Genomic DNA, 57,671 nt, shown 5'->3' with positions numbered 1-57,671 from the left:
CCGCGGTAGAGGACGGAGGCGTTGCGCAAGCGGGAGGCGAAGGACCAGGCGTCCCTGAGGGCGGCGGCGTGGTCGGCGGCGATCAGGCCGGCCGTCTCTGCAGCGTCGAGGGCAGGCAGCGTGCTGGTGGTCCGCAACGTCGGCACGGCATGGGCGTGGCGCATCTGAACCAGCTGCACGGTCCACTCCACGTCGGACAGCCCACCTCGGCCCAGCTTGAAGTGGCTCTTCGGGTCGGCCCCGCGAGGCAGTCGTTCTGCCTCCATCCGCGCCTTCAGGGTCCGGATCTCCCGGACCTGCTGGTCGGTGAGACCATCCCGGGGCCACCGCAACGGGTCGATGAGCTCGACGAAACGCGCGCCCAGCTCGAGGTCGCCGGCCAAGGGAGCGGCCCGCAGCAGGGCCTGGGACTCCCACGTGAGCGACCACCGGCTGTAGTAGGCGCGATAGCTGGCCAGGCTGCGCACGAGCGGCCCGCTCTTGCCCTCGGGACGCAGGTCGGCATCGAGACCGAGCTGTGGGTCGGGACCGGCAGCGGCCAGCAGCCGACGGAGCTCCTGCACGGTCTCGAGGGCCTGCTCCTGGGCCGTTGCCTCATCCGCCCCGTCGATGGGGTCGTGGACGAACAGGACGTCCGCGTCCGAGCCATAGGCGACCTCGCCACCTCCGAGCCGGCCCATCCCGACGACGAGCAGCCGGGTCGACAGCGGCCCGTGCCGCTCCTCGACGGTGCGTTGGGCCACCTGGAGCGCCGTCTCGACGAGCGCAGCGGTGACGTCGGTGAGGGCCTCGCCCACCCCGGCGAGGTCGAGGCTCCCCGAGAGGTCCGCCACGGCGATCCGAAACAGCTCCTGGCGCCTGATGCTCCGCGCCGCCCGCACCGCCTTGTCGGCGTCGTCCTGCCGACCAGCCGCCGCCGTCATCCGGCGAACCAGGTCCTCGCGCGACGACGGAGTCAGCCCGCCCGAGTCGCCGAGCATCGCGACCGAGTCGGGCGCGCCGACCAGCAGGTCTGCCGCGTAGCGGCTCCGAGCGAGCGTGTGCGCGAGGCGTTCGGCCGCGGACCCCTCGTCGCGCAGCAGCCGCAGGTACCAGTGCGTCGAGCCCAGCTCCTCGCTCACCTTGCGGAACGCGAGCAGACCTCCGTCAGGGTCCGCCTCGTCGGCGAACCAGCCAAGCATCACGGGAAGCAGGGTGCGCTGGATGGCCGCCCGTCGGCTCACCCCGGCCGTGAGCGCCTCGAGGTGGCGCATCGCACCGCCGGGGTCGCGGAACCCGAGCGCCGCCAGTCGCTCCTTGGCGGCTTCGGGTGCGAGTCGGGCGTCCGTCGAGCTGAGCCGGGCCACCGCAGCCAGCAGCGGCCGGTAGAAGAGTCGTTCGTGGATGCGGCGGACCTCGCGCGCCTGCTGCTGCCACTGCGCGACCACTGCCTTCGCGGCGTCCGAGCGGTGTCCCAGGGCGCGGCCGAGGCGGCGCAGGTCGGTGTCGGTCGTCGGCATGAGGTGGGTGCGGCGCAACCGGAACAGCTGGATACGGTGCTCGAGGGTGCGCAGGAGGCGATAGGACGCGTCGAGGGTCGCGGCGTCCTCGCGGCCGACGTAGCCACCGCGCGCCAGGGCGTCGAGGGCTTCGAGAGTCGTCCCCGAGCGAAGCGCATCGTCGGAGCGGCCGTGGACGAGCTGGAGCAGCTGGACGCTGAACTCCACGTCGCGAAGCCCTCCAGGGCCGAGCTTCAGCTGGCGCTCGGCCTCCCCGGCCGGCACGTGCTGCTCGACCCGCCGGCGCATCGCCTGCACGTCCTCGACGAAGTTGTCGCGCGAGGCGGCACCCCACACCAGGGGGTTGACGGCGGCGATGTAGGCGTCGCCGAGGGCTCGGTCCCCGGCAACGGGGCGTGCCTTGAGCAGGGCCTGGAACTCCCACGTCTTGGCCCACCGCTCGTAGTACGCACGGTGGCTGTCGATGGTGCGCACCAGTGGTCCGTTCTTGCCTTCCGGACGCAGCGCCGCGTCGACCGGCCACAGCGTCCCCTGCCCCGTGGAGGTGGAGCAGGCCCGCATGAGGTGGGTGGCCAGACCGGTGGCAGCCGCGATGGCGCTCGCCTCCTCCACTCCCTCGCGGGGCTCGGCCACGAAGATGACGTCGACGTCGCTCACGTAGTTGAGCTCGCGCCCGCCCGTCTTGCCCATGCCGATGACCGCGAAGTCGCACAGCTCGGCTTGCTCCCCCACCTCGGCCCGCGCGATGACCAGGGCCGCCTCGAGGGCTGCCTCGGCCAGGTCGGCCAGCGCCGCCGCCGCCTCGGGCAGGGCCAGCTCGGGGTCACCGGAGGTGAGGTCGAGCGCCGCGATCCCCAGCAGCTGTCGCCGATACCCGATCCGCAGTGCGTCGTATGCCGTGTGCTCACCGGCCGCGCGAACCGCCTCGACGAGCTCGTGGATGCGTTCGTCCGGCGTCCGAGGGCGAGCCTCCGCCACGCTGCGCCAGTGTTCGGGGTGGGCCACCAGGTGGTCGCCGAGGGCCGTGGAGGCGCCGAGGACGGCCAACAACCGGTCGCGCGCGGGCCCGCGGTGGCGGAGCGCAGCCACGAGGCCGGACACCTGCGCCTCCGCCCCGGACTCGATGTCGCGGCGCCGCGGCGCAGAGGCACGCAGCGACTCCATGAGCCGCACCAGGCTGAGCAGGGCGAGGTCGGGGTCGGCAACCGCGCCGAGGGCATCGGGCAGCCCGTCACTGAACAGGTCGTCGAGCGGGTCGATGAGGCCGGCCAGCGCCGGGTCCGCGAGCAGGTGCTCCGCGCGGGGTGGATCGGCAAAACCGAGTCGGGCCAGGGTCGCAGTCTGGGAGACAACGCGGCCGGAGGTCACCGCGACAGCCTACGCACTGGTGGGTGACACCCGCCCGCTCCGGTCAGCAGGCGGCATACCGGCGCGGGTTGCCGGGGCCGGTCACAGACCGGGCAGGTAGCGCTCGAGCTCGAACCGGGTGATCTCGCCGCGGTAGTCGTCCCACTCGGCCCGCTTGTTGCGCAGGAAGAAGTCGAAGACGTGCTCGCCGAGGGTGTCGGCGACCAGCTCGCTCCTCTCCATGACGCGGATGGCCTCGTAGAGCGAGGTGGGCAGCGGCTCGATCCCCATCGCCTGGCGCTCGGCGGAGGTCAGGCCCCACACGTCGTCCTCGGTCTCGGCGGGGAGCTCGTAGTCTTCCTCGATGCCCTTCAGGCCCGCGGACAGCATCAGGGCGAAGGCGAGGTAGGGGTTGCAGGCGGCGTCGAGGGTACGGACCTCGACCCGGCTGCTCTGGCCCTTGGTCGGCTTGTACATCGGCACGCGAACCATCGCGGACCGGTTGTTGTGGCCCCAGGTCAGGTGGGCCGGGGCCTCGCCCCCGCCCCAGAGCCGCTTGTAGGAGTTGACCCACTGGTTGGTGACGGCGGTGATCTCGGCGCCGTGGCGCAGGAGGCCCGCGATGAACTGCCGCCCGACCTTGCTCAGCTGGTAGGGCGCGCCCGCCTCGTAGAACGCGTTGCTGTCGCCGTCGAAGAGCGACATGTGGGTGTGCATGCCCGAGCCGGGGTGCTCGGAGAAGGGCTTGGGCATGAAGGAGGCGAAGATGCCCTGCTCGAGCGCGACCTCCTTGATGACGGTGCGGAAGGTCATGATGTTGTCGGCGGTGGACAGCGCGTCGGCGTAGCGCAGGTCGATCTCGTTCTGGCCGGGCCCGCCCTCGTGGTGGCTGAACTCGACCGAGATCCCCATCGACTCGAGCATGGTGATCGCCGCGCGCCGGAAGTCGTGGCCGGTGCCGTGCGGGACGTGGTCGAAGTAGCCCGCCTGGTCGATCGGCTCCGGGTTGTCGCCCGGCTTGAAGCCGGCCTTGAGCAGGTAGAACTCGATCTCGGGGTGGGTGTAGAAGGTGAAGCCGAGGTCGGCGGCCCGGGCGAGGGCGCGCTGCAGGACGTGGCGCGGGTCGGCGTGGCTCGGGGAGCCGTCGGGCAGGGTGATGTCGCAGAACATGCGGGCGGTCCCCGGGTTGTCGCCACGCCACGGAAGCACCTGGAAGGTCGCCGGGTCCGGCTTGGCGAGCATGTCGGCCTCGTAGACGCGCGCGAAGCCCTCGATGGCCGAGCCGTCGAAACCGATGCCCTCGGCGAACGCCCCCTCCAGCTCGGCGGGGGCGACGGCCACGGACTTGAGGGTCCCGAGCACATCGGTGAACCACAGCCGCACGAAGCGGATGTCGCGTTCCTCGATGGTGCGGAGGACGAACTCCTGCTGACGATCCATGTGTCGAATCCTGCCCTAGTTGTGTTTCCCCAGCGTTACGTGCCACGCGGGTCGGCTGCGTCAAGGGCGGTGGGACGGTGCTTGGGCGTTGCTACGCCGAGGTTCTCAGGCGCTCGAGGCCGGCCAGGACGAGGTCGAGGCCGAAGGCGAACTCGTCTGCCGGGTCATAGCCGGCGGCGACGAGCGCGGCGGCACTCTCGTTGAGGTAGGGGAACTCGTCGGGAGGAAGCTGGGGCAGGAACACGTCCTCGGCCATGTCCGCGAACTCGTCGGCTGTGTCGAACGGCAGGTTGACCGCCTGCAGGGCGAAGCCGTAGACGTAGCCGTCGAGCAACCAGTGGGCGTGCGTCGCCATCGACACCGAGAAGCCGGCCTTGCGCAAGCAGGCGGTGACCGCTTCGCGGTGGCGGAGGTGGGCGAGCCCCGGCGAGGTCCGCGACTCCATCAGGCCGATCGCCCAAGGGTGGCGTGCCAGGACCTCTCGGGCGGACACCGACCTCTTCCGCATCGCCGCCTGCCAGTCGGTCCCCTCCGGCGCGAGCTCGATCTCCCCGAACACGACGTCGATCATGGCGTCGAGCAGCTCTTCCTTGCCCGCCACGTAGTGGTAGAGCGACATGGCGCCGGCGCCGAGCTCGCCAGCCAGGCGGCGCATGCTCAGGCCCTCGACCCCCTCGCCGTCGGCGAGCCGGACTGCCTCGTCCACCACCCGCTGCTTGCTCAGCCCCGCCTCTGACGCCACTTGGCGTTGCTTCCCTGGGGCCACGGGTTCTTGCTCCTCTCGACGGATTGACAACAGTACGTCGTACGAGGATAGTACGGTGTACGACGTACGGTGTACGACAGGTGAATCGGTGAGGGGCCACCGGCCATCCGGACGACGTCGAACCCGCTGCACACCCACCGCCAACCGACTGGAGCCAAGGAGCATGAGGACTAGATCGCAGCAGGACACCGGCACCACGCATGGCCACAGTGGATTCGGTCGAGGGCGGCTCGTCGGCCTCGCGGCGATGGCGCTGGCGGTGATGGTGGTCGTGGAGAACGCCGTGCTGGCGGCAACGGGCGCGCCGTCCTACGGCGCTCCGATCGGCGAGGTGCTCGACTACTACGCGGCCAACCGCGCCTCGGTGGCGATCGCGTCCGGGCTGGTGGCCGTTTACCTGCCGCTGCTACTCGTGTTCGTGACGGGCCTGCACGGGCTCGTGGAACGGGGCGGCGGAGCGGGCTCCGACTGGTCGCGCCTCGCCGTCGCCGCTGGTGCAACGCTGTCGGCCACCTTCGTGCTGGTCAATGTGCTGCAGGTCGGGCTCGCACTGTCCGCCGGCGGCGTCGCGGAGCCGACGCCCCTGTTCGAGCTCGTGTGGCAGGTTCACGCGGCGGCCTTCGCGCTGGCGATGCCCATGCTCGGCGCCACCCTCGTCGGAACGGCCCTCGCTGCGCACGCGAGCAGGCTGACTCCGGCGTGGCAGCGGTCGCTGGGCCTGGGGGGCGGGGGCCTGCTGCTCGTCGCGGGGGTCGGCAACCTGGCGATCGCCGACGGCTCGGCGCTGATCTTCGTCGGGCTCCTGGGTTTCGCCGCCTGGCTCGTATGGCTGCTCGCAACCGGCGTGCGTCTCGTCCGGACGTGACCAAACCACGATGCGGCGCTGAGGTCGCGCACCAGAAGAACGCGCGCCTGTGGTCAGAGTCCGGAAACGTTGAGTAGCGGCTCCTGGCTAGCGTCCGGATCGCCGGTCCAATCGAAGGTTCCCGCCGCCTGGAGTGCCGCCTTCACCTGAGCCGGGGTGGCGCTGGGATGCGTGGACTTGTAGAGGGCTGCGGCACCCGTGACGTGCGGGCTCGCCATCGAGGTGCCGGAGATGGTGTTGTAGCCGCCGCCCCGCCAGGTCGAGAGCACGCACACGCCGGGTGCGGCGAGGTCGACGGCGGGACCGAAGTTCGAGAAGCCGGCGAACCGGTCATCCACGCCGTAGGCGCAGGTCGGGGTGCCGGTGCCTCCCGGGGCGCCGTCGAAGTCGGTGATGGCGGAGACGGTGATCACTTCCGGGAAGCTGGCCGGCACGAAGAAGGATGCGTCCGCGGCGGAGTTGCCGGCGGACACGACGTAGGTGACTCCGGCGGCCACGGAGGCGCAGATTGCCTGCCGCAGGCCCCCATCGGTGCAGGACCCGGGGCCGCCGCTTCCCCCGAGGCTCATGTTGGCGACGTCGATCGTGTCGCTGTGGGCGGTGACCCAGTCGATACCGCACATGATGCTGGACCAGGTGCCGCCGCCCTGCGAGTTCAGCACGCGCACCGCCCACAGCCGTGCACCTGGAGCCACACCCACGACGCCGACCTTGTCGTCCTTGGCGGCAGCGGTTCCCGACACGTGGGTGCCGTGGCCGTTGAGATCCGCGAACGACGTGCCGCCCGCCACGCAGTTGACACCGCCGACGACGTTGAGGTCTCGGTGCCTGGGGTCGATGCCCGTGTCGATGACCGCGATATCGACGTCGACCGCGCCGCGTCCGTTGCCTGCGGCGGTCGAGCTCTGCGGGGCGCCGATCCGGTTGATGCCGGCTGGGACCGTCTGCGCGGTGATGCTCACCTCACGGTCGGCCACCACTGCGGCGACCGCCGGGTCTGCCGACAGGCGTGCGACGTCGCGAGCCGACAGCTTCGCGGCATACCCGTGCAGCGCGTGCCGGTAGACATGGGTGACCTCCGCACCACGCCCATGAGCTGCAGACGCCGCCCTGTCCGGGTCCCCGCTGCGGAGGCTGACGATGTACGAGGCCCGGGTGTCGTCTGGAGCGACCCCGGCCGCGCCCCTCGCCGGGAAGGCTGACCCCAGTGTGCAGGCGGCCACGACCACCGCAACGCCCATCGATCGAAGCGCCATGACCGACCCCCGTCCTCGTCGAAGCAGGCAGGTGCCCGCGTCCCGACCCTAGAAGCGCTCCGCCGCCGCCGCCTCACCCGATTGAATGATTTCCGCTCGGTTGCCCGGGACTACCTTCGGTTGCATCCGAGGCGCACCAACGTGCCTCGCCGCAGAAGGGGACAACCATGAGTCTTTCCTTGCGTATCGCGGGTGCGGGGGCAACGGCCGCGTTGGTCATCGGCGCGTGGGCCGCGCCGGCGTTTGCGGCACCCCCCGGCAATGACACCTATGGCGGGCGAATCGTCGTCAGCGGTGTCCCGTACACCACCCAGGTCGACACCACGCAGGCCACCACCGATGCCGACGACACCCCCATCCGCAACCAGTGCGGGGCGCCTGCGACCGATGCGAGCGTCTGGTACCAGTTCTCGACACCGACGGCGGCGACCCTGATCGGAGACGTGCGTGGGTCGAGCTACTCCGCTGGTGTCGCTGTGGCCGTCGGCTCGCCTGGCTCCTTCACGGTTCTGTCCTGCGGCCCGGGCGGTGCGGTGTGGGACGCGGAGGCGGGGACAACCTACACCCTCCTGGTCTTCGACGACCAGATCGACGGTGTCGGCAAGGGCGGAACACTCGACCTGGTCATCGACGTGGCACCGCCGCCGCCGGACCTTGAGGTGACGGTCAACCCGACCGCCAACTTCGTCAGCCGTACCGGTAGCGCAATCGTCTCGGGCACCATCATGTGCGGCGCCGATGCGGACTTCGCCTTCCTCGAGGCCCAGCTCACCCAGAGGGTCGGCCGCGTGCTGATCCGTGGCTTCGGCGGCACCGAGGTCACCTGCGACGGGACCACCCGTCCGTACACCTTGGAGATCATCGGCGACAACGGGCTCTTCAAGGGCGGTAAGGCGGCCCAGCTGACCTTCTCGGCGGCCTGCTCGTTCCTGTGCTCCGAGTACTTCGCGGAGCAGACGATCCAGCTCAAGGGCGGTCGCAAGTAGGCGCTCTGTCACAGCGGTTGGGTATGCCGCGTCCCACCGGCGCGGCATACCCTCTGTCCGAAGCCGGTCCGCAGGCCGCTGCGCGGCGGTGCTCGCTGGTGCCCTCATGTGACCGCTCTTCGACATGACGGCGCGGTCAGCGGCATGAGCGTGCACATACCTACCGCAAGTCACGCACGGGGCTGACGCCCCACTTCTCAATCGTGAACCGCCAGAAGAGCGGCAACAGATCTGACACGGGCCGCTCAATCGAGTCGCCCGGGCCAGTCGCGGTCTCGTGACCGATGCGGACTCGGTCAGCTCGCACGAGCGTGACACGAAGCCAGTCCGGGCTAGCAGACACCGGCGCGGTCGTCACCACTAGATCCTCGTGAGATGTGTGCGCCGCGAGCGTGTGGGTTGCGCCCTCAGCCATGACGCTCCGAACCAGTTCCAGCATCGGATTCACGAACGTGAAGGCATGGTTGTCGATCAGGTCCTCATAGAACGCCTCAATCTCATCCCACGCGGTCACCGTGAAGCCAGCCATGTGGCCAGCCTGCCGCACCGGAGTTCGGTCCGCAGCCAATGCACGCTCATCGGCATGAGCGGAAGTTGGGTCGGCGATCAGGCCGCTTGGTGGCCGTGGCGATCCATGGGCTGGGTGACGTGCGTGCGGCCGTCGGGCGCGGTCCAGGTGCAGATGCCCAGCTCGTCCATCTCGACCTGCCAGCCGGCATGGTGCTTGAACCCGTGGTGGGTCGAGCACAACGTCTGGAGGTTGGTGACGGTGGTCGGACCGTCGGGATGTCGGACCACGTGGTCGAGCTGGCACCGTCTGGCGGCGCTGGCACACCCGGGGAAACGGCAGGTGCCGTCGCGTGACCGCACGGCTCGCGCAGTCCTTGCGCCGGGGCGGTAGGTCTGTGGGTCCTGCCACCGGATCGCGCCGGTGACGGAGTCGCTTCGGGCGATCCGGATGGTGACGTCCGGATCGTTGAGCAGGGCGACCACGTCCGCCGGGAGCAACGACCCGAGCAACGGCACCTCGGTGTGCGCGGAGACGAACCACAGGGTCTCGTGGTCGTGCAGCACTCCGTCATCGAGCTCCTCGCAACCACCGAGGTCGACGTAGCCGCCGTTCGGCTCGGGCGACTCGAGGTCCGACGGTTCGTCGAGGCATTCGGCAGAGACGCCGAGGTCTGGCCGGCTGGCGTGGCCGCTGTCGATCGGAGCGACGAGCTCGATGGTGGTGCTGATCGTCGCGTTGGCCGCGATGAGGTCGGCCAGGGCATCGACCCGCGCGGCGCCCATCCGCAGGCCCGGCTGGGCACGGGCGTACTCGGCTGCGAGACCGTCTACCGCAGTCCAGACCTGCATGGCCACGGGCGTCGGCAGGTCGGCCACGAGCCGGGTCATGCCCTTGCACTCACCCGGGCGAACTCGGACGTCGCTGCGGCTCCGCGCCAGCACAGCCAGACGATCGGCGTCGTCAGGGGCGCAACGGTCGGCCGCACGGCGTGCCCGGCGGCGCAGGGCCGCGCAGGACATCTCGGTGACGCCGCCCTCCAGCACGCGAGCCTCGAACTCGTGCAGCCGTGCCCCAGGTGCGGCCGCCGACTCGGCGACGACCGCGTCGACACGGTAGGGCTCGAGATCCCCGGACCAGGCCAGCGCCTGCACCTGGGGCAGCGAGCAGACGACGCGGCGGGCGTGGTCGATGCGGGTCGACATGGTGCGGGGTGACACGTGCAACAGAGCCGCGAGCGAACCCGCCGCGATGGCGTGGCCGGACAGGTGCTGGCGACGTCCGCCTGCCCGGGCCACGTCAGCCGCGTCGAGCTCGGCGCGCTCATCGCACCGCCTGGCCACCGTCTCCATGGCCGAGCGCAGCCGCGCCGTCGCCGCGCTGACCACCCGCTGGGAGGCAAGGACCAGGGCCTCGGCCTCCTCGACCGACAGGTCGGCGATCTGCTCGTCCGTCATGGTGAAGAGCGCACCTGCGAGGGCGGCCGGGTCGGTCGCCTGCACTGCTTCCACACTGTCGAGCATGGGTCCCACACTAGCGACCACCACTGACAGCCCAAGGTGAGCAGCTCGGGAAAACCGTTGGGATGGAAGGGGATTGAGCACCTGTTCCCCGCGTTCGTGGGGACGGCTGTCTACGCAGGCAGCCTCAGCCCTTGAGCACCGACATGGCGGCGTTGTGACCCGGTATGCCGCTGACTCCCCCACCGCGTCGGGCGCCGGCTCCCGCGATGCGCACCTTCTCGTGCGGTGTCTCGACGCCCCAGGTGCCGACCTCGTCCTCCCTCTCGGCCCACGGCCACTGGAGGGAGCGGTGGAAGATGTTGCCGCCCGGGAGGCCGAGGTCGGCCTCGAGCTCGACCGGGGTCCGCGCCTCGATGCACAGGGCTCCGTCGGGGTCCCGCAGCAGGACGTCCTGGATGGGCTCGGCCAACACCGAGTTCAGTGACTCGAGGGTCCGCGCGAGGGCCAGGTCCTTGACCAGGTCGTGCTCGGCGGTCGTCCCCTCGAAGAGTCGGGCCGGCAGGTGCAGTCCGAACAACGTGAGCGTCTGGGCACCCGTCTCCGCCAGCGAAGGCCCCAGGATCGAACGATCCGACAGGCTGTGGCAGTAGATCTCGCACGGCGGCACCTGCGGCACCCGGCCGGCGGCAGCGGCGGCATACGCCTCCTGCAGCTGGTCGTAGCCCTCGTTGACGTGGAAGGTGCCCGCGAACGCGGCCGTCGGGTCGACGTCCTGGTCGCGCAGCCGCGGCAGGCGCGACAGGAGCATGTTGACCTTGAGCTGGGCGCCCTCGGGCGCCTCCTCCGTCGGGACGGGGTCGGCGCCGGTCTCGGCGAGCAGGGTGTTGAGGACGGTGGGCGCGCAGGCCGCATGGATCGTCGAGCCCCGCGCCTCGCCACCGTCCCAGCTGACCAGACCGTCGGGGTCGACCGCGAGCACCCTCGTCCCCGTGCGGATCTCGGCCCCTGCCTTGACCGCGGCACGAGCGAGTCCGTCGGTCACGGCACCCATGCCACCGACCGGCACGTCCCAGTCGCCGGTCCCCCCTCCGATGAGGTGGTAGAGGAAGCAGACGTTCTGCCGCAGGTCGGTCGAGCCCATCTCGGCGAAGGTGCCGATGAGCGCGTCGGTCGCGACGATGCCCCGCACGGTGTCGTCGCCGAACTCGGCCTCGAGCACCTCACCCAACGGTCGTCGGACCAGGGCTTCCCAGAGCGGGTCGTCCCCGACGAGGGCAGCCACCTGCGCCTCGGTGCGCAGCGGTTCGAGCACCGTCGGGAAGACCTGCTGTGCAAGGTGGTGGACGCGCCCGTAGAAGTCCTGCCACGCGGCATACTCCTTCGCCCCTCCGGTGAGGGCAGCGAAGCCGGCCGCGGTCGAGGCGGCGTCACCGTGGTCCACGAGCAGCCCGCGCTCCGGTCGGTCGGGGACGGGCGTGAAGGAGGAGTAGCGCCGCCGGATGAGCTGGACGTCGAGGTCGAGGTCGCTGATCACCTGACGGGGCATCAGCGACACCAGGTAGGAGTAGCGCGACAGGCGCGCGTCGACGCCAGCGAACGCCTGGGCCGAGACAGCCGCACCACCCACGTGATCGCCGGTCTCCAGAACCAGCACCCGGCGCCCCGCCCGGGCAAGGTATGCCGCGGCGGTCAGCCCGTTGTGACCGGCACCGATGACGACGTCGTCGTAGTCCACGGCGCAGAGCCTACGGTGCCGTGTCGAGCCGTTCTGACCTCGGTGGCCGGGTCGCTACTGCGGTGCCGCGTCGTCGCTCTCCGATGCCTCGTCCGCGTCCGCCAGGACGGGCAGGTCGGGGTCGATCTCCTCGTACCGCCGGTGCAGCTCTTCGGGGTTCGGTTCCAGGCCGAGCGACTCCAGCTCGGCGCTCACCGCTGCCACCACCGCCTCCGGACCCTGTCCCGCCGCCTTGGCCTCACCGCGCAGCTGCGCCGCCACGACCTCGTGCCGCTTCTCCTCGGACAGCTCGCCCTCGGAGCTGCTCGTGGCGACCTCGAAGTTGTCTGACATCAGTCCTCCATCACCGGTGTCACCGCTGGTCGGCGACCTCTCCCGAGTCTGTCGCCGGGGCGCTCGACGCACCACTCGAGCCGAGGTCGGGCACACGAAACGGGGCCCCGGGATTGCTCCCGGAGCCCCGCCCCGTCTTACACCCGGCGGACCCCTGCCAGCCGGGCGCAGGTCACTTGAAGCTGACCTGGACCTGCAGCAGGTTGCCGCCGTCCTCGGACTTGTTGACCTTCATGACCGTGCCGGAGCCCGCGACCTGGACCGAGGACCAGGGGTTCTTCGCGCTCCAGTAGCGCATCGGGTCGCTGTCGTCGAAGACCGGCATGGCCGGCTGCGAGGCGACGTCGAGCGCGGTGCCGTTGCGGTGGAACGTCACCGCGTCGGTCCGCTCCAGCCCGAACGTCGCGTCCCACGGCTGGCGCCGGTTGCCCAGCTTGACGCCGTCGGCGAAGGTCACAGGTGCCGGACGCGCGTCGACCGGCAGAGACTGGCCGCCACCCGGGTGGCCCGAGGTGTTGTTGTCGGTGAACTCACCGTCGACGTACCAGACGAGCAGGCCGTTCTGGTAGGGGAACCGCTCCACCCAGTCGGGCTTGGTCTTCGCCCAGCCGAAGTTGTACGGACCCGTCTTGAGGGTCTGGTCGTAACCGGTGTAGGTGCGGTTCTCGGCCAGGTAGTAGTGGCTGACGACCTCGGAGGTCTTGCCCGTCATGCGGGTGAACCCGTTGGCGGTCCAGCCGTTGGTGCCGCCCTCGACGTCGTCGGACACCGTGGTGCCGCCGATGGTGACGGCCAGGTCGTCGAGGAACGGGCCCTCGAAGTGCAGCCCGCCGTCGGTGGCGTAGCGGAAGCGGAACTGGACGCTCTTGCCGGCGTATGGCGTGAGGTCCCAGGTCTTCTGGGCCCAGGGGGTCAGACCGGCGTTGTCGGACGGGCCGGAGATCGGCGCCGCCGCGTCCTTCCAGGTCGCGCCACCGTCGGTGCTGACCTCGGCGTACAGGTAGTCGTAGTCCTGCTCGATGTTGTACTGCAGCCAGGCCGAGACCGAACCGCTGGTCGCCCCGGTGAGGTCCACCGTGCGGGTCAGGGTGTTGTTGAGGCTGTCGTTCGCGCCGCCCCACCACTCGTAGGACCCCGAACGGGGGGTGTTGTAGTCGTTCTTGACCGTCTTGTCGGGCAGGGTCACTGCCAGCGCCTGGTAGGACGACGTGGTCTTGGGCTGGTCGGCCGGGTTGAGCTTGACCGTCATGGCCTGGCCGTAGGGCACCGCCTTGTAGTCGAGCCAGCCGAGCTGGAGCTTCTCGAGCGGACCCATGTAGCCGGGCGTGGTGCCGATCGAGTCGCCCCCGTGGTTCAGCCACGAGCCACCGGACATCAGCGTCCAGAAGCCGGTGCCGTTGTCGCCGCCTGCGGTGTCGTAGTAGTCCGGGAGACCGAGGTCGTGGCCGAACTCGTGGGTGAAGACACCCAGGCCACCGTTCTCGGGCTCGGTGGTGTAGTCACCGATCCAGATCCCGGAGTTGCCCAGCGGCACTCCGCCGAGCTTCGCGCCCTCGGGGCCGGTCTTGCCGGCGTCGGTGGAGTAGGCGTACCAACGGTGCGACCAGATGGCGTTGGTGCCCTGGGCGCCGCCGCCGGCCTCTTCGCCCTCACCGGCGTGGATGGCCTGGAAGTGGTCGATGTAGCCGTCCGGCTCGTTGAAGTTGCCGTCGTGGTCGGCGTCGTAGCGGTCGACCTTGTCGAACTGCTTGAGGTACGTCGTGATCTCGGCGTCGCTCTTCCCGGCCGCCTTCTGGGCGTTGTACCAGGACGTGGCGGTGTCCTTGACGTAGTTCCAGTAGCCGTCGGCGTTGTTGCTCCGGCCATAGCGGGCTTCGTTGTACGGCACGGTGACCCAGTCGGAGACGTCACCCTTGGCCACGAAACGACCGTTCGACTGCTTCAGGTAGAAGTCCTTGAACGACTCTCCCTCGCCGAACATCATGTCCTGGTAGTGGGCGCGGTTGAAGTCCGCGGTCCAGGCGGTGGAGTTGTCGTCGGTTGCGTTGCCGTCCCAGACGCGGTCCGGTGCCGGGATCTGGTTGTGCACCGGTCCCGGGGTGGCGTCGAAGCCGGTCTCGGTCTTGTTCCCGAAGTCGGTGAGGATGGTGAAGATGTCCTCCTCGCGCTCCACCGGGTAGGACACGTAACGGTCCTGGGCGGCCTTGCTCCCCTTGGGTGCCTTGGCGTTGCCCGCGAGCTTGATGACGCGCTGGCCGCCCCGCATCTCGGTGGTCGCCTCCCCCTTCACGAGCTTGTCGACGGCCTCCTTGCGCAGGGCGCGGGCGGCGTCGCCGAGCGGGTTCGGCAGGTCGTGCTCACGGTTGTTCGCCGTGGGCTCCTTGTCGCCCTGCACAGGGGTTGCCTGCGCAGGAGCGGAAGCCAGGCTCAGGGCGACGGCGGTAACCGCTACTCCCGAGACCAGGCTCAGATGACGTCTGTTCACGAATCCTCCAGTGTCTGTGCGCGACCCCTCTCGGCACACGCAAGGGCGAGCCAAACACGCGGCAGACGGCATACCAAGACTTCGCCGGGTATGGACTTCGTAAATTTCTGACCGATCGGTCGCTATCCCATTCGTCCGTTTTGGCGATGGAGCCGGCCCGGCGCCCCTGAGTCCCACTGGCCCCAGTGAGCACTTCAGCAGCCCTGGGCGGTCACCCGGAAGCCCTGCCGCCGCCCCCTCCTAGGATGGCGCCATGAGCGATCAGCCAACGACGCCTCCCACCACCGCCGAGGTCGCGGCCCCCTATGGCACGGGCGCCCAGGCCGCGCCGCAGCGCCGGGTACGCATCCCGCACCTGCAGGCGATGAAGGAGAAGGGCGAGAAGTGGGCCATGCTCACCGCCTACGACATGTACTCCGCCGAGATCTTCGACGAGGCGGGCATTCCCGTGCTGCTCGTCGGTGACTCCGCCGGCAACAACGTCTACGGCTTCGAGACGACCGTCCCGGTGACGGTCGACCACCTCGTGCCGCTGGTCCGGGCGGTCACCTCGGCGGCCAAGCACGCCATGGTCGTCGCCGACCTGCCGTTCGGTTCCTACCAGGCCAGCCCGCAGCAGGCCCTGGCGACCGCCACCCGGATGATGAAGGAGGGCCTGGCCCACGCCGTCAAGCTCGAGGGCGGCAAGCTGATGGTCCCCGAGGTCGAGCTGCTGGTCCGGGCGGGCATCCCCGTCATGGGACACATCGGCTTCACCCCCCAGAGCGAGCACGTCCTCGGCGGCTACCGGGTCCAGGGCCGCGGCGACTCCGGCGACCGGCTCGTCGAGGACGCGGTGGCTCTGGAGAAGGCAGGCTGCTTCGCCGTCGTCATGGAGATGGTCCCTGCTCCCCTGGCCGCGCGGGTCACCGAGGTGCTGTCGATCCCGACCATCGGCATCGGCGCCGGCCCGGACTGCGACGCCCAGGTGCTCGTCTGGCAGGACATGGCCGGCCTGCGCGGTGGCAAGGCACCCCGCTTCGTCAAGAAGTACGCCGACCTCCGCACGGAGCTGGGTCAGGCGGCTGCCGCGTATGCCGCCGACGTCGCCTCGGGCTCGTTCCCCGCGGCCGAGAACTCCTTCCTCGAATAGCCCACGGGGGGCTCCCCCTTCCCCGGCACGACACTTTCCCGGTACGGCGTGCAAGCTCATCCACCTGTAGGACCCCAACGGTTGCGGATCACGACTACCGTGCACCGGTGGACCACAGATCGTGGTCGCCCGTCGTGATCGGAGGACCTTCCGTGCCCCAGCGCCACCACCGTCCCGCGCTCCTGCCATTCGTCGCCACCGCGGCGGCCTGCGGCCTGCTGTTCGCCGCAACTCCGGCCCAGGCCACGAAGCCGACTCCGGGCACGTCGACCGGCACTGGCGCGGTGTTCATGGTCAACCCGGTGCAGTCCTCGGGCAACCAGGGCCTGACCGACCAGAAGGACTCCGACGCTGCCGTTCCCTCCAGCGCCTACGCCAACGTCCCGCTGCGCAACCTCGACGGCTCGGGCTACCTGCGCGGATCGTGGGCCACTGTCCAGTCCTCCACGGGCACACCGGCATTCAGTCCCTCGAACACCTTCGTCTACACGCGCCACCAAGACCAGTTCGAGCAGGTGATGGGGTACTTCTGGGTCAACCAGGCGCAGGAGTACCTCCAGTCCCTCGGCTTCGGTTCGACGCTGCGCGGGATCCTCAAGCAGCAGTTCCCGGTCAAGATCGACCAGTACGGCGGGGACAACTCCTACGAGACCAGCAAGCCCTTCCGGATCCGGCTGGGCAAGGGCGGCGTCGACGACGCGGAGGACGCCGAGGTCATCGTCCACGAGTACGGCCACGCCGTGCACCAGTCCCAGGTCCCGGGCTTCGGCTCCACCCTGGACTCGGGCTCGATCGGTGAGTCGTTCGGCGACTACCTCGCGGTCTCGGTCGGCCTGGCCGCCGCCAAGCAGTACCACTGGCCGGTGAAGGCCGAGCAGGCCTGCCCCATGGACTGGGACGCCACCTCCTACACCGATGCGCCCCACTGCATCCGGCGCTTCGACACCGGCATGACCGTGGCGACCCGCAAGGGAGAGGTCCACGCCGACGGCCAGATCTGGAGCCAGGCCCTGTGGGAGATCCGCCTCGGCTACGTCAAGATGGGCTCGACCACGGAGGCCTGGGACACGACCCTGATCGACGCACAGTTCCGGTTCGCCCCGGACACCTCGTTCTCGGCAGCCGCCAAGGCGACCTACGACACCGCGCTGGCCCGCGACGGCGCCGCCGCTGCAGCCCTCGTCAAGGACCGGTTCGAGGCCCGGGGCATCAGCTTCTGACCGCCCTGCCGCGGCGGTGACCCAGCGCCGCCGCGGCGCGAGCACGGCATACGGTGGGCGCATGACGCTGCGCATCGGGTACAAGGCCTCCGCCGAGCAGTTCGCTCCCCGGGAGCTGTTGGAGTTCGGCGTGCTGGCCGAGCAGGTCGGGCTGGACAGCGTGCTGATCTCCGACCACTTCCAGCCGTGGCGCCACGACGGTGGCCACGCCCCCTTCTCGCTCGCCTGGCTGGCGGCGCTGGGCGAGCGGACCGAGCGGGTGCAGATCGGCACCTCGGTCATGACGCCGACGTTCCGCTACAACCCGGCCGTGGTGGCGCAGGCGTTCGGCACACTGGGCGCCCTCTACCCCGGTCGGGTCATGCTCGGCATCGGGACCGGCGAGGCGCTGAACGAGGTCGTCGTCGGGTCGGTGCAGGAGTGGCCGGAGTTCAAGGAGCGGTTCGCGCGCCTGCGCGAGGCCGTCACCCTGATGCGCCGGCTGTGGAGCGAGGAGCGCGTCAGCTTCGAGGGTGACTACTACCGCGCCGTCGACGCGACCGTCTACGACCGGCCGGAGCAGCCGGTCCCCGTCTACGTGGCCGCCGGCGGCCCGCTCGTCGCTCGGTATGCCGGCCGGTCCGGTGACGGGTTCATCTGCACCTCCGGCAAGGGCGAGGAGCTCTACCGCGACAAGCTGCTGCCGGCCGTGGACGAGGGCCTGGGCAAGTCCGGCCGCACCCGCGCGGACATCGACCGGATGATCGAGATCAAGCTGTCGTGGGACCCCGACCGCGCACAGGCGGTGACCAACTGCCGCTTCTGGGCGCCGTTGTCGCTGACGGCGGAGCAGAAGCACGGCACGAGCGACCCCCTGGAGATGCAGCGGCTGGGCGACGCCCTCCCCGACGAGCAGGTCGCCTCGCGGTGGATCGTCTCGGACGACCCCGAAGAGGTCGTGGCCGCGGTGCAGCCCTACGTCGACTGGGGCTTCAACCACCTGGTCTTCCACGGTCCCGGTCACGACCAAGCGCGGTTCCTGCGCACGTTCGCCGATCGCGTCCTGCCCGGCCTTCGCAACCTCGGCTGACCCGCGTCGACCGACTCGTCGGCGCCCCTGACTCTTTCCCCTGCGACCCCACCGAACCTAGGCTGGAGTGCACCGCACGACCATGGACGAGGGTGAGTGAGCATGACCGAGATGGAGCCCCGCACACGGTGGTCCGAGGTCTCGGGTGGACCGGGCGCGGCAACCGCCTACCAACAGCGCTTCGACGACCTCGCCGCCCAGGGGATGGACATCCACGGTGAAGCCGCCCTGGTCGCCTCCCTCTTGTCTCCACCGGCTCGCGTCCTGGACGCAGGCTGCGGCACCGGCCGCGTCGCGACCCAGCTGACCGCCCTGGGCTACCACTGCGTGGGCGTCGACGCGGACGCCGCGATGATCGAGGTGGCCGAGCAGCGTGACCCAGCCACGACCTGGGTGCGCCAGGACCTGAGCCGACTCCAGCTGCGGTCCCAGGCGTTCGAGCTCGCCGTGCTCGCCGGCAACGTGATCCCGCTCCTCGCACCCGGCACCCTGCTCGTCGCCCTCCAGCGGTTGGCAGCGCACCTGCAACCCGGCGGACTGCTCGTCGCGGGCTTCGGCCTGGACTCCTCGCACCTTCCGCAGGGGTGCCCGGCGACTCCACTGGAGGACTACGACCGGGCCTGCGAGGTCGCCGGCCTGACGCTGACGCGCCGGTTCAGCACGTGGGGTCGCGAGACCTGGCGGCCGGAGTCCGGGTACGCGGTCTCGGTGCACCGCTGCGGCGGCTGAGGTCCACCGCCGCAGCTGGGCTCGTTTCCCGGGTGGGCTCGTCGCCGGGGTGGGCTCGTCGCGGGTGGGCTCGTCGCGGGTGGGCTCAGTCCTCCGAGCCGCCCTCTTCCCACGCCCTGTCCTCGGCGTCCCACTGCTCCGTGCGCTCACGGGCGGTCTGGAGCGCGTTCGCAGCCTCCGCCTCGGTGCCGTACGGGCCCATGAGGTCCTCGCCCTGGCTCTTGTTGTCGTCGCTCTCGACCTGACCGCTGCTCACGTTGTACCAGTAAGCCATGGGGTGCCCTCCAATTCGACGGATCTGCGTACGTCCCTAGACTCCACCGTATGCCGTTGACCTACGCAAGCGTGGCCCCGGGCGTGGTGTCGCCACGTCTCCCGGTGCCCGCGTCGATCGAGCGGCCGGAGTACGTCGACCGACCGGCCCCCACCCTCGACAACGCCCCCGAGGTCAAGGACGCCGAGACGATCGAGCTGATGCGGGTCGCCGGGCGCATCGCCGCCCAAGCCATGGCAGCGGCGGCGGCCGTCATCGCGCCGGGTGTCACCACCGACGAGATCGACCGGGTCGGCCACGAGTTCCTGATGGACCACGGCGCCTATCCTTCGACGTTGGGCTACAAGGGATTTCCCAAGTCGCTGTGCACCTCCGTCAACGAGGTGATCTGCCACGGCATCCCCGACGACCGCCCCCTCGAGGACGGCGACATCGTCAACATCGACATCACCGCCTTCATCGGAGGCGTCCACGGCGACACCGACGCGACCTATCTGTGCGGAGACGTCGACGAGGAGTCACGGCTGCTCGTCGAGCGCACTCACGAAGCCATGATGCGGGGAATCAAGGCCGCCATCCCGGGCCGCGAGATCAACGTCATCGGCCGAGTGATCCAAAGCTATGCGCGCCGTTTCGGGTACGGCGTCGTCCGCGACTTCACCGGGCACGGCATCGGGCGGTCGTTCCACAGCGGTCTGATCGTCCCTCACTACGACGCCGCACCCTCCTACAACACCATCATCGAGCCGGGCATGACCTTCACGATCGAGCCCATGCTCAACCTGGGCACGCCGGAGTGGGAGATGTGGGACGACAAGTGGACCGTCGTCACCGCAGACCGGCGCCGGTCGGCGCAGTTCGAGCACACCATCCTCATCACCGACACGGGCAACGAGATCCTGACGCTGGCCTGATGGTGGGCAACCCAGGGCAGGGCAACCGCAAGGAGGCGGACCGATGGCGAAGGAAGCCAAGCAGGCCAAGCACGGGCTCCCGTTGGGGATCGACGTGGGCGGCAGCGGCATCAAGGGGGCGCCCGTCGACCTGTCCAAGGGGGCCTTCGCGGCCAAGCGGATGCGGATCGACACTCCCCTGGCGTCGACACCGGAGGCGGTGGCCCTGGTCATCGACCAGATCGTCGACCACTTCGACGCCGTCCGCGGCGACTCCCCCATCGGAGTCACCATCCCCGGTGTCGTGACCCATGGCGTGGTCCGTTCGGCCGCCAACATCGACAAGGGGTGGCTCGACTTCGACGCGGAGCCGATGCTCGAGAAGGTGCTCGCCCACGACATCATCCTGGTGAACGACGCGGACGCAGCCGGGGTCGCCGAGCTCCACTACGGCGCCGCCAAGGGCCAGAAGGGACTCGTCGTGATGACGACCCTGGGCACCGGCATCGGAACCGCACTGATCCACGACGGGGTCCTCATCCCCAACTCCGAGCTGGGCCACCTCGAGATCGACGGCTACGACGCGGAGACGCGCGCCGCCTCCTCGATCAAGGACCGGGAAGGGCTGAGCTATCCGGAGTGGGCCAAGCGGCTGCAGCGCTACTACAGCCACCTCGAGGCGCTCCTGTGGCCGGACCTCATCGTCGTAGGGGGCGGCGTGTCCAAGGACGCCGCGCAGTTCCTTCCCCTGCTCACGCTGAAGACCCCGATCGTGCCCGCCACGCTCGAGAACAAGGCCGGCATCATCGGGGCGGCCCACCTCGCGGCCAACAAATAGCGCAGACCCCTCGCAGCCCACAAGTAGCGCCGACCCCACGCAGCCCACAAGGTGCGCGGCCGCCCGGGCCGGGCCCACGTCTCGCCGGCCGCCGGTCAGCGCATCGAGATGAGGTCCTGGAGCAGGATGGCCTGACGTCGGCGGAACAGGTCCGCACCCATCCGGGTCCCCACGGCCAGCGCCACCACCCCCAGCGCCGGTCCGACCACCAGCACCGTCCACGCCGCCCACTGCCAGCCGACCAGGGCCAGCACACCCAGGACCAGCGCGGGGATGGAGAGCGCGAACACGGCGGCGCCGCAGACCGCCTGCACCCCGAGGGTGACGCCCGTCGACCCCGGACGGCTCGTGAACGGGTTCTCCCCGGGCGCAGGTACGCCGTACTGCTTCACCGCGCTGGTCACGCAGGCCACCGCAAAGCCGTTGAGCGCCAAGGCACATCCCACGCCGAAGGTGGCGGGCAACAACCTCCAGGGCGCGCCGAACACCGGTCCCAGCACGGCATACGTGGGGACGCAGACGACCGCCATCAACCCTGACGGAAGCAGCCGTCCCAGCCGGTCGCTGACCCCATCGACGCCGGAGGCGACGTGCATCCAGAAGGCCGTGGAGTCGTAGCCCACGTCGTTGTGCTGTCCCCAGCCGATGAGGTAGGCCGAGGCGAGCGGCATGGCGAGCAGGGCCAGCTTGGAACCGGACCCGATGCCGGGGATGAGCAACCCCGCAGGGAGCAGGATCGTCATGACGGCCGGCATGTTGAAGCGCGGGTCGCGGAGCCAGTAGGTGCCGGCTCGCGCCGCGATGGCACCCATCGGCGTGCCGGGCAGTCGGGCGAACAACCCCAGTCCTCCGGACACCGCGCCGCCGTCGCCGGAGGTCGCCCGGGGGTTGCGCAGGACCGAGATGAGCAGCCGTTCCCACACCACCAGCAGCCCGAGGCACAGGGCGGCCGCCAGCGCGAGGCGGGTCAACCCGGTACCCCAGAGCCCGAGGGCGAGGTCACCAGCGGGCGCCCACGCCCAGCCCAGCGGCGTCCGGGCCAGCACGTCGGCGAGTCGGTCGACGGTGGCTCGGTCGAGGCCACCGTCGCTGAGCCCACCAACGATCGGGCCGACGCTGAGAAGGAAGAGCAGGCCGGCCACGCCGGCCACATCCCGGCCGCGCCGGGTTCCGAGCACCGCTGACGAGGCAGCAGTGACGATCCGGCTGAGCAGGACGCAGGTGGCCAGACCGAGGACACCTCCGATGAGCGCCGCCAGGGTGGCCGCGACCGACCGAGAACCCGCCACCACGCTGCCCAGCACCAGGACGGTGGTGGCGATGCCCGGCAGCCCGACCAGTGCGGTGAGCGCGAGACCGAGGGCCAGGGTGCGTTCGCGCACGGCGAAGGTGGCGAAACGAGTGGGGTCCAGCGTGGGGTCGATCCCGAACAGCAGGACCGGGAGGAGGGCCCAGCCGGCCACCACTGCCGATCCGGCAACCACCACCGCCGTGCGCGCCAGGTCGACGTCTCCCTGAGCACGCAGCGTGACCATCCCGGCGAGCCCCGCCACCACGAAGCCACCGCCGTAGAGCACTCCGACGACCATCCCCACGATGGCGGCCGTGCTTCGGCGCAGCCCGTTGCGAAGGAGGTCGAGCTTCAGTCGGAGGAGGTGCGCAACCACGCCAGGCCCTCCACGTCGGTGTTGCCGCCGACCAGGTCGAGGAAGCGGTCCTCCAGGCTCGCGTCGCCACGCACCTCGTCGAGGGTGCCCGAGGCGCGGACGACACCGACGGCGATTATCGCCACGTCGGTGCAGATCCGCTCGACGAGGTCCATCACGTGGCTCGACAGGACGACCGTGCCGCCGTTGGCGGCGAAGTCCTCGAGGATGCGACGGATCGTGCGAGCGGACACCGGGTCCACGGCCTCGAAGGGCTCGTCCAGGACGAGCAGCCGGGGAGCGTGGACCAGCGCGCAGGCGAGGGTGATCTTCTTGGTCATGCCCGCGGAGTAGTCGATGACCAGCTTCCCGGCCGCCTCGGTCAGCCCCAGTGCGGCCAGCAGCTCCCCGGTCCGCTCGACGACGAGGTCACGATCCATGCCCCGCAACAGGCCGGCATACGTCACGAGCTGAAGGCCGGTCAGGCGGTCGAAGAGGCGAAGGCCGTCCGGGAGGATGCCGATCTGGGACTTGGCGCCGACGGGATCGGCCCACACGTCGGTGCCGAGGACGTGCGCACTGCCCGCATCGGGACGCAACAACCCTGTGGCCATCGACAACGTCGTGGTCTTGCCGGCGCCGTTGGGACCGACCAGCCCGTAGAAGGACCCGCGCGGCACGTCGAGGTCCAGACCGTCGACGGCGGTGGTCGCGCCGAAGCGCTTGGTCAGGCCACGCAGGGCCAGAGCGACCTCGGGCGCACGGGTCGTCACCGTGGAGGACCCCACGGCGGGCTCGGGGGTGGTCTGCGGGTCCGACATGGTGTCGACGCTAACCTTTCACCGCTGTCGCGCGACGAGCATTGCCTTCTTTGGGACCGATTTGTCGACCACGTAGCGGCGCGGCTTGTCGGCGTCGCGCTCGGCGTAGCCCATCTTCTCCAGGCGCATGAGCACCACCGGACACTCCGCACAGCGCGGCTTGTCCTTGCAGCACTTCTTCTTCGCCTTGGCGACCTTCGTCCCCTTGGCGGCCTTGGAGTTCTTGGGCACGGAAGGAGAGTAGGTGAGGCTAACCTAACATCCAAATCCGACTCGCAGGCTGGAACCTCACCCGGCGTCGAACTCCCGGGGCTCTCCCCCGGCGAGGTCGTGGATCCGGGTGTCCCTCGACCCGAGGTTCCCCGCCTGGCCGAGGTAGAGGGCCCGTCCGACACGGCTGAGCAGGGCGTCGTGGATCGGGATCGCATGGGGAGCCGCGATCCGCCGCAGGAAGGCCGTCATCTCCCGGCTGCGCTGCCAGGGGGCGTTGAGGGGGAAGGCGAGGACCTCGACGCCAGCCGGCTCCGCGTCGAGCGCGTCGCCGGGGTGGAAGAACGTCGGCTCACCGTCGGCGCTGATCCGCATGCCGGTGTTGTGGATCCGAGGAATGTCCTCGTGGATCAGGGCGTGCAGCTCCCCCACGCCCGCCACGGTGGCCGAACCGACTCCAGCACGGTCGCCGGGACCGAAGGCGACGACGTCGAAGCCGCTGTCCTGCAACAGTTTCGCGGTGTCCGGGTCGGCAAGGACCTGGGCGCGAGGATTGGCCTTCAGGAGCTCGGGGAAGCGCTCTTGGTCGAGGTGGTCCGGGTGCTGGTGGGTCACGAGCACGGCGTCGACGTCGCGCTGCTCGTGGGCGCCGGGCGACCAGCCCCCGGGGTCGAGCAGGATGCGCACGTCGGCGATCTCGACGAGCAGGCTGKCGTGGCCGAGGTGGGTGATCCGCATGCCTCCCACCGTAGGCGGCAGGCCTCAGGCCTGCACCGCAGCGGCGACCTTCCGCCGAGTCACCAGGTGGTGGCACGCCAACCCAAGGAGGAAGGCGGCCACGGTCTGCGGCAGCTTCAGCCCGGACAGCCCTCCCGTCGAGGCGCCCTGTCCCACGTCGATCGCGAAATCCCCGTGGGAGATCCGTCGCCCACCGGACCAGAACGTGACCACAAGGGTGTAGGCGCCTGAGCGCGGGTAGGTGTAGGTCATCGAGCTGTCGCCGTTGGAGCTCAGTGGGAGCGTCTGCTCCTCGAGGAGGGTGTGGCCGCGCAGGGTGATCCCAGCAGTCCGTCCTCGGGCGTGCACCTCGACCTTGGCCTCCTGGTAGGAAATCGGCGCCCCCGCGAGGTCGTACAACCGGATGTTGTGGACGATCGCCAGGCCCGAGAGGGGCTGGTGCGTGTTGAAGGTGACGAGGACGAGGTTGGACCCGTCGACGAACTTCATGTCGTACGTGCCGCTGTGGGCGTGCGCCGTGGCCGGGAACCCCAGCACGAGGAGGGCGGCCACGGCGACTGCCCGCGCACCCCGGACGGCACGGAACCGCGGCATGTCAGAGCGCCGCGGCCATGTCGGCCTGGATCTGGGCGACGGTGAGCGCCTTGTTGTACACGCGCACCTCGTCGATCTGCCCGGCGAAGTACTCACCCCAGACGGCGTTGCCTCCGATCTTGAGTGGGTCCGCGGTGGTGGCAATCGACCCTGTGTAGGGCCTGTCGGTCTGCAGCACCGCGTTCGTGTAGATCTTCAGCCGGGCGCCGTCGTAGGTTGCGGCAAGGTGGGTCCACGTGCTCAGCGTGACTGCCTTGGTGCCGATCGAGGACACCGACCCCCCGTTGACGGACACCCAGGCCGAGGGGCGGTTCGTGCCGGACGCGCTGTAGAGCGAGTAGGTCAGCTCGACCCCTGCGTTCTCCTTGAGGAGCACCGTCCGCCAGCTGGTCGACGCGGTGGGACGAACCCACGCCTCGAGGGTCATCCCGGTTGCTAGGTCCAGGCTGGGCGCGTCAGGGATCGTGGCGTAGTCGTTCGTGCCGTCGAACGACAACGCGCTGCCGAACTTCCCGGCGGTGGTCCACGTCGCCTGGAAGATCGACCCTTTGTTGCCGTTGCCCGAACCGTCCGAGAAGGTCGCTCCCGACCCCTCGTTGAACCCGTAGGCGGCCACCAGTCCGGTCGACGCCGAGTTGCTCACCGTCACAGTCACGGGGCTCGACGTCGTGACGTTCCCGGCAGCATCCCGCGCCACGGCTGTCACGGTGTGCGAGCCGTTTCCGACCGACTGCGACGTCCACGACGCGGCATACGGGCTGGTCGTGTCCTCAGCGCCGACGGGGCCACCGTCGACCTTGAACTGGACCCCCACGACGCCGACGTCATCGGTGGCCGTCGCCGCGAGCGACACCGTCCCCGAGACGATCGCCCCGGCCGAGGGTGCGGTGACCGAGACGGTCGGCGCCACCGAGTCGGGCGCAACCGTGGTCAGGGTGCGGGTGGACCCCAGCGTCACGTTGCCTGCGGCGTCCGCGCTGCGGACCCGGAAGTAGTAGGTCGTCCCGCTCGACAGTCCGGTGAGGGTCTGCAGGTGGCTCGTCGACAACGTCGCGTCGCGCGTGGTGGCGCTGCCGAAGGCCGCGGTCAGGCCGTACTCGACCTGCGAGTCGGCCGGTTCGTTGGTGGTCCACGAGACCGTCGCGGATGCGGCAGTCACGCCGCTGGTCTGCTCCGCGGAGATGACCGGGCCGGTCTCGTCGGGGCTACCGAGCTTGACGATCTTGGCCACCGACGGCACGCCGGCGGCGTTGACGGCGAAGACCATGTAGTAGTTGGGCGTGGCGAGGTTGGCGCCGGCCGGAGTGCTGACCGTGAGGGTGTCGCCGGAACGGGTGAATGGCAGGTCGACGAAGTGCTGGTTCCAGTCGGCCGTGTGGGTCACCGACGCGAGGCTCACCAGGCTCACCTTGGCTATGTCGGCGGCCTCCGGGCTGACGAGGTCGACGCTGGAGCTGTAGCCCATCGTGGCCGGGAGGTTGGCAATGGTGGGCCGGGCCCCCTTGAACAGGTAGGGCGGGGAGTACATCTGCATGTTGAGCTGGTCGGGCGCCGGTGCGAGTCGGCCACCACCGGCCGACAGCACGCGCCCGTCGGGCATCAACATGGACACCGAGTGGTACATCCTCGGCCTGGCCGGACTGGCCATCGAGGTCCACGTCGTAGACACCGGGTCCCACAGCTCGGCCGTCTGGGTGCCGGTGGAGGAGTAGTCGTTGACCACGGTCGAGCCGCCTACCGCCAGCGCCTGCCCTGTGGGCAGCATCGTGACGTTGTGGAAGGACCTCGCGTTCGCCATCGGGCTCGCGTCGCTCCAGACCGGTGAGCCGTTGGTCATGTCGAGGACGCGCGCCGTCCTCTGCGAAGGCCCGGGCGTGGAGGGGTTGTAGCTGTCGAAGGTCGTCCCACCACCCGTGATGAGGTACTTGCCGGGGGCGAACGAGGTCCAGACGCCGTACGGGACCTGGGTCGTTCCTGCCTGGGTCCACGCGTTGGTGACGGGGTCGAAGATCATCACGCCACCCTGCTCGGTGGAGATCACCAGCAGCTTGCCGTTGGGCAGGACCGAGGTCTGCGGGTACTGGATCTCCCTCAGCTGGGGCGTCGCGATCGGCAGGGTCGAGCTCTGACCGCTGGCGGGGTCGAACATCTCGGGGGTGTTGGCGTAGTTGCCCGAGGTGATCTGCCCACTGAACGTGACCATCCGACCGTCGGGCAGCTGGGTGACGCTGGGGTACCAGCGTGCGTACTGCATGTCGGCCTTGCGGGTCCACGCCCGGGTGACGGGGTCGAAAGAGTAGACGTTCTTGATGCCGACCTCCCCACCGTTGTGGCCACCCATCACGATCAGCCTGCCGTCGGCGTCAGTGGCCTGTCCTGCGCAGAACAGACCGGCGCCCACTGGCACGTTCGTGAAGACGTTGGTCGTCGGGTTCCACAGCTTGGCCTGGGCAGTCGGCAGCTCCCAGGCGTCCCACATGAGGACCTCGCCGGTGTGCAGCAGGGTGGCGTGGACCGCCACCAGGGGCCAGCCCGTCACCGGGCCCCACTCCCCCACCCTGGCGCGGGGGTCGGTGTTGGCAACCGTGACGCTGACCGCGGTCGACGTCGTCGTGTTCACCGAGTCCCGGGCCCTGGCGGTGAGCGAGTGTGGCCCATTGGGAGCGGTGGTCGTGTCCCACGACGCGGCATACGGAGCGACGGTGTCCTCAGCGCCCAGCACGGCGCCGTCGAGGAGGAACTGCACGCCCACCACCCCCACGTCGTCGGAGGCGTCCGCCGCCAGGCCTACGAGGCCCTGCACACTGGCGCCGTCCACGGGTGCGGTCATGGCCACCGCGGGCGGGACGGTGTCTGGGGCGGTGGAGGTGAACGAGACCGACTCTCCCGACCCGGGCTGCTCGACGTGTGAGCCGTCTGCGACGACCGCAGTGAGCTGGTGCGAGCCGCCTGGCACCCCGGTGAGTGTGTAGGTCTGGTCGCCGTCGGCGTCGAAGTCCATCTTCGTCGCGCCACCGTCGAGCTGGAGGTGGACGTGCTTGCCATCCCCGGCCACCCAGTCACCGGTCTTCGCGTACCGCACCGTGACGTCCGTCCCCGCCACCGTCGACCCTGTCGTCGGTTGCAGGACCGAGACCCGGGCCGGGTTGCTGACCTGGACGGTGATCGGGGCGCTCGTGGTGGAGAGCCCCGCGGTGTCAGTGGCGACCGCCGTCAGGGTCTGCGGTCCGCTGAGGAGCGAGCGGGTGTCCCAGGCGACGGCGTATGGAGCCGTGGTGTCCGTGGCTCCCAGGTTCGACCCGCCCAACCTGAACTGGACGGCCGCGACAGCGGAGTCGTCGGTGGCGTTCGCCGTCACCGTCGAGATGCCGGAGACCGTCGTGCCGTTGGCGGGCGCCGTGAGTGCGACCGTGGGCGGGGTCGTGTCGGTGGCGAAAGTCGCATACATCGAGAAGGTCACGGCCTGGGTCGAGAAGGCGCCGAAGCTGCTCGGCCACGCGCCGAAGGCCTGTCCTGCGCTGCTCCAGCCGCTGGTCCCGTTGTTGACGTACTTGAGGTTGTTGACCGACGAGCTGGAACCGTTGGTGTTGAAGGCGAAAAAGTAGCTCGTGGCCGGTGCCAGGGTCGCCGTGAGGGCCACTGTGTTCCACGAGTTGGCCACGAGCGTGCCGGTGGCGCTATTCGCGACGAGGGTGCCGGGGATCGAGCCGTTCGCGGTGTAGACCGCCATCTGGAAGCTGCGTCGAGCCAGGGTTGCGTCCACACCGCCGACGTAGGCCGACATCGAAGTGATCGTTCCCCCGGCGACCGTGGTGAAGCGAGTGCTGTTAATGGTGTTCGAGTCGCCGGAGTCGGTGCTGGTGCCGGGACTCGTCGAGCCCAGTGGGGTCGTGAAGGAGCGGTCGGTCGACGTCGCCAGGTCCCCGGCTGCATCCCTGCTCCGGGCCTGGTAGTGGTAAATGCGGTTGGCACCGAGACCGGTGAGACTTGCGACGTGGCTGGTGACCTTGGCCGTGTTGAGCGTGGTGGTCGAGCCGTAGGCCGTCGTGGCGCCGTAGGCGACCTGGGTGTCCGACGCGATGTCGGTGTCCCAGGCGATACCCGCCGTCGTCGTTGTGATGGACGTCAGTCGCAGGTTGCTGATCTGGGCCGTGGCGGCGTCCGCGGCGGGGGCGAGCGCGGCGACCAGGAACCCGAGCATGAGGACGGGCGCGGCTGACACGCCTATTGCGCGTCGCCGCTGCGTAGCGAGCTGGATGATCATCGGCCCCCTTCGCGGCTGCCCAAGATCGTCGCAATTGTCAGGACCTCGGGTCTACACCAAAGGGAGCAGGACAATTGAGGTATGGCCTCACCCGCGTGCCCCAGGTGCGCTGAGGGTCACCGTTTCGTCCTCGAGTGGGTGGATGAGTCGGTCGATACGCCGGGTTCTGTCACCGCTGGCCGTTACCGGCCAGCAGGAGACGGTCATCCATCTAGGACAGCCGTTGCCGACTGCCTCCAGCGCCCTACCCGTGCACTCGGGCGGGCCGCCCTCGAACGCGCACTGTCTGAGCTTGCTCCAGGTGGGGTTTACCTAGCCGAACCAGTCACCTGGCCCGCTGGTGGTCTCTTACACCACCGTTTCACCCTTACCGCGGTGCCTGTCCGGCCGGAGCCGGATGGTTCACCGTGGCGGTCTGTTCTCTGTGGCACTGTCCCGCGGGTCACCCCGGGTGGCCGTTAGCCACCACCTTGCCCTGTGGAGCCCGGACGTTCCTCGGCGGTGATTGCTCACCGACGCGACCGCCTGACCGACTCATCCGTCGCCAAGGATAGGGCAGGTATGCCGCGTGGCCCGCCACGCGGCATACCTCGAACGTCCCTCGCCCGGGTGGGTCGTCGGCGGACGACCACGGTTTGCGTTGCAGCGAGCAGCACCTGACCCGTCCTGCTCGAACTGGACAACACACCACTCACGCCGCCGGACCGTGGTCGTCGGGTGACGGGCGGGTGGGGTCGGGGGGCCGGGGCGGGTCCTAGCGGACGATCTCGAACCGGACGGTGCCGGTCGCGACGGTGGCCTCGGTCAGCTTGACCTTCACCCACGTGCCGAGCTGGTTCTGACCGTCGGCGTTCGCGAGCACAGCGGGGTCCTGGACCTGCACGACCGCGCCACCCTTCTCGCGCTTGTCGACCACCATCGCGTCGAACACCTCACCCACGCGGTCCTCCAGGGCGGCGGCCTCGACGGCGTCGGCACACGCCCGCTCGACACCGTGGGCGACCTTGTCCGAGGCGGCCATGACGTCGGGCAGCGACGGCAGCGCCTCGCGCGCCCACTGGGGCACCTCCTCACCGGCGCTCAGCGCCGCGCAGATGGCCAGCCCGAACCGGTCCACCAGACGACGAAGCGGGGCCGTGACGTGCGCATAGGGAGCGGCGACTGCGGCGTGCCCGGACTCCTCCGGCACGTCGCCGTCGAACGGCGTGTAGCCGGCGCCGCGGAACAGGGAGGTCGCCTCGTGGATCAGCGCCAGGTGCTTGGGGTTGGTGCGGTCGAGGGTGCGCAGGAACTCGCCGTAGGCCGTCCCCTCCTGCCACTCGACGCCCAGGGCCCGGCTCGCGTGACGGAACCGACCCACGGCGTTCTGGTCCGGCGCGGGCATGGTGCGCAGGATGCCGACCTTCGCCTTCGTCATCAGCTCCGCGGCCGCCATACCGGTCATCAGCGAGATCTGGGCGTTCCAGTCCTCGACCTCCAGTGGCGGACGGAAGCCGATCCGGTAGTGCCCCTGGTCGTCCTCCTCGACCTCCTGCTCGGGCATGGGCAGGCTCGCACCCCCACGACGGCGCTCGAGCTCGATGCGCTTGCCTCCGACCTCCTTGAGGAGCACCAGGCGCTCGTCGGCCGAGCCGTCGTCGATGGCCTTCTGAACTCCTTCGTAGTCGAGCCGGTCGGTGCTCCTCACCATGGCCCGGTAGACCTCGACGGCGACACCCTCGGCAGCGGCATCGAGCCGCATGTCCCAGACGAAGGCCGGACGCGTCTGCCCTGCCAGCAGACTGGCTGCGCCCTCGCTCAACGCGGTGGGGTGCAACGGAGTTCGCTTGTCCGGCGCATAGACCGTCTGGCCACGCCTACGGGTCTCCGCATCTACGGCACCCCCCGACCTCACGAAGGCCGGTACGTCGGCGATGGCATACCTCACGCGGTAGCCGTCACCGTCGCGCTCGATGTGCAACGCCTGGTCGAGGTCCATCGACCCGGGCGGGTCGATGGTGAGGAAGGCGACCGCCGTCTCGTCCCGCTGCGGCAGCTCCGGCGAAGCCGCGGCTGCGGCCGCCTCGGCCTCGACCTCCGGCGGGAACGCCTCGGGCACGTCGAGCTCGGCCCGGATCGCGGTGAACCGGGCGACCAGCTCCGCGGACTGTGCGACGGCCTTGTCGGCCTGGGGCTGCTGAACGTGAATGCGGCGCATGGGCATGGAGCCAACCTATCCAGACGCCTGCGCGGGTGACCCTCACCGGACCGACGCACGTCGACACCTAGGCTGGGCCCGTGCTGATCCTGCTGCCTCCGTCGGAGTCGAAGACGGGCCGCGCCCGCGGACGGTCGGTCGTCGCCGAGCACCTGTCGTTCCCCGAGCTCGCCGCCACCCGCCTGTCCGTCGCCGAGGCCGTCGCCACGGTCAGCGCACACGCCGACGCGGCCGCCACGCTCGGCGTCAGCCCCAACCTCACGACCGAGATCGCCCGCAACCTCGTGCTGCACACGGCACCGGCGATGCCGGCCTCGCGGGTCTACTCCGGGGTGCTCTACGACGCGCTCGACTACGCCTCCCTCGACGGCGCCGCGAAACGCCGGGCGAACCGCTGGCTCGTCGTCGTCTCGGCGCTCTACGGCGCAGTGCGCCCCACCGACGCGATCGCCCCCTACCGGCTTTCGATGGCCGTGAACCTGCCCGGTGTGGGTCCCCTCGCCAGCGCGTGGAAGCCGGAGCTGGGCCGCGTGCTCACGGAGGCAGCCGGCCGTGGCGTCGTGGTCGACTGCCGCTCCAGCACGTATGCCGCGGCGTGGACTCCCCAGGGCGACCTCGCCGAGCGCTGGGTGCAGGTACGGGTGCCCGGCGCCACCCACATGGCCAAGCACACTCGCGGGCTGGTGGCTCGCGAGCTGTGCCGGGTCGGTCGTGACGTCCGTCGGGTGCCTCAGCTCGCCGACGTGCTCGGCGACGCCTTCGCCGTGACCGTCGAGGAGCCGACGAAGCCAGGGCGCCCCTGGGTCATCGACGCCACCGCGCGCACGTGACCGCGGTGCACCGCCAGTGAACGTCGCCGAGCTCGGCGACGTCCTCGCGCGGGTGCTGCCCGTGCTCATCTTCTTCGTCGCGATCACGGTGGTGGCCGAGATAGCTGATGCAGCAGGGGTTTTCGATGTTGCTGGTCACTGGGCCTCGCGTGCCGGACGCCATCGGACGCCGGTGCTGTGGCTGCTGTTCGTGCTCGTCGCGGTCGGGTGCACCGTCGTGCTGAGCCTCGACACGACAGCGGTGCTGCTCACCCCCGTGGGCCTGGCCATTGCCGCGCAACTGAAGATCTCCCCGGTCCCGTTCGCGCTGACGACGTTGTGGATCGCCAACACCGCCAGCCTGCTGCTGCCCGTCTCCAACCTCACCAACCTGTTGGCCCTGCACCACTTCGCACTGCTGGGGGTAGGCCACGTGGGATATGTGCGACTGGCGGCCCTGCCCGCCGTAGCGGCCGTGCTGGGCACCGTCGCGGTGCTCTACGCCCTTCATCGCCGCGAGCTGAGCGGGCGCTACCTGCCCGATGCCCCTCCCGATCCGCACGACCAGGTGCTGCTGCGCGTCGCGGCCGCCGTCTGTGTGGCGGTCGGTCCCCTCTTCGCCGTCGGCCTGTCCCCGGCCTGGGTGGCGTCGACCGCCGCGCTGGTGCTCGTGGTCGCCGCCTGGGGTCGCAACCGCGACCTCGTTCGCCGGCTCGCGGTCCCGTGGCGGATGGCCCTGGCCGTCGCGGCACTGTTCGTCGTCATCGACGCAGCCCTCCAGCTCGGGCTCCAGCCCGCACTGGCGGCCCTGGCGGGCGAGGGCACGTCCGCCGGCGACCTAGCACGGGTGGCGGGTGTGGGCGCTCTGGCCGCCAACGCGGTCAACAACCTGCCCGCCTACATCGCGCTCGAGTCGGTGACCTCCGACGCGCCGGCACGCTTGATGGCGCTCCTGATCGGCGTCAACGTCGCACCACTGGTCACCCCCTGGGCTTCGCTTGCCACCCTGCTCTGGGCGCAGCGGTGCCGGGCGCGCGGCGTGCACCTCTCGATGAAGTCACTTGCGGCCCAAGGCCTGCTCTGCGCCGTCGTCTCCGCCGGACTGGCCTTCGGTGCGCTCGTGATCGCGGCCTGACCCAGGCAGTCGCGGGTGGCCTGTCACGGGGCTCAACCGGAGTCCAGCGGCTCGTCCGGTAGAACTGGCGCATGAACCCGCATGCAGGTCGCGACGTCGGACGGTACCTGCGCGACCTGGCGGCTCGGTTGGACGAGCTGGCACCGACGGTCGTCGCCGGGACGCCTGACGCCGCGCACCAGATGCGGACCACCGCCCGCCGGGCCTCGGCCTGCCTGACGTCGTTCGGCGACGCACTGGCCATCCCCGATGGTGTCGGCATGGGGCGTGAGCTGTCCTGGCTCAGCTCCGAGCTCGGGGCGTTCCGGGACGCCGAGGTCCTCGCGACGAGGTTGCCGGCAGAGCACGAGGTGCCCGCTCCCGTCGAGCAGGCGCTGGCCGAAGGGCTGGCGCGGGCGACGACCGACCTGCGCACGGCCCTGGACTCACCTCGGTTCGCCGCCCTCTCGCCGGCCCTCGCGGCGGCCGGCGCGATGGCCACCCCGCGACCCCGGCGGCGGGAGCTGCGCCGGGCCGTCCGGCAGGTGTGGCACCGCACGCAGCGGCGCCACGCGGCATACCTGGCCGCTCGGGATGAGCACCTGCGCGACGAGGCACTGCACGAGGTGCGCAAGTCGCTCCGCCGGCTGCGCTACGCCTGCGACGCGCTCGGCACCTCGTGCGGGTCGCGCATCGTGGCGGGCGCCGCAGAAGCCAAGACGGTGCAGGAGGTCCTGGGCGAGCACCACGACGCGGTGGTCAGCATCGGGCTGCTCCGCGGGCTGGCTGCCGACGAGCGCGACCCGGCCAGGATCGCGGCCTACGTCCTGCTGTTCGAGGTGGAGAACTCTGCCCGGGACCGTGCGCTGGCGAGGTTCGCCGCGACCTGGCCGCAGCTAGAACCACACTTCCGCCGCCGTCACTGACCACCGAGCCCGGACCGGCTCCGGTCAGTGGTCGCTCAGCCCAGTCCGCGGATGAGGTCCTCGATGACGTCCTGCACGTCCTCGAGCCCGACCGAGATGCGCACCGTGCCGTCGGTGATCCCGACCGCGGCGCGCGCCTCCGGCGTGAGCCGGCGGTGGGTGGTGGTGGCCGGATGCGTGACCATCGACTTGGCGTCCCCCAGGTTGTTGCTGATGTCGACCACCCGCAGTGCGTTGAGCAGGGCGAACGCCTCGGCCTTGCCCCCATCGAGCTCGAAGGTCACCACGGTCCCTCCACCGAGCATCTGCCGACGGGCCAGCTCGTGCTGCGGGAACGACGGCAGCCACGGATAGAGCACCTTCGACACCCTGGGGTGGGTCTCGAGCGCCTCCGCGACGGCCAGGGCGTTGGCAGCCTGCTTCTCAACCCGCAGGGACAGGGTCTCCAGCCCCTTGACGAGGACCCAGGCGTTGAACGGCGACATCGAGGGACCCGTGTGCCGCATCAGGTTCTTGACGGGACCGTCGACGAACTCGGCGGTCCCGAGCACTGCCCCACCAAGCGTGCGGCCCTGGCCGTCGATGTGCTTGGTGGCCGAGTAGACGACGATGTCGGCACCGTGCTCGAGCGGCTTGGAGAACACCGGGGTGCCGAAGACGTTGTCGACGACGACCTGGGCGCCGGCTGCGTGAGCGAGGTCCGACACCGCGCGCATGTCCACCAGCTCCTGCATCGGGTTGCTGGGGGTCTCGAAGAAGACCGCCTGGGTCGGCTCGGACAGGGCCTCACGCCACTGGTCGAGGTCCGGTCCGTCGACGAAGACGGTCTCGACGCCCCAGCGCGGCAGGATCTCGTCGAGGATGACGAAGCACGACCCGAACAGCCCGCGCGACGACACGACCCGGTCGCCACTGCCGAGCAGGGCGGCCAGCGCCACGAACACTGCCGACATCCCGGACGCCGTCGCGAAACACGCCTCCGCCCCCTCGAGCTCGCGCAGCCGCTGCTCGAACATCGTGACCGTGGGATTGCCGTAGCGCGAGTAGATGAAGTGGTCGACCTCGTCCTTGAAGGCCGCCTCGGCCTGCTCCGCGCTCTCGTAGACGAAGCCGGACGTGAGGTAGAGCGCCTCGGCGGTCTCGTCGAAGTTGCTCCGGTTGAGACCGCCGCGCACGGCGATGGTGTCAGGGCGGAATCCGCTCTGCGACAACGGGTTCGGCGTCACGTTGCTCACCCCTGCCGCCACGGCAGACCAGCATTCTTCCAGCCCGCAACCACGCGGTGGCCGTGCTCGTCGTGCGGTCCCTCAAAGCCCTCGAGCACGTTGTACGCCGGCCCGAGGCCAGCCTTGGTCGCGGCCTCCGCCGCGGCGATGGATCGCACGCCGGAGCGGCAGATGAAGTAGATCGGCGCCCCGTCGGGCAGCCCTGCGTCCTGCAGCTGCTCGACGAAGTCACCGTTGAGGGCACCGTCGGGATAGCGCTGCCACTCGACGCAGACCACCCGTTTGCCGATCGGCGAAAGGTCCGGCAGCCCGACATAGCTCCACTCCGCGGTGGTTCGCACGTCGACGAGGACGGCGTCCTCCTCCGCCGCCAACGCGGCATACGCATCCTCGGGGGCGACGTCACCGGCGTAGGTGATGGACTCAGCGCTCATGGCGCCAGCCTAGAACTCACGCCACATGGCGAGACGGGCAGCCCACGTCGTGGACCGCCCCGGGCGGGGATGGCCTCAGGTGCGGTTGGTGAACGCGACCGAGACGTTGCCGTCGGGCCAGACCTCCAGCGCGGTCAGCGACCCCGGGGCGGCAGCGAGGCGCCACACCTTGTCGTGCGGGATGCCCAGGACGTGGGCGAGCACGCACATGATCGGCTTGCGGTGGCAGACCACCACCGTGGTGCCGCCCGCGGCGACCACCCGGTCGAAGGCGGCGACGACTCGCGCGGCCAGCTGGTCGTGCGACTCCCCGCCCGGACGGGCGTATGCCGGGTCCTCACGCATGGCAGCCAGCTCACCCGGGTGGTCGCGGACCAGGTCGGGGATGCTGGCGCCGTCCCAGTCACCGAAGTCCTGCTCGTCCCAGTCCGCGTCGACCAGCGTCGTGACCCCGATCGCCTCGGCCACGGCGGCACCCGTCTCGCGCGCCCGCGCCAGCGATGACGTGACCAGGCGTGCCGGTGCGCCGCCAAGGAGGTGTGCGGTGGCCCGTCCTGCGGCTGCCGCCTGGGCCTGGCCGACAGTGTTGAGCGAGGGGTCGGCTCCGCCCCGGCCGTCGAGGTGTGAGGCGACCGTGAACTCGGTGACGCCGTGGCGCACCAGCACGATCCGGGTCGGGGTGCCCTGCCAGGGCCCGGTGGCTGCCGGACTGGGTTCGGGGTCGATCAGCTCGTCGACCACCTCGTCGACCACCTCGTCGACCACCCCGTCGACAGCGTCGCCCCCGGTCTCGCCGCCGGCACCGCCCTCCCCCAGCATGCGGTCGATGGTCCGCCCGTCCATGCCGTCGTTGGACAGGGCGTCCGCGTCCTTGTTCTGCTCGCGTGGGATCCACGTGAACGACACCGACCCACCCGCCGCGCTGATCTGGGCGGCCAGGTCACGGGCCTCGAGCGCGAGCATGCGCATGTCCGGGTGCTTGATCTTCCAGCGTCCGGCCATCTGCTCGACGACGAGCTTGGAGTCCATCCGCGCGTCCACGTCCGCGCCTGCGTCGATCCGCAGGACCGCCTTCAGCCCGGCGATGAGGCCGGAGTACTCCGCGACGTTGTTGGACTCCTTGCCCAGTGGCGCGGCGCCCTCCCACAGCACCCGCCCTGTGACAGGGTCTCGCACGAGGGCGCCGTACCCGGCGACCCCGGGGTTGCCCCTTGAGCCACCGTCAGCCTCGATGACGAGCGCACGTCGGGTCGACGGCACGGCTCAGATGCCGGACTCGGCCGTGCGCACGAGGATGCGCCGGCACTCCTCGCAGCGCAGCAGCTCGTCCGCGGGCGCCGCCTTGATGCGGTTCATGTCCACGTTGTTGAGCTCGAGCTGGCACCCGCCGCACCGACGCTGTCGCAGCGCCGCCGCCGCGAGGCCGCCGCTCTGGACGCGGATCTTCTCGTACAGCGCGACGAGGTCGTCGCCCACGCCGGCCACGATGTCGGCGCGTGGGGCGGCCACCTTGGTGGCCTCGTGCTCGAGGTCGGCCAGAGCGGCATCCCTCGCCTCGGTGGCCGCGGTGATCTGCGCGGCTAGCGTGGCGTGCTCGACGTCGAGCTGCGAGACGGCGGACTCGGCGTCCTCGGCGCGCTCCATGACCTCGATCTCGACATCCTCCAGCTCGGACTGTCGACGAACCAGGGACTCGAGCTCGTGCTGGATCGCCTGCAGGTCCTTGGCCGAGCCGGTGCCGGAGTCCAGCCGGGCTCGGTCGCGGGCCGCCCGGTCTCGGACGAGCTGCACGTCGGCCTCCGCCTTGGCGATCTCGCGCTGGATGTCGCCGAGCTCGGTCCGAGCCCGCACCAGCAGGGAGTCGAGGCCCGCGGCCTTGGTCTGGAGGTCGGCCAGCACCGCGTGCTCGGGCAGGCTCTTGCGGGCGTGCGCGATCTGGTCGAGACGGGTGTCGATCGCCTGCAGGTCGAGCAGTCGCCATTGACGGGACGGGTCGGCTTTCAGGACGTACCTCCAGGCCCAGCGGGCGATTCGGCTCCGACCACGAAGTCCCACGGGTCGGTGCGCAGTGTTGAGATGTGGGTCTCCACCTTAGGGGCCTCCGGGCCGGCCTCCGCAACCGCCGTCCGCACGCGCTCGGCAGCACGCGCGAGCCAGAGCGACTCGGTGGCCCAGTGACCTGCGTCGACGAGGTAGGGCGGACCTCCCCTGGACTCCTCGCGGGCCTCGAGGACCGGGTGGTGGCGCAGGTCGGCCGTGACGTAGACGTCGGCACCGCTCGCCCTCACGTGGTCGAACAGGTCGTCGCCGGCGCCGCCCATTACGGCGACCCGCTGGACCGTGGCATCGGCCGGGCCGGCCACCCGAAGCCCGCCCGCGGAGGGCGGCAGGGCGGCATACAGGGACCTGGTGAACTCGGCCAGCGACACCGGCGCGGTGAGCCGTCCGACCCGCCCCAGTGGCTGTCCCTCGACGACGGCGAGCGGCTCGACGTCGCTGAGGCCGCACGCCTGGGCGAGGGCGTCGTTGACGCCCGGCGAGGCGACGTCGGCGTTGGTGTGTGCGACGTACAACGCGATGTCGTGGACCACGAGCGCCGTGACACTGGCGCCCTTGGCGCCCGACGTGGCCACACTGTGTATGCCGCGCAGCAGCAGCGGGTGGTGCGTCACCAGGAGGTCCGCGCCGAGGGCGCGCGCCTCCTCGATGACCGCCAGCGTGGGGTCGACGGCGAAGTGGATCCGCCGCACCGGTTGGGTGAGGTCGCCGGCCACCAGCCCGACCTGGTCCCACGACTGTGCCGTCGACGGCGGGTAGAGGTCATCAAGCACACGGACGACGGCAGCCAGGGTGGTGTGCATGTGGGCCCGGCCGGGCTCGAACCGACGACATCCACGGTGTAAACGTGGCGCTCTACCAACTGAGCTACAGGCCCGCGTCGTCACGGCCGGCGCAGGGCGCCGCGTTCGGACTGCGGTCGACATTCTGTCAGGTTGTGGCGCCACCCCACGCCACCGCAACACAACGTCCTGTTCGGAGGGGGTCAGACGAAGAATTTACCTGCCGGAACCGAGAAATCATGCCGGTGCTCCTTCCCCAAGGGGTGTCACGCGGCGGGGAGGGCCACCTCGAAGGTCGTGCCGCTGCCCAGTTCGGACTCCACGCTGATGGAGCCGCCGTGGCGCGCGATGATCCGGGCGACGATGCTCAGGCCCAGACCGGTGCCGGGGACCTGGAGGGCGACGGGGTTGGTGCTCCGGAAGAACTCGGTGAACAGGGACTGCTGGTCCTCGGTGGAGATGCCCAGCCCGTCGTCGGTGCAGAGCAGGACCACGCTGTCGCTGTCTCGCCGGGTGCTCAGCCGCACCTCTCCGTGGTCAGGGCTGAACTTCACCGCGTTGCTCACGAGGTTGTCGACCACCCGCGCCAGCTCGTCGGCGCTGCCGGTGACCACCGCGACCCCGTCGGACAGGTCGCTGGTCAGGCGGATGCCGCGCTGTTCGGCGCCCGGCAGGAACATGTCCATCGCATCGCGGGTCAGCCCGGCCAGGTCCACCTGGCTGCTGACGAGAGGGCGATCCGGGTCACTGACTTTCGACAGGGTGAGCAGGTCGTTGACCAGGGCCTGCAGCCGGTGGGTGTTGCGCTCCATGACCCCCAGCGACCAGTCGCTGTCCGTCGTCGGGTCGTCATGCAGCAGCTCCAGGTGGCCGACGATGGAGGTGAGGGGGTTCTTCAGCTCGTGCGCCACCGTGGCGAACAGGTCCGTCTTCGCGCGGTCGGACTGGCGCAACCGGTCAACCAGGCGGCGCTCCAGCTCGAGCAGCCGCGCGTTGACGATGGCCCGTCCGATGTCCCGGCCCATCTCCAGCGCCGAGGCGGCCTCCGCGTCGCTCCAGGTCGGTTCCTGGGCCGAGCGGGTGATGACGAGGTGGCCCAGGCACTCACGGCCCGCCCCGATGGGTGCGAGCATCCAGGCCCCGCCGCCGAAGGGCGCCGTGAAGGCGAGCATCGTGGCAACTTCCTCCTCGGTCAGCAGTCCATGGGGGTGAGTCGAACCCGCACGCACCAGCGCGGCAGTCCGCCGTCGCCAGCACTGCTGGGCCACCCTCCGCACCAGGTTGAGGACCTCCGCGGGGGCGCTGTCGGAGCCGTGTCCGAAGTGGGCGACGACGCTGCCGTCGGCCGGGTCGTTCTCGCGGCCGAACGTGCGCACCCAGATCGCGGACCCCTTCAGACCCTCCAACACGGGTTCGACGACGGCTTCCACGGCGCGAGCCGGGTCCAGGACTTCCTGGGAGATCCGGGCGACGGTGTGCACCGCGGCGGCGAGGCGCGCCTGCTCGGTCAGCGCGAGTCGCTGTCGAGCTCCGTTGATGGCGATGCCTGCCTGGTTGGCGAAGACCTCGAGCAGCGCCTGCTGCACCTCGTCGGGGCGCTTGCCACTGAGCGGAAGGTCGACGGTGATCATGCCCAGCCACGTGCCGGCGACGTCGTAGAAGGGCGCGAGCAGCGTGTCGAGGGGGTCCCAGGAGTCCGGCTCCCCGATCGCGGAGACATCCCACCCCTCTGCCACCCAGCCGGGCTGCGAGGTCGTCGGCAACCGGTCCGCCGGTACGAACCGCAGGGTGCCCCACTTCTCGGCGATCTCGAACTCGGCCTCCACCAGGCCGCGGGGGGTGCGTCGGCCCATCAGCTCGCGGCGCGCACCCGGGTCACCGCCCACGGCAACGACCTCGAGGTCGCCGTCGGGCTGCACCAGGCTGACGGCGGCCACACGAAAGCCCACGACGTCGGCCGCGCCCTCGACGATCAGGTCGAGCACGTCCTGAAGGCTCTCCTGGCCGCTGGCGCGGTTCATCAGCTCCGACAGGCCCCGCAACGCCTGCATCCCGGTCGTGGTCAAGACCACCGACTGCTCACCCCTGACTGACTGTCGTGACTCCCCAGCACCGACGCAGGGTAACCGCAAAGGGGGCTCGTCCAACCGCTATCGCCCGGTATGTCCGCCCTCTTCATCCGTTGGGACTAGCGCAGGGGGGCGAAACAGCCACCCGCCGCCCGGGAGGGGATAGTCAGCCGCGCAGCTCGGCCAGCGCCGAGTGGTAACCGGTGAAGTCGCGGGCCTGGCCGATCTCGTTGACCAGCGACCACCGGATCACCCCACCGGTGTCGACCAGGAACGTGCCGCGCACCGCCGCACCGGCCTGCTCGTTGAAGACGCCGTAGCTCTGCGCCACGCCGCCGTGCGGCCAGAAGTCCGACAGGAGGGGGAAGAAGTAGCCCTCCTTGTCGGCCCAGGCGCGCTGGCTGAACATGTGGTCGCAGGAGACGGCGAGCACCTGCACGTCGTCGGCGACGAAGCCGCCGAGGTCGTCACGGATCTCGCACAGCTCACCGGTGCAGATGCCGGAGAACGCGAAGGGGTAGAACACCAGGACGACGTTCTTGGCGCCGCGGAACTGCGCGAGGGAGAACTCCTGGCCGTTCTGGTCCCTGAGGGTGAAGTCCGGGGCCGCAGCCCCGACAGCCAAGGGTGAGGTCATGCCCGGCAGTCTGCCAGCGACGTCAACGCCGACCGGTCTTGGGGGCGACCAGCCTGGTGGCCGTCCAGTCGTCGCAGGCGTTGACGGTGCCCGAGGTGTGCAGACCCGCGGTGGTCGCGGCTTCCTCGATGTCGCTCGCCTCGACGTGGCCGGGACGACCCGACTTCAGCGTGAGGACGACGACCGAGCCGCCCTCTCCCAGGTTGGTCAGGGCGTCGACGACGGCATCGACGAGGTCTCCGTCGTCCTGCCGCCACCAGATGAGCGAGGCGTCGGCGACGTCCTGGTACTCCTCGTCCTCGAGCTCGGTGCCGGTGTGATCCTCGATGGCGAAGCGGAAGTCGTCATCGACGTCGGAGTCGTAGCCGAACTCCTGGATCACCTGTCCTGCGGTGAGGCCGAGTCGGCCCACCGATGCTTGCAGCGCGGAGCGCGCTGGCGTGGTCACACCCTTCTCCATCCCTCGAGGCGGTCAGTTGCGGGTAAGTCCATCGGGTTGAGCCGGGATTTTCAACCGAGTCGGCGGAAAACGCACACATTCCCACCGCGTGGACAAGGTTGGGGTCGGGCATATGGCCGATCAGCACTCCCCCACGCGACCGGTTAGGACCGGCTAGACCGGCTAGACCTGCTGGGCCCGCTGGCGGGCTCGGCCCGAGCGGACCACCTGCTCGGCAAGCAGGCGGACCGCCTCGGGCTCGTCGAGGTGGGCGACGACCGGTGAGACCGGGCCCACGGTCGAGAGCAGCTTGACCGTCGCCACGCCGCGACGGCGTTGCACCGGCCCCTGCTCCACCTTCAGCGACTGGATGCGCGCGTGCGGCACGAACTGGGCCGCGCGGTACCACGCGCCGCGGCGGGTGAGGAGGCCTCCGGGCACCACGGCATACCCCTGGCGTCGCCAGCTCAGGGGATCGAGTGGCATCGCTCGCCTGCTGGCGGTGACGAACCCCTCTGCCGTGCCCTCCCCTTCCAGCGCGGCGAGGGCCGCTGCCGGAGGTATGCCGGGGTGCACGAGAGCGAGGACGTGGAGGGCTTCCTGTCGGTTGCCGACCGGCATCAGCACCGTCTGGGTGACGTCGTCGCCGGTGCCCGCCCCGGCGACGTTGACCTTGATCCGCCACCAGCCGGTCAGCCGCCATGGCAGCGACTGGCTCACCTCGACCGCCTGGATGCGGTGCAGCGGCACCGTGGTGGTCCGCAGGTCGGTGAGGCCGTGCCGGATCCGGAGCCGGTCGCCCTGCTGGAGCAGCTCGAAGTTGCACTCCTGGATGAGTCGCTTGAGGTGGGACGTGCCCACCGCAAAGGTCATCGGGCCGAGCCAGGCCACCATCTCCGGCACGCCGAGCGCCACCGAGACCACGAGCGCGGGTACCGCGAGCAGGATGACCGCCCCGGGGCCGGTGTAGAGGATGGACTGCAGGATGCGGGAGTTCGGGATCGCGAGGATGCGCTGGCCGACGGGCGCCGGCGCCGGCAGGTCGGCGTAGTCCTCGTCAGACAGGTGGGCTCCGCCCCACTCGCGCGTTCCGCTCGGCGGTGCGACCGAGGGTGCGCCGACCTCGTCGCTGCGTCCCGCGAGGGCCATCAGCTGCTCTCGCACCTGTTGGGCCTGGGCGTCGGTGAGGAAGGACAGCTTGAGGTGCGAGTCCTTGCCACCCGCGGACTGGACCACGACCTCGGACAGTCCCGTCAGGCGAGCCAGTAACGGCCGCCCCAGGTCGACGGCCTGGATCCGGTCGAACCGCACCTGCCGGTGCTGGCGGTAGACCACGCCGGTCCGCAGCTCGATGAGGGTGTCGGCGACCCGGAATCGGGAGAACCGCCAGGACACCCAGGCGCCCGCGATGATCCCGAGCAGGACGACGAGGACGCCGATCGCGGCCCAGCCCAGGTGGCCTTGCGTGGGGTCGTCCCGCTGCGCGCCGAAGAACGAGTCCGCCTGCTGCGACACGACGTAGGCCAGCACGGCGACGAACGCGATACCGCCCTTGAGCAATGGTGAGAGGGGGTGCAGGTGCCGCCATCCGGTCTCGGGAGCCGGCTCCGACGCCGGGACCGGCGTCGGCTCGACAGCGCTCACAGGCCAGCCCGCTGGGACTCGCCCCGGGCCGCGAGCCGCTCCCTGAGGGCCTCGGCCTCGGCCGTGGGCAGCCCCGGGATCTGGCCGCCGCTCTGGGGCGAGGCGGTGTGCAGCTCGACGGTGGCCATGCCGAACCGCCGCCCCAGCGGACCGGACTGCACGTCGACGAACTGCAGCCGGCCGTAGGGCACGCTCACCAGGGTCCGGAACATCCGACCGCGGCGGACCACCAGCTCCTCCGCACCTTCGGCCCACGTGATCGCAGGGACCTGCCGACTGATCAGCCAGGCACCGAAGGCGAGGGCGACTGCGAGGACCACGGCTCCCACCCAGAACCACGTCCACACGAACACCGCGAGCGCCAGCAGGGCCAGCAGTGGCGGAACGAGGAACACCGACAGGACGAGCAGCCGCGCGGTGGCGAGCTTCGGCGAGACGGGCCGCCACGGCATACCGGTGTCGCCGAAGAGGCGGACCTCATCGGGGGACGGGGACTGTTCGATGGGGGCGTCGCTCACGTTCCCAACCTATCCGCCGGTGAGAGGCTCGGGTCCGCGACATACATTGCTCGCGTGGGACGGGTGACGAGACGGACGCCGGCGCTCCGGGTCGAGGTGACCTCGGACGGGGTCCGGTCGACGGCGCGACCGGACACCCTCGCCGTCGAGGAACCCCTCGAGATCCGCGTGGCCGGCACCTCGGTCACCGTCACGATGCGCACGCCGGGTGACGACTTCGACCTGGCACTGGGCAACCTGCTCACCGAAGGGGTGCTGCGCCGGGCCGACCAGGTCCTCCGCCTCATGCACTGCCTCGACGAGGACGAGTCCGGCTCCCCCACCTACAACGTGGTCGACGTGACGCTGGCACCCGGCGTCGTGCCCAACCTCGGACGCGTCGCCCGCTCGGGCTACCAGAGCAGCGCCTGCGGCGTGTGCGGCAAGACCAGCATCGACGCCATCACCGCGAGCAGCCCGTATGCCGTCGGCGACGACCCGCTGCGGCTGTCACCCGTCGTCGTGGCTGGCCTCCCCGAAACGCTGCGGACCCGGCAGAAGGTCTTCGACAGGACGGGCGGGCTGCACGCGGCGGGGATCTTCACCGCCGATGGCGAACCCCTCGTCGTGCGTGAGGACGTCGGGCGCCACAACGCCGTCGACAAGGTGGTCGGCTGGGCCGGTCGTGAGGGGCTGCTGCCCTTGACCGGGCACGTCCTCGTCGTGAGCGGGCGGGCGAGCTTCGAGCTGGTCCAGAAGGCCGTGATGGCCGGGCTGCCCGCCCTGGTCGCGGTGTCCGCACCCTCGTCGCTGGCCGCAGAGCTGGCTACGGAGTCCGGGCTGACGCTCGTGGGTTTCGCCCGCCCCCCGCGCCTGACGGTCTATGCGGGTGGCCACCGCCTCGGTCTGTGAGCCGAGGCAGTTCGTCCACGCTTCGCATACTGGCCAGTAGCCACCTCCGGTTGTGACCTGCGCCTCTTTGGGGTGGAAGATGGACGAGGAGGCCGCAGGCAACCCCGCGACCCCTCGTCAACTCTGGCGCGAGAAAGGACTCACGACCGTGGCCGCACGCGAGGAAGCCGGACCCATTCTCAACGGCATCCCCAGCCAGCTCCCGGACATCGACCCCGAGGAGACCAAGGAGTGGCTCGACTCCCTCGACGGGGTCATCGAGGAGGGCGGTCGGCAGCGGGCTCGCTACGTCATGCTCAAGCTGCTCGAGCGCGCTCGTGAGATGCAGGTCGGGGTCCCGTCGCTGACGGCGACCGACTACATCAACACCATCTCGCCCGAGCAGGAGCCGTGGTTCCCCGGCGACGAGGAGGTGGAGCGTCGTTACCGCGCCTACCTGCGCTGGAACGCCGCGGTCATGGTGCACCGCGCGCAGCGTCCCGGCATCGGGGTCGGCGGGCACATCTCCACGTACGCCTCTGCCGCGACCCTCTACGAGGTCGGCTTCAACCACTTCTGGCGCGGGCCCGACCACCCCGGCGGTGGCGACCAGGTCTTCTTCCAGGGGCACGCCTCCCCCGGCATGTACGCACGCGCCTTCCTCGAGGGCCGGCTCACCGAGGACCAGCTCGACGGGTTCCGCCAGGAGAAGAGCCACATCGTCGGCGGTCAGCCGGTGGCGCTGCCGTCCTACCCCCACCCGCGGTTGATGCCTGACTTCTGGCAGTTCCCGACGGTGTCGATGGGCATCGGCCCGATGAACGCCATCTACCAGGCGCAGTTCAACAAGTACCTCCACAACCGCGGCGTCAAGGACACCAGCCAGCAGCACGTGTGGGCGTTCCTGGGCGACGGCGAGATGGACGAGCCCGAGTCGCGCGGCCTGCTGCAGCTGGCAGCCGGCGAGGAGCTCGACAACCTCACCTTCGTCGTCAACTGCAACCTGCAGCGCCTCGACGGCCCCGTCCGTGGCAACGGCAAGATCGTCCAGGAGCTCGAGGCGTTCTTCCGTGGCGCCGGCTGGAACGTCATCAAGGTGGTCTGGGGTCGCGGCTGGGACCCGCTGCTGGCCCAGGACCGCGACGGCGCCCTCGTGCACCTCATGAACACGACGAGCGACGGCGACTACCAGACCTTCCGCGCCAACGACGGCAAGTACGTCCGGGACTTCTTCTTCGCCCGCGACCCCCGCACCCGCGAGATGGTCAAGGACTGGTCGGACGAGGACATCTGGTGGCGGCTCAAGCGCGGTGGCCACGACTACCGCAAGGTCTTCGCGGCCTACCAGGCGGCGATGAACCACACCGGACAGCCGACCGTGATCCTGGCCAAGACGATCAAGGGCTACGGCCTCGGCAGCCACTTCGCCGGCCGCAACGCGACGCACCAGATGAAGAAGCTCACCCTCGACGACCTCAAGGGCCTGCGCGACAGCCTCAAGCTGCCGATCTCCGACGAGGTGCTGGAGAAGGACCCCTACTCCCCTCCCTACTTCCACCCCGGCCCCGACGACCCGAGCATCAAGTACCTGCTCGAGCGCCGCGAGAAGCTCGGAGGCCCGCTGCCCGTGCGTCGCGTGCAGCACGAGCCGCTCAAGCTGCCCGACCACTCGGCCTACGACGTCGTCAAGAAGGGCACCGGCAAGCAGCAGATCGCCACGACGATGGCGTTCGTCCGACTGCTCAAGGAGCTGATGCGCGACAAGGAGTTCGGCAAGCGCGTGGTGCCGATCATCCCGGACGAGGCACGCACCTTCGGCATGGACTCGTTCTTCCCGACGATCAAGATCTACAACCCGCACGGCCAGAAGTACACCTCGGTCGACGCGGAGCTGATGCTCGCCTACAAGGAGGCCAAGGACGGCCAGATCCTGCACCTCGGCATCAACGAGGCGGGCTCGATGGCAGCGTTCACCGCGGCCGGCACGTCCTACGCCACGCACGGCGAGCCGATGGTCCCGATCTACGTCTTCTACTCGATGTTCGGCTTCCAGCGCACAGCTGACTCGATCTGGGCGGCCGCCGACCAGATGGCTCGCGGGTTCCTGATCGGCGCCACCGCCGGCCGCACCACCCTCACCGGTGAGGGCCTGCAGCACGCCGACGGCCACAGCCCGATCCTGGCTGCGACCAACCCGGCCGTGGTGTCCTACGACCCGGCGTTCGGGTTCGAGATCGGGCACATCATGGAGGACGGGCTGCGCCGGATGTACGGCGACGACCCGGAGAACGTCATCTACTACATCACCGTCTACAACGAGCCGATGAGCCAGCCGCAGGAGCCCGAGAACGTCGACCACGAGGGGATCCTGCGGGGCATGCACCTGTTCGCTCCCGGCATCCCCGACGGGCTGCCCGACGACGCGCCGCGTGTGCAGCTCCTGGCCTCGGGTGTCGGTGTTCCGTGGGCCCTCGAGGCGCAGGACCTGCTGCGCAACGACTGGGGCGTCGTCGCCGACGTGTGGTCCGTGACGTCATGGAGCGAGCTGCGCCGGGACGGGATGGCCTGCGACGAGCAGCGCTTCCTGCACCCCGAGGGCGAGGCCCGGACCCCCTACGTCACCGAGCGGCTGCGTGACACGCGCGGTCCGGTCGTCGCCGTCTCCGACTACATGCGCCAGGTGCAGGACCAGATCCAGCAGTGGGTGCCCGGAGACTTCGCCTCGCTCGGCGCCGACGGGTTCGGGTTCTCCGACACCCGGCCGGCGGCACGTCGGTACTTCCACATCGACGGCCCGTCCGTCGCCGTGCGGGCGTTGCAGATGCTCGTCCAGCGCGGCGAGGTCGACGGTGGGGTGGCCCGTGAGGCTGCGGCCCGCTACCGCCTGCTCGACGTCACCGCCGGCACGTCCGGCAACGCAGGTGGCGACAGCTGACCCTGGCCCCGCCATGCCCATGAGATGAAACCTGTTGCACGACAAGGTATGCCGCCCGCTCACCTGAGCGGGCGGCATACCTGTCCCTGGGGCAGGATGACAGGGTGACCTCCCAGCCCGCACTGACCCCACGGCGCCGCGTCGCCGTCACCGGCTCCACCGGCAAGCTCGGCCGCACGGTCGTCGCCCACCTTGCCGAGCACGGGTACGACGTGCTCGCGCTCGACCGGACCCGACCCCCCTCGCCGGCGACGCCGTTCATCACCGTCGACCTCACCGACTACGGCCAGGTGCTCGAGGCGTTCTCCGGCGGGGTGGATGAGCACTCGACACCCGTGGACGCGGTGGTGCACCTCGCGGCCATCCCCGCGTCCGGGCTGAYGACCAATGCGGCGACGTTTGCCAACAACTCGGCCGCGACCTACAACGTCTTCGCCGCCGCCCGCGCCCTGAAGGTCCGCAGCATCGTCTGGGCGTCGAGCGAGACAGTTCTCGGCCTGCCCTTCGACACTCCGCCGCCCTACGTCCCCGTCGACGAGGAGTACGACCCGCGGCCGGAGTCGACCTACTCGCTGAACAAGGCGCTCGAGGAGGAGATGGCCCGGCACTTCTGCCGGTGGGATCCCGAGCTGGCCATGGTGGGGCTGCGGTTCTCCAATGTCATGGACCCGGAGGACTACGCGGCCTTCCCGTCGTTCGACGCCGACCCGTCCCTGCGCAGATGGAACCTCTGGGGCTACATCGACGGTCGCGACGGCGCGCAGGCGGTGCGGCTCGGCCTCGAGCGGACCGAGCCAGGGTGCGAGGTCTTCGTCATCGCCAACGCGGACACGGTGATGAGCCGCTCGAGCGCGGACCTCGTGGCCGAGGTGTTCCCCGGCGTCGAGGTGCGCAAGGACCTCGGAGAGCACGAGACCCTGCTGGGCATCGACAAGGCCCGACGGCTGCTGGGCTACGAGCCGGCGCACTCCTGGCGGGAGCACGCCGGCTGACTGCGCGCAGTCAGCCCGACGTCAGCCGACGTCAGCTCAAGGTCAGCCCGACGTCAGCGCCCGAGCAGCTCCTTGCGAGCCGTGACGCAGATGTCCGGCTGGTCGCAGAAGACCCCGTCCACACCCGCCCGCAGGAACGCCACGACCTCGTCCACCGCCCTGCCGTAGTCCGCAGGGTTGGGGCCGACCCGGTAGTCGGTGGGCAGGAAGGTGTTCTCGGCACGGAACGTGTAGGGGGTGACCTTGAGGCCGGCCGCATGGGCGGCAGCAACCAGTCCGGTGGGGCTGCCCAGGGTGCCGTCGCTCCTGCGGGGCACCACGAGGTTCTTGTCCGGGCCGATCCCGTCGATCGTGCCTGACAGCGACCTGAGGCTCGCGGGCGCGAGCAGGTCCGCGTACGTGCGGGGGTCGCCGCTGCTGGCCAGGTCGTAGGGCGCGCCCGTCCCGCTGGCGAGGAAGACCTCGTTCGCCTTGTAGCCGTAGGTCCTGCGGAGCGCGACCAGGTTGCCGAGCTCGAAGCTCTGCACCCACACCGGTGCGTTGGGGCGGTTGAGGTGGTGCTTGTCCAAGAGCTTCATGAGCGCGGCCTCGGGGTTGAGGCCCTTGGTGTGGAAGTACGTCGAGTGCTTGATCTCGGGGATGATGCCGACCTGGCGGCCGTACTCCTTGGAGAGCCTCTCGCGCAGCTCGAGCACCTCCTCGAAGGTCGGGACTGCGTAGCGCCCGTCGTAGAGGGTGTTCTCCTGGCGGATCTGGGGCAGCCGCTCCTTGGCACGCAGGGTCCGCAGCTCCGCGAGCGTGAAGTCCTCCGTGAACCACCCCGTCGTCGAGACGCCGTCGAGCAGCTTGGTGGTCTTGCGGGCGGCGAACTCGGGGTGGTCGGCGACGTCCGTGGTCCCCGAGATCTCGGGCTCGTGGCGGTCGACGAGCACGCCGTCCTTGGTCATGACGAGGTCGGGCTCGATGTAGTCGGCATGCATGGCGGCAGCCAGCTCGTAGGCGGCCACGGTGTGTTCGGGTCGGTACCCGGAGGCTCCCCGGTGGGCCAGCACGAGCGGGAGGGTCGCAGCACGTCCGGTGTCCGGGGTGGCGCGTGCGGTCGTGGTGCTGGCGCTGGCGCTGGCGGCCACGGTGGAGCCGAGGACGAGGGCCCCGGTGGCGAGGAGGACAGGGAGGGTTCTGGTCATGGCCACGACGCTAGGAACTGCCGGGCGGCAGCGGGCGACCGCGCGGTGTCGAGCGGGTGAAGCCGAGCCGAACCGTCGGAGGCCGCGGTGCCACGGTTGTGGGCGGCATACAAATAGACTGGGGGTATGCCGGCCACTCGCGTGAGCACGTCGACCGCCACCCTGCAACGGGTCGAGCGTTCCGCAGGTGAGCTCTCGTCGGCCGCGACGAAGCGCATGGAGGCGGCCCACGACTGGTACCGGGTGCTCTCGGCGGAGGACCGGTCGTGGGTGGGACTGGTGGCCCAGGCCGGCATTGCCGCGTTCATCGCGTGGCTCCGCGCCGGCGGCGACCAGACCCCCGTGACTGCCGATGTCTTCGGCACGGCGCCACGCGAGCTGACCAGGTCGATCACCCTGCGCCAGACCCTGGACCTCGTGCGGTCTGTCGTGGACGTCGTCGAGCAGGACGCCACGGCCCTCGCCGAGCCCGGCGAGGAACAGGCGCTGCGCGAGTCGGTGTTGCGCTACTCGCGCGAGATCGCCTTCGCCGCCGCCGAGGTCTACGCCCACGCCGCAGAGGCGCGCGGCGCCTGGGATGCGCGGCTCGAGGGCCTCGTGGTCGACGCGGTCCTGCGCGGTGAGGCCGACGACTCGATGCAGTCTCGCGCCGCAGCCCTGGGCTGGGGGTCCACGACCCGGGTCGCGGTCATCGCCGGCAGCACCCCTCCGGGAGGCTCAGCCGGCATCGTGGACGGGCTCCGTCGTGCGGCCGAACGCGTCGGTGTGGACACGCTCATCGCGGTCCAGGGACGCCGACTCGTCTGCATCCTCGGCAACGTCGACGACCCCATGACCGCAGCCCTTGCCGTCGCCGACCACTTCGGCGACGGACCGCTCGTCGTGGGCCCCACGGTGCCGCACCTGTTCGCGGCCGGCCGGTCGGCGCGGGCTGCCCTGGCCGGCCAGTCCTGCGCCCATGCCTGGCCGGGCGCACCCCGACCGGTGACCGCCGACGACCTGCTCGCCGAGCGCGTCCTCGTGGGCGACGCTCCGGCCAGGGCACTGCTCCTCGACCGCATCTGGCACCCGTTGTCGTCCAGCCGCGGTGGTCTCCTGGAGACCGCGTCGGCCTACCTCGAGACCGGTGGCGGCCTGGAGGGCACGGCGCGGGTGCTGTTCGTCCACCCCAACACGGTGCGCTACCGCCTGGGCAAGATCGCCGACCTCACTGGCTACCAGCTCACCGACCCGCACGACGCGCACACGGTGCGGATCGCCCTCGCCCTCGGCAGGCTGAGTCGACCCGTCATCTCCGCGTCCAGACCCGTCAACGGCACCTAGAGAGGGCTTCACCCGCGCTCGGAGGCGACTGCACGCAGCCGCTCCCACACCACGCCATTTGTAGACATCCTCCAAATGTCGTGCCGGATGTTCGTGCCAAACGGTCACGCTGAGGTCACGACCGGACCGCAAGGCTGGGAGCGTGCTAGCAATCGTCTGCCCGGGACAGGGCTCCCAGACCCCCGGCTTCCTCGCCCCGTGGCTCGAGCTGCCGGCGTTCCGCGAGCGGCTCGAGTCGCTCTCCGACGTCGCGGGACTCGACCTGGTCGCGCACGGCACCACCTCGGACGCCGAGACCATCAAGGACACCGCAGTCGCCCAGCCGCTCATCGTCGCCGCGGGCCTGGCCGCTGCCGCCGTCCTGTTCCCCGACGGCCCACAGTCCGCGGTGGCCGTCACCGCCGGGCACTCGGTCGGCGAGATCACCGCCGCCGCCTTCGCGGGCGCGCTGTCGGACCACGACGCCATGGTGTTCGTCCGCGAGCGCGGGGCCGGGATGGCCGCCGCCAGCGCCCTCGCCCCGACCGGCATGAGCGCCGTCCTGGGGGGAGACCCCGTCGAGGTCGCCGAGGCGCTCAGCCGCTACGGCCTCACCGCCGCCAACGCCAACGGCGCCGGCCAGACCGTCGCCGCAGGCACCCTCGACCAGCTCGCGGCCCTGGCCGCCGATCCCCCCGCCAAGACGCGAGTCATCGCGCTCCAGGTGGCCGGCGCGTTCCACACCGCCCACATGTCGCCTGCCGTCGACGCCCTCGAGCAGCTCTCCGCCGACTTCGACGTCAGCGACCCCGGCGTCACCCTCCTGTCCAACGCCGACGGCCGACCGGTGGCGGGCGGGTCCGACACGCTGGCCCGGCTCGTGCGACAGGTCAGCAGCCCGGTGCGTTGGGACCAGTGCATGCAGACCCTCGTCGACCTCGGCGTCACGGCGCTGATCGAGCTCCCCCCAGCAGGCACCCTCGTGGGCCTCGCCAAGCGCGCGATGCCCGGAGTTGCCACACTGGCAGTCAAGACGCCCGACGACCTCGAGGCGGCCCAGCAGCTGGTTCGCGACCACGGCGGAGACCCCGCCCCCACCCGTTCCCTCCCGACCGACTCGCAAGAGGCCTGACATGACCGCACCAGCCCCCAAGGGCACCGGCTTCATCACCCCTGCGGAGGGAGCGACGTACGCACGCATCATGGGCGTCGGTGGCTACCGACCCGAACGCGTCGTCATGAACTCCGAGCTCGTCGAGGCGATCAACTCCTCCGACGAGTGGATCCAGGAGCGCTCCGGCATCAAGAGCCGCCGGTTCGCGGCCAAGGACGAGAGTGTCGTCGACATGTCCGAGGCAGCCACCCGTGAGGCGCTCACCGCTGCCGGGCTCGAGGCGTCCGACGTCGATGCGGTGGTCGTGGCCACGGTCACCCACCCCTACCAGACGCCCGCAGCCGCACCGATCCTTGCCGACCGCCTCGGCATCCGTGGCGCAGCCTTCGACATCTCCGCCGCCTGTGCGGGCTACTGCCACGCCGTGAGCCTGGCCAGCGACATGGTCCGCGGCGGCAGCGCACGCCACGTCCTCGTCGTCGGGGTCGAGAAGCTCTCCGACTTCACCGACATGTCGGACCGCGGATCCGCCTTCATCTTCGGCGACGGCGCGGGAGCCGCGATCGTCGGCCCGTCGGACACCCCCGCCATCGGCCCGACCGTGTGGGGCTCGGACGGGTCGCAGTGGAAGACCATCTCGCAGCGCGACTCGTGGGTCGAGGTCCGCGACGGCGACCTGGGGTGGCCCGCCATCGGCATGGCCGGCCAGTCGGTCTTCCGCTGGGCTGTCTGGGGCATGGCACCTGTCGCCCAGAAGGCTCTCGACGCCGCCGGGGTGCGCGCCGAGGACCTCGACGCCTTCATCCCGCACCAGGCCAACATGCGGATCATCGACGCGATGATCAAGCAGCTCAAGCTGCCCGCCGACATCCCCGTCGCGCGCGACATCGCCGAGACCGCCAACACGTCCGCCGCCTCGATCCCCCTCGCCACCGAGCGGATGCTCCGCGAGGGCGAGGTGGCCCATGGCGGGCTCGCCCTGCAGATCGGGTTCGGTGCCGGGCTCGTGTATGCCGCGCAGGTCGTTGTCCTCCCCTGACCAGACTCCCGCCGGCCCGCGGGTGATCCGGGCCACCGCAGTGACCACACGTGACGACCACCTGTCACACCAACAGAAATGAAGGAGCTGAGCCGGATGGCGCAGAGCGAGCAGGAGATCCTCGAGGGTCTGGCCGAGATCGTCAACGAGGAGACCGGGCTGGACACCGAGTCGGTGCAGTCCGAGAAGTCCTTCACCGACGACCTCGACATCGACTCGCTGTCGATGATGACCATCGTCGTCAACGCCGAGGAGAAGTTCGGCGTGCGGATCCCGGACGACGAGGTCAAGAACCTCAAGACTGTCGGCGACGCCGTCAGTTTCATCGCCAAGAACCAGGGCTGAGCCGGTCTGAACCCAGCGTGGGTGGCGGCCACGCGGCATCCCGATGTCGCTCGGCCGCCACCCCGCAACCGGCGCCCCGCCACCGCACCACCTCGACGAAGGAGCAGACCCAGCCATGACCGCCGAACGACGCGTCGTCGTCACAGGCCTCGGAGCCACCACCCCGGTGGGCGGCAACGTCCCCGACACGTGGGACGCCATCCTGGCCGGACGGTCAGGCGCGAAGACCATGCCCTTCGACTGGGTCGAGAAGTACGAGCTTCCGGTGAAGTTCGCCGCCACGATCCACACCCAGCCACTGGACGTGCTGACCAAGGTCGAGGTGCGCCGGCTCGACCCCAGCGCCCAGTACGCCCTCATCGCCTCCCGCGAGGCCTGGGCGGACGCCGGCTCACCGGAGGTCGACCCCGAACGTCTCGCCGCGTGCATCGGCACGGGGATCGGCGGCGTCTGGACGCTCCTCGACCAGTGGGACAACCTGCGGGAGAAGGGACCACGCCGGGTCTTCCCCCTGGCCGTGCCCATGCTCATGCCCAACGCCTCGTCGGCAGCCGTCTCACTGGAGATCGGCGCGCGAGCCGGCGCCCACACGCCCGTCTCCGCCTGCGCCTCCGGGCTCGAGGCGATGGGGTATGCCTACGAGATGATCCGCAACGGCCGTGCCGACATCGCCGTCGCCGGTGGCACCGAGGGCGCTGTCCACGCGCTCCCGATCGCCGGCTTCGCCGCCATGCAGGCGCTCTCGACCCGCAACGACGACCCCGAGCGCGCCTCACGCCCCTACGACACCGGCCGTGACGGCTTCGTCCTCGGCGAGGGCGCGGCCGTGATCGTGCTCGAGGAGTACGAAGCGGCCAAGGCTCGTGGCGCCAAGATCTATGCCGAGATCGGTGGCGTGGGCATGTCCGCCGACTCCCACCACATCGCCGCCCCGGAGCCCGAGGGCGCCGGCGCTTCGCGTGCCATGGTCGAGGCCGTCCAGCGGGCCGGCTTGTCCCCCAAGGACATCGTCCACGTCAACGCCCACGCCACCTCGACCCCGGTGGGTGACGTGGCGGAGTCCAACGCCATCCGGCGCGCCTTCGGTGACGACGCCGACGGTATGCCGGTCRGCGCCACCAAGTCGATGACCGGTCACCTTCTGGGTGCTGCCGGGGCCCTCGAGGGCGTCCTCACGATCCTGGCCCTGCACCACCGGCTCGCCCCCGCGACGATCAACCTGGACGACTTCGATCCCGCGATCAAGCTCGACGTCGTGCACGGTGAGGCGCGCACGCTGCCGGACGGCGACATCGCTGCGCTCAACAACTCGTTCGGCTTCGGTGGCCACAACGTCGCGGTGGTCTTCACCAGCGTCTAGGCACTGCTCCAGCCGACGCGATCACTCGGCCGTGAGGCAACGACAGGAGCCCGCCCCGTATGGGGGCGGGCTCCTGTCGTGTCAGAGCGGGACGGCAAAAGAACGGCCCTCGCCCCGACTAGTGTCCACCCGGCGGCTTCGTCCGCTGGGACTGTGTCGGGAAGATGTGGATGTCGATCAGGGGCGACGTGGTGGTCGACGGTGTCGGAGTCGTGGTCGTGGGCCGCGGAGCCGGCGCGACGCCCGTGGAGCTGCGCTGCGCCGTGGTCGTGGCGGGGGCAGGCGGGAGGGTCCGAGACGACTTGGACCGCGACGAGGTCGAGGACGTCACCGGCCGAGTCACGTCCGATGCCGCGGTAGGGGTCGACGAGGGTGGCGTCATGGTCTGGGCGGACAAGGAGGTGCCGGCCTTGGCCGGTGCTGAGGCGCCATCCGACGAGGCCTTGTGGGGCAGGATGAAGGCGAAGGAGGCCAGGGCCGTGAGCCCGCCGATCCAGAGCAGCACCAGTGACGGCAGGGGCTTCCAGCTGGCCTCACGCCCGGCCTGCTGCCGGTGTCGCAGGAACTCGCGCACATAGGCGATGAGCGTCAGGACGGCCCCCGCTGCCACCACCCACAGGCTCCACGATGCGATATGGGCACCGCGGGGTAGGTCGGCGGCCAGGATGAGCCGGGCGCACCACAGCAGCGTCCCCCCACAGACTGCGGCCAGCGCCCCCAGGAGCAGGTTGGGGCGGGTCACACGTTCCTCCAGAGTCGTCGGTCAGCGCGACAGGTTACCGAAGGTGGGGGCGAATCCTCGAAACGTGCAGGTCAGCGCGGCCGGTCGGACGAGCTCAGCCCACCTTGTGCAACCAGCGCACCGGAGCCCCGTCCCCGGCATACCGGAACGGCTCGAGCTCGGCGTCCCAGTCGGTGCCGAGCAGCTCCTCCACCATCTCGGCCATCGCCTCCGGAGAGCCCTGGGACAGCCGCAGGACCTCGCGCAGCCGGTCCTCGTTGATCACCGCGTCGCCGGAGGCCGAGGTCCACGTGTGGTGGATCCCGAGGGCGGGGGTGTGGGACCAGCGTGAGCCGTCCGACCCGGCGCTGGGCTCTTCGGTCACCTCGTAGCGCAGGTTGTCCCAGCCACGCAGGGTCGAGGCGAGCTTGGCGCCGGTGCCTTGCACCCCTGCCCACGCGAGCTCCGCGCGGACGAGTGCGGCACCGGCAGGTTGGGGCGTCCAGTCGATGGCCACCCGGCCGTCGAGCGCGGCCTCCAGAGCCCAGGTGATGTGCGGGCACAGCGCTTTGGGGGTGGAGTGAATGAACACCACCCCGCGAGTCATGACACGCGGCATCGCGACAGACATCCGGGCCTCCTTTGGTGTGCGAGGGACGTCTTCCCCACGAACCTCGTCACCTGCTGGCCTGGCTGCTTGTCGCTTCTTCAGTTGGCTGTGCTCGCCCATTGTGCACCACGAAGCACTCAGGCACCAGCACCCACACCAACCTCAGTGTCACCCCAGGGAACAGTCATCTCGCGGCGGTGGGTCTCGGGCGCCTGCCCTGGCCGCGCGCAGAGGTGCCAGTATGCCGCGTGGTGACCACGCGGCATACCGGCACCTCTGGTGGTTGGTCCCCTGGTTGGAGTGACCAGGGGCGTTCACACTCAGGTGGTCGAGCTGGACTCCGCGGAGGGTGCGGTCGGCGGCGTTCCACCGCCACCCGGTCCCCCGGCGCCTCCGACCTGGACGTTGGTCACCGCGTAGCTCTTGTCGATCTGCACGATGATGTGGGTGCCGTCGGTGCGGACCATGTGTGCCTCGTAGACCCCGTCGGAGTCGGTCTCGACGCGCTCGATCGTTGCGGTGGGCTCCTTGGCCTTGGCCGCGGCCGTGACCTTGGCCGCCACGTCGCCGGTGAGCAACGTCTCGTCGGAGCGCATCGGCTTGCTGCTGTCGGTGTTGCCGTTGCCCTGGGGCGCCTCCCCTGGCGCTACCTGGCCGTAGGCGGCAACGGTCGACGTCGGTGAGGTCGCGTCGGCACTGGCCAGGGACGCTCCGGTGAGGGCGATGCCGGCGGCGGCAGCGAGACCGGCGGCCACGGGGACGATTCGGATCTTCATGAGGTGCTCCTTCGGTGGTGGAGCTCCACCGTGCAACCGCGCTCTGTGACAGGGACCTCCCCAGACCGTGGGTTGCCTGTGCGCCGGGCGGTAGGCTCACGGCGCCCAGCCGGTGAACGCCGAGCTGGTGCCGGGGCAGTAGCTCAGTCGGTCAGAGCAGCGGACTCATAATCCGTCGGTCGTCGGTTCAAGCCCGACCTGCCCCACCAGTGTCGATGTACGACTTCGCCTGATGCTTGACGTTTGGGCTTCGGTTGATGCCTGACAGTGTTTCGGTTGATGGTTGACACCTACTTCGGCTGATCCTTGACACTCCCTTGATGAGGGAGATGAGCGTGGCTGAGCAGCGGTACAAGGCGGTTCTGGCGGTCATCAGTGACGGCCGCACGGTGAAGGAGGTCGCGGCCGCCTGGTCGGTCTCGCGGCAAACCCTGCACTGCACGAGTGGTTGGCCAG

50 protein-coding genes, 2 tRNA genes and 1 other RNA gene (1 of these 53 running past the window's edge) are annotated in these 57,671 nt (G+C 70.3%); 20 read left to right on the top strand and 33 right to left on the bottom strand.

Features of this window, described 5'->3' with window-relative positions; genetic code table 11:
• From AC1DXJ_RS00265 to AC1DXJ_RS00255, 3 genes are all read right to left on the bottom strand, one after another.
• Window positions 1-2,867, bottom strand: the 5' portion of a protein-coding gene (locus AC1DXJ_RS00265; protein ID WP_477636112.1) for a bifunctional [glutamine synthetase] adenylyltransferase/[glutamine synthetase]-adenylyl-L-tyrosine phosphorylase. 163 nt of this gene lie to the left of the window's left edge; 2,867 of the gene's 3,030 nt are visible here — the first part of the coding sequence; its start codon is at window positions 2,865-2,867; its stop codon lies beyond the left edge, outside the window.
• 81 nt (window positions 2,868-2,948) lie between these two features.
• A complete protein-coding gene (glnA, locus tag AC1DXJ_RS00260) occupies window positions 2,949-4,286 on the bottom strand; it encodes a type I glutamate--ammonia ligase (protein WP_477612640.1) in 1,338 nt (445 codons plus the stop codon).
• A gap of 91 nt (window positions 4,287-4,377) precedes the next feature.
• The gene (locus AC1DXJ_RS00255; protein ID WP_477624698.1) at window positions 4,378-5,052 is read right to left on the bottom strand and encodes a TetR/AcrR family transcriptional regulator; all 675 of its coding nucleotides are present in this window, start codon (window positions 5,050-5,052) and stop codon (window positions 4,378-4,380) included.
• A 163-nt stretch (window positions 5,053-5,215) separates the two neighbouring features.
• Here AC1DXJ_RS00255 and AC1DXJ_RS00250 point away from each other — a divergent pair, with 163 nt between their 5' ends.
• A complete protein-coding gene (locus AC1DXJ_RS00250) occupies window positions 5,216-5,917 on the top strand; it encodes a hypothetical protein (RefSeq protein ID WP_477612638.1) in 702 nt (233 codons plus the stop codon).
• Between the two features lie 53 nt (window positions 5,918-5,970).
• Here the strand turns inward: AC1DXJ_RS00250 and AC1DXJ_RS00245 are convergent, their stop codons facing one another.
• The gene (locus AC1DXJ_RS00245; RefSeq protein ID WP_477624697.1) at window positions 5,971-7,173 is read right to left on the bottom strand and encodes a S8 family peptidase; all 1,203 of its coding nucleotides are present in this window, start codon (window positions 7,171-7,173) and stop codon (window positions 5,971-5,973) included.
• A gap of 167 nt (window positions 7,174-7,340) precedes the next feature.
• Between AC1DXJ_RS00245 and AC1DXJ_RS00240 the strand changes: the two genes are divergently transcribed.
• The gene (locus AC1DXJ_RS00240) at window positions 7,341-8,159 is read left to right on the top strand and encodes a DUF6299 family protein (protein ID WP_477636111.1); all 819 of its coding nucleotides are present in this window, start codon (window positions 7,341-7,343) and stop codon (window positions 8,157-8,159) included.
• 160 nt (window positions 8,160-8,319) lie between these two features.
• Here the strand turns inward: AC1DXJ_RS00240 and AC1DXJ_RS00235 are convergent, their stop codons facing one another.
• The 5 genes from AC1DXJ_RS00235 to AC1DXJ_RS00215 form a co-directional block, all read right to left on the bottom strand.
• Window positions 8,320-8,688 carry a hypothetical protein gene (locus tag AC1DXJ_RS00235; RefSeq protein WP_477624694.1) on the bottom strand — a complete coding sequence of 123 codons (369 nt, stop codon included), beginning with the start codon at window positions 8,686-8,688 and terminating at the stop codon, window positions 8,320-8,322.
• Window positions 8,689-8,765: 77 nt separating this feature from the next.
• Window positions 8,766-10,190: an HNH endonuclease signature motif containing protein gene (locus tag AC1DXJ_RS00230; protein WP_477636110.1), complete on the bottom strand. Its 1,425-nt coding sequence runs from the start codon at window positions 10,188-10,190 to the stop codon at window positions 8,766-8,768.
• Between the two features lie 124 nt (window positions 10,191-10,314).
• Window positions 10,315-11,865, bottom strand: a complete 1,551-nt coding sequence (locus AC1DXJ_RS00225; RefSeq protein ID WP_477632008.1) for a phytoene desaturase family protein — start codon at window positions 11,863-11,865, stop codon at window positions 10,315-10,317.
• 54 nt (window positions 11,866-11,919) lie between these two features.
• Window positions 11,920-12,198, bottom strand: a complete 279-nt coding sequence (locus tag AC1DXJ_RS00220) for a hypothetical protein (protein ID WP_477612636.1) — start codon at window positions 12,196-12,198, stop codon at window positions 11,920-11,922.
• Window positions 12,199-12,370: 172 nt separating this feature from the next.
• Window positions 12,371-14,683: an immune inhibitor A domain-containing protein gene (locus AC1DXJ_RS00215; RefSeq protein ID WP_477632007.1), complete on the bottom strand. Its 2,313-nt coding sequence runs from the start codon at window positions 14,681-14,683 to the stop codon at window positions 12,371-12,373.
• A gap of 253 nt (window positions 14,684-14,936) precedes the next feature.
• Here AC1DXJ_RS00215 and panB point away from each other — a divergent pair, with 253 nt between their 5' ends.
• The 4 genes from panB (at window position 14,937) to AC1DXJ_RS00195 (ending at window position 18,833) form a co-directional block, all read left to right on the top strand.
• The gene (gene panB / locus AC1DXJ_RS00210; protein WP_477612634.1) at window positions 14,937-15,815 is read left to right on the top strand and encodes a 3-methyl-2-oxobutanoate hydroxymethyltransferase; all 879 of its coding nucleotides are present in this window, start codon (window positions 14,937-14,939) and stop codon (window positions 15,813-15,815) included.
• Window positions 15,816-15,967: 152 nt separating this feature from the next.
• Entirely contained in the window at window positions 15,968-17,035 is a 1,068-nt protein-coding gene (locus AC1DXJ_RS00205) for a M36 family metallopeptidase (RefSeq protein WP_477632006.1), read from the top strand.
• 61 nt (window positions 17,036-17,096) lie between these two features.
• Window positions 17,097-18,104 carry a glucose-6-phosphate dehydrogenase (coenzyme-F420) gene (fgd, locus tag AC1DXJ_RS00200; protein ID WP_477612632.1) on the top strand — a complete coding sequence of 336 codons (1,008 nt, stop codon included), beginning with the start codon at window positions 17,097-17,099 and terminating at the stop codon, window positions 18,102-18,104.
• Window positions 18,105-18,206: 102 nt separating this feature from the next.
• A complete protein-coding gene (locus AC1DXJ_RS00195; protein ID WP_477632005.1) occupies window positions 18,207-18,833 on the top strand; it encodes a class I SAM-dependent DNA methyltransferase in 627 nt (208 codons plus the stop codon).
• Between the two features lie 85 nt (window positions 18,834-18,918).
• On the opposite strand, the gene AC1DXJ_RS00190 is transcribed toward AC1DXJ_RS00195, so the two are convergent.
• Complete coding sequence (locus AC1DXJ_RS00190; protein WP_477612630.1) at window positions 18,919-19,107, bottom strand: methionine aminopeptidase; 189 nt, start codon at window positions 19,105-19,107, stop codon at window positions 18,919-18,921.
• A 50-nt stretch (window positions 19,108-19,157) separates the two neighbouring features.
• Between AC1DXJ_RS00190 and map the strand changes: the two genes are divergently transcribed.
• Window positions 19,158-20,021 (top strand): type I methionyl aminopeptidase, encoded by an 864-nt coding sequence (map, locus tag AC1DXJ_RS00185; RefSeq protein WP_477636109.1) that lies wholly within the window; start codon window positions 19,158-19,160, stop codon window positions 20,019-20,021.
• A gap of 43 nt (window positions 20,022-20,064) precedes the next feature.
• Window positions 20,065-20,838: a polyphosphate--glucose phosphotransferase gene (gene ppgK, locus AC1DXJ_RS00180; RefSeq protein WP_477636108.1), complete on the top strand. Its 774-nt coding sequence runs from the start codon at window positions 20,065-20,067 to the stop codon at window positions 20,836-20,838.
• 95 nt (window positions 20,839-20,933) lie between these two features.
• Here ppgK and AC1DXJ_RS00175 read toward each other — a convergent pair whose 3' ends face one another.
• The 8 genes from AC1DXJ_RS00175 to AC1DXJ_RS00140 form a co-directional block, all read right to left on the bottom strand.
• The gene (locus tag AC1DXJ_RS00175) at window positions 20,934-22,505 is read right to left on the bottom strand and encodes a hypothetical protein (RefSeq protein WP_477636107.1); all 1,572 of its coding nucleotides are present in this window, start codon (window positions 22,503-22,505) and stop codon (window positions 20,934-20,936) included.
• Window positions 22,481-23,305 carry an ABC transporter ATP-binding protein gene (locus AC1DXJ_RS00170; RefSeq protein ID WP_477612626.1) on the bottom strand — a complete coding sequence of 275 codons (825 nt, stop codon included), beginning with the start codon at window positions 23,303-23,305 and terminating at the stop codon, window positions 22,481-22,483. The genes AC1DXJ_RS00175 and AC1DXJ_RS00170 overlap by 25 nt, the downstream gene beginning before the upstream one ends.
• Before the next feature lie 18 nt (window positions 23,306-23,323).
• Complete coding sequence (locus AC1DXJ_RS00165) at window positions 23,324-23,536, bottom strand: hypothetical protein (protein ID WP_477636106.1); 213 nt, start codon at window positions 23,534-23,536, stop codon at window positions 23,324-23,326.
• A gap of 57 nt (window positions 23,537-23,593) precedes the next feature.
• Entirely contained in the window at window positions 23,594-24,253 is a 660-nt protein-coding gene (locus AC1DXJ_RS00160) for an MBL fold metallo-hydrolase (protein WP_477636105.1), read from the bottom strand.
• Between the two features lie 24 nt (window positions 24,254-24,277).
• Window positions 24,278-24,847 (bottom strand): hypothetical protein, encoded by a 570-nt coding sequence (locus AC1DXJ_RS00155; protein WP_477636104.1) that lies wholly within the window; start codon window positions 24,845-24,847, stop codon window positions 24,278-24,280.
• A gap of 1 nt (window position 24,848) precedes the next feature.
• On the bottom strand, window positions 24,849-29,111 hold the full coding sequence (locus AC1DXJ_RS00150) for an Ig-like domain-containing protein (protein ID WP_477636103.1): 4,263 nt from the start codon (window positions 29,109-29,111) through the stop codon (window positions 24,849-24,851).
• Window positions 29,112-29,250: 139 nt separating this feature from the next.
• An RNA gene (gene rnpB, locus AC1DXJ_RS00145) (RNase P RNA component class A) lies at window positions 29,251-29,648 on the bottom strand.
• A 217-nt stretch (window positions 29,649-29,865) separates the two neighbouring features.
• Window positions 29,866-31,314 (bottom strand): RNB domain-containing ribonuclease, encoded by a 1,449-nt coding sequence (locus AC1DXJ_RS00140; RefSeq protein WP_477636102.1) that lies wholly within the window; start codon window positions 31,312-31,314, stop codon window positions 29,866-29,868.
• A gap of 74 nt (window positions 31,315-31,388) precedes the next feature.
• Here AC1DXJ_RS00140 and AC1DXJ_RS00135 point away from each other — a divergent pair, with 74 nt between their 5' ends.
• The 3 genes from AC1DXJ_RS00135 (at window position 31,389) to AC1DXJ_RS00125 (ending at window position 34,157) form a co-directional block, all read left to right on the top strand.
• The gene (locus AC1DXJ_RS00135; protein WP_477636101.1) at window positions 31,389-32,138 is read left to right on the top strand and encodes a YaaA family protein; all 750 of its coding nucleotides are present in this window, start codon (window positions 31,389-31,391) and stop codon (window positions 32,136-32,138) included.
• A 16-nt stretch (window positions 32,139-32,154) separates the two neighbouring features.
• Window positions 32,155-33,252, top strand: coding sequence for an SLC13 family permease (locus AC1DXJ_RS00130; RefSeq protein ID WP_477636100.1), 1,098 nt, complete (start codon window positions 32,155-32,157; stop codon window positions 33,250-33,252).
• A gap of 71 nt (window positions 33,253-33,323) precedes the next feature.
• Entirely contained in the window at window positions 33,324-34,157 is an 834-nt protein-coding gene (locus AC1DXJ_RS00125) for a CHAD domain-containing protein (RefSeq protein WP_477636099.1), read from the top strand.
• Between the two features lie 35 nt (window positions 34,158-34,192).
• On the opposite strand, the gene AC1DXJ_RS00120 is transcribed toward AC1DXJ_RS00125, so the two are convergent.
• From AC1DXJ_RS00120 to AC1DXJ_RS00070, 11 genes are all read right to left on the bottom strand, one after another.
• Complete coding sequence (locus AC1DXJ_RS00120; protein ID WP_477636298.1) at window positions 34,193-35,383, bottom strand: O-succinylhomoserine sulfhydrylase; 1,191 nt, start codon at window positions 35,381-35,383, stop codon at window positions 34,193-34,195.
• A gap of 5 nt (window positions 35,384-35,388) precedes the next feature.
• The gene (locus AC1DXJ_RS00115) at window positions 35,389-35,817 is read right to left on the bottom strand and encodes a rhodanese-like domain-containing protein (RefSeq protein WP_477612619.1); all 429 of its coding nucleotides are present in this window, start codon (window positions 35,815-35,817) and stop codon (window positions 35,389-35,391) included.
• 75 nt (window positions 35,818-35,892) lie between these two features.
• Entirely contained in the window at window positions 35,893-37,077 is a 1,185-nt protein-coding gene (locus tag AC1DXJ_RS00110; protein ID WP_477636098.1) for a bifunctional RNase H/acid phosphatase, read from the bottom strand.
• 3 nt (window positions 37,078-37,080) lie between these two features.
• Window positions 37,081-37,872 carry a zinc ribbon domain-containing protein gene (locus AC1DXJ_RS00105; protein ID WP_477636097.1) on the bottom strand — a complete coding sequence of 264 codons (792 nt, stop codon included), beginning with the start codon at window positions 37,870-37,872 and terminating at the stop codon, window positions 37,081-37,083.
• A complete protein-coding gene (locus AC1DXJ_RS00100; protein ID WP_477636096.1) occupies window positions 37,818-38,678 on the bottom strand; it encodes a Nif3-like dinuclear metal center hexameric protein in 861 nt (286 codons plus the stop codon). The genes AC1DXJ_RS00105 and AC1DXJ_RS00100 overlap by 55 nt, the downstream gene beginning before the upstream one ends.
• A gap of 1 nt (window position 38,679) precedes the next feature.
• Window positions 38,680-38,752, bottom strand: a tRNA-Val gene (locus AC1DXJ_RS00095).
• Window positions 38,753-38,923: 171 nt separating this feature from the next.
• A complete protein-coding gene (locus AC1DXJ_RS00090) occupies window positions 38,924-40,723 on the bottom strand; it encodes an ATP-binding protein (protein ID WP_477636095.1) in 1,800 nt (599 codons plus the stop codon).
• A gap of 169 nt (window positions 40,724-40,892) precedes the next feature.
• On the bottom strand, window positions 40,893-41,363 hold the full coding sequence (locus AC1DXJ_RS00085; protein ID WP_477631991.1) for a peroxiredoxin: 471 nt from the start codon (window positions 41,361-41,363) through the stop codon (window positions 40,893-40,895).
• 22 nt (window positions 41,364-41,385) lie between these two features.
• Window positions 41,386-41,811: a DUF3052 domain-containing protein gene (locus AC1DXJ_RS00080; protein WP_477612613.1), complete on the bottom strand. Its 426-nt coding sequence runs from the start codon at window positions 41,809-41,811 to the stop codon at window positions 41,386-41,388.
• Between the two features lie 174 nt (window positions 41,812-41,985).
• The gene (locus AC1DXJ_RS00075; RefSeq protein ID WP_477631990.1) at window positions 41,986-43,446 is read right to left on the bottom strand and encodes a PH domain-containing protein; all 1,461 of its coding nucleotides are present in this window, start codon (window positions 43,444-43,446) and stop codon (window positions 41,986-41,988) included.
• Complete coding sequence (locus AC1DXJ_RS00070) at window positions 43,443-43,964, bottom strand: PH domain-containing protein (protein WP_477612611.1); 522 nt, start codon at window positions 43,962-43,964, stop codon at window positions 43,443-43,445. The genes AC1DXJ_RS00075 and AC1DXJ_RS00070 overlap by 4 nt, the downstream gene beginning before the upstream one ends.
• Before the next feature lie 63 nt (window positions 43,965-44,027).
• Between AC1DXJ_RS00070 and fdhD the strand changes: the two genes are divergently transcribed.
• The 3 genes from fdhD (at window position 44,028) to AC1DXJ_RS00055 (ending at window position 48,761) form a co-directional block, all read left to right on the top strand.
• On the top strand, window positions 44,028-44,855 hold the full coding sequence (fdhD, locus tag AC1DXJ_RS00065) for a formate dehydrogenase accessory sulfurtransferase FdhD (RefSeq protein WP_477631989.1): 828 nt from the start codon (window positions 44,028-44,030) through the stop codon (window positions 44,853-44,855).
• Window positions 44,856-45,003: 148 nt separating this feature from the next.
• Complete coding sequence (gene aceE, locus AC1DXJ_RS00060; protein WP_477631988.1) at window positions 45,004-47,769, top strand: pyruvate dehydrogenase (acetyl-transferring), homodimeric type; 2,766 nt, start codon at window positions 45,004-45,006, stop codon at window positions 47,767-47,769.
• Window positions 47,770-47,873: 104 nt separating this feature from the next.
• A complete protein-coding gene (locus AC1DXJ_RS00055; RefSeq protein ID WP_477636094.1) occupies window positions 47,874-48,761 on the top strand; it encodes an NAD-dependent epimerase/dehydratase family protein in 888 nt (295 codons plus the stop codon).
• A 53-nt stretch (window positions 48,762-48,814) separates the two neighbouring features.
• Here the strand turns inward: AC1DXJ_RS00055 and AC1DXJ_RS00050 are convergent, their stop codons facing one another.
• Entirely contained in the window at window positions 48,815-49,948 is a 1,134-nt protein-coding gene (locus AC1DXJ_RS00050) for a glycerophosphodiester phosphodiesterase (RefSeq protein WP_477636093.1), read from the bottom strand.
• A 126-nt stretch (window positions 49,949-50,074) separates the two neighbouring features.
• Between AC1DXJ_RS00050 and AC1DXJ_RS00045 the strand changes: the two genes are divergently transcribed.
• From AC1DXJ_RS00045 to fabF, 5 genes are all read left to right on the top strand, one after another.
• Complete coding sequence (locus AC1DXJ_RS00045) at window positions 50,075-51,271, top strand: PucR family transcriptional regulator (protein ID WP_477612606.1); 1,197 nt, start codon at window positions 50,075-50,077, stop codon at window positions 51,269-51,271.
• Window positions 51,272-51,413: 142 nt separating this feature from the next.
• The gene (locus AC1DXJ_RS00040) at window positions 51,414-52,382 is read left to right on the top strand and encodes an ACP S-malonyltransferase (protein ID WP_477636092.1); all 969 of its coding nucleotides are present in this window, start codon (window positions 51,414-51,416) and stop codon (window positions 52,380-52,382) included.
• A 1-nt stretch (window position 52,383) separates the two neighbouring features.
• Window positions 52,384-53,403, top strand: a complete 1,020-nt coding sequence (locus tag AC1DXJ_RS00035) for a beta-ketoacyl-ACP synthase III (RefSeq protein WP_477636091.1) — start codon at window positions 52,384-52,386, stop codon at window positions 53,401-53,403.
• A gap of 96 nt (window positions 53,404-53,499) precedes the next feature.
• Window positions 53,500-53,748 carry an acyl carrier protein gene (locus tag AC1DXJ_RS00030; protein ID WP_056923461.1) on the top strand — a complete coding sequence of 83 codons (249 nt, stop codon included), beginning with the start codon at window positions 53,500-53,502 and terminating at the stop codon, window positions 53,746-53,748.
• 115 nt (window positions 53,749-53,863) lie between these two features.
• Window positions 53,864-55,108, top strand: a complete 1,245-nt coding sequence (gene fabF / locus AC1DXJ_RS00025; RefSeq protein WP_477636090.1) for a beta-ketoacyl-ACP synthase II — start codon at window positions 53,864-53,866, stop codon at window positions 55,106-55,108.
• 118 nt (window positions 55,109-55,226) lie between these two features.
• Here fabF and AC1DXJ_RS00020 read toward each other — a convergent pair whose 3' ends face one another.
• From AC1DXJ_RS00020 to AC1DXJ_RS00010, 3 genes are all read right to left on the bottom strand, one after another.
• Window positions 55,227-55,850 carry a hypothetical protein gene (locus AC1DXJ_RS00020; RefSeq protein WP_477631984.1) on the bottom strand — a complete coding sequence of 208 codons (624 nt, stop codon included), beginning with the start codon at window positions 55,848-55,850 and terminating at the stop codon, window positions 55,227-55,229.
• Between the two features lie 94 nt (window positions 55,851-55,944).
• On the bottom strand, window positions 55,945-56,460 hold the full coding sequence (locus AC1DXJ_RS00015; RefSeq protein WP_477612601.1) for a DUF3145 domain-containing protein: 516 nt from the start codon (window positions 56,458-56,460) through the stop codon (window positions 55,945-55,947).
• Between the two features lie 299 nt (window positions 56,461-56,759).
• A complete protein-coding gene (locus AC1DXJ_RS00010; RefSeq protein WP_477636089.1) occupies window positions 56,760-57,215 on the bottom strand; it encodes a hypothetical protein in 456 nt (151 codons plus the stop codon).
• A gap of 132 nt (window positions 57,216-57,347) precedes the next feature.
• Between AC1DXJ_RS00010 and AC1DXJ_RS00005 the strand changes: the two genes are divergently transcribed.
• Window positions 57,348-57,424: transfer RNA gene (locus AC1DXJ_RS00005), tRNA-Ile, on the top strand.
• Window positions 57,425-57,671: the final 247 nt, after the last annotated feature.

Source organism: Pedococcus sp. P2_D9 (genome assembly GCF_056404275.1).
The sequence above is the reverse complement of the archived record's forward strand: the minus strand, read 5'-3'. Positions and strand labels throughout refer to the sequence as shown.

Coding starts and splice junctions, on each gene's coding strand:
- AC1DXJ_RS00015 (WP_477612601.1), bottom strand. CDS start 56,460: ATGTCTGTCGCGATGCCGCGTGTCATGACTCGCGGGGTGGTGTTCATT.
- AC1DXJ_RS00155 (WP_477636104.1), bottom strand. CDS start 24,847: ATGCCGCGGTTCCGTGCCGTCCGGGGTGCGCGGGCAGTCGCCGTGGCC.
- AC1DXJ_RS00140 (WP_477636102.1), bottom strand. CDS start 31,314: ATGCCCATGCGCCGCATTCACGTTCAGCAGCCCCAGGCCGACAAGGCC.
- AC1DXJ_RS00245 (WP_477624697.1), bottom strand. CDS start 7,173: ATGGCGCTTCGATCGATGGGCGTTGCGGTGGTCGTGGCCGCCTGCACA.
- fgd (WP_477612632.1), top strand. CDS start 17,097: ATGACGCTGCGCATCGGGTACAAGGCCTCCGCCGAGCAGTTCGCTCCC.
- AC1DXJ_RS00170 (WP_477612626.1), bottom strand. CDS start 23,305: ATGTCGGACCCGCAGACCACCCCCGAGCCCGCCGTGGGGTCCTCCACG.
- AC1DXJ_RS00240 (WP_477636111.1), top strand. CDS start 7,341: ATGAGTCTTTCCTTGCGTATCGCGGGTGCGGGGGCAACGGCCGCGTTG.
- AC1DXJ_RS00190 (WP_477612630.1), bottom strand. CDS start 19,107: ATGGCTTACTGGTACAACGTGAGCAGCGGTCAGGTCGAGAGCGACGAC.
- map (WP_477636109.1), top strand. CDS start 19,158: ATGCCGTTGACCTACGCAAGCGTGGCCCCGGGCGTGGTGTCGCCACGT.
- AC1DXJ_RS00085 (WP_477631991.1), bottom strand. CDS start 41,363: ATGACCTCACCCTTGGCTGTCGGGGCTGCGGCCCCGGACTTCACCCTC.
- AC1DXJ_RS00100 (WP_477636096.1), bottom strand. CDS start 38,678: ATGCACACCACCCTGGCTGCCGTCGTCCGTGTGCTTGATGACCTCTAC.
- AC1DXJ_RS00045 (WP_477612606.1), top strand. CDS start 50,075: ATGCCGGCCACTCGCGTGAGCACGTCGACCGCCACCCTGCAACGGGTC.
- AC1DXJ_RS00195 (WP_477632005.1), top strand. CDS start 18,207: ATGACCGAGATGGAGCCCCGCACACGGTGGTCCGAGGTCTCGGGTGGA.
- AC1DXJ_RS00035 (WP_477636091.1), top strand. CDS start 52,384: ATGACCGCACCAGCCCCCAAGGGCACCGGCTTCATCACCCCTGCGGAG.
- panB (WP_477612634.1), top strand. CDS start 14,937: ATGAGCGATCAGCCAACGACGCCTCCCACCACCGCCGAGGTCGCGGCC.
- AC1DXJ_RS00030 (WP_056923461.1), top strand. CDS start 53,500: ATGGCGCAGAGCGAGCAGGAGATCCTCGAGGGTCTGGCCGAGATCGTC.
- AC1DXJ_RS00220 (WP_477612636.1), bottom strand. CDS start 12,198: ATGTCAGACAACTTCGAGGTCGCCACGAGCAGCTCCGAGGGCGAGCTG.
- AC1DXJ_RS00125 (WP_477636099.1), top strand. CDS start 33,324: ATGAACCCGCATGCAGGTCGCGACGTCGGACGGTACCTGCGCGACCTG.
- AC1DXJ_RS00235 (WP_477624694.1), bottom strand. CDS start 8,688: ATGGCTGGCTTCACGGTGACCGCGTGGGATGAGATTGAGGCGTTCTAT.
- AC1DXJ_RS00230 (WP_477636110.1), bottom strand. CDS start 10,190: ATGCTCGACAGTGTGGAAGCAGTGCAGGCGACCGACCCGGCCGCCCTC.
- ppgK (WP_477636108.1), top strand. CDS start 20,065: ATGGCGAAGGAAGCCAAGCAGGCCAAGCACGGGCTCCCGTTGGGGATC.
- AC1DXJ_RS00250 (WP_477612638.1), top strand. CDS start 5,216: ATGAGGACTAGATCGCAGCAGGACACCGGCACCACGCATGGCCACAGT.
- glnA (WP_477612640.1), bottom strand. CDS start 4,286: ATGGATCGTCAGCAGGAGTTCGTCCTCCGCACCATCGAGGAACGCGAC.
- AC1DXJ_RS00050 (WP_477636093.1), bottom strand. CDS start 49,948: ATGACCAGAACCCTCCCTGTCCTCCTCGCCACCGGGGCCCTCGTCCTC.
- AC1DXJ_RS00115 (WP_477612619.1), bottom strand. CDS start 35,817: ATGAGCGCTGAGTCCATCACCTACGCCGGTGACGTCGCCCCCGAGGAT.
- AC1DXJ_RS00150 (WP_477636103.1), bottom strand. CDS start 29,111: ATGATCATCCAGCTCGCTACGCAGCGGCGACGCGCAATAGGCGTGTCA.
- AC1DXJ_RS00010 (WP_477636089.1), bottom strand. CDS start 57,215: ATGAAGATCCGAATCGTCCCCGTGGCCGCCGGTCTCGCTGCCGCCGCC.